The organism is Pseudoalteromonas sp. S3785 (assembly GCF_005887365.1).
In the GTDB taxonomy this organism is placed as follows: domain Bacteria; phylum Pseudomonadota; class Gammaproteobacteria; order Enterobacterales; family Alteromonadaceae; genus Pseudoalteromonas.
Window position 1 is genome coordinate 1 of the sequence record NZ_PNCT01000041.1, and the last position, 57,671, is coordinate 57,671.

At 39.7% G+C, this 57,671-nt stretch carries 44 protein-coding genes and 1 pseudogene (1 of these 45 running past the window's edge); 18 read left to right on the top strand and 27 right to left on the bottom strand.

Translation table 11 applies throughout. The features are described from left to right. Positions 1 to 268: 268 nt before the first annotated feature. Both CWC17_RS11215 and CWC17_RS11220 read right to left on the bottom strand, forming a co-directional pair. A complete protein-coding gene (locus CWC17_RS11215; protein ID WP_138612921.1) occupies positions 269 to 1,018 on the bottom strand; it encodes a substrate-binding periplasmic protein in 750 nt (249 codons plus the stop codon). Next, positions 1,015 to 1,752 (bottom strand): substrate-binding periplasmic protein, encoded by a 738-nt coding sequence (locus tag CWC17_RS11220; RefSeq protein ID WP_138612922.1) that lies wholly within the window; start codon positions 1,750 to 1,752, stop codon positions 1,015 to 1,017. Before CWC17_RS11220 ends, CWC17_RS11215 begins: the two co-directional genes overlap by 4 nt. 256 nt (positions 1,753 to 2,008) lie before the next feature. Between CWC17_RS11220 and CWC17_RS11225 the strand changes: the two genes are divergently transcribed. Continuing rightward, positions 2,009 to 3,130, top strand: a complete 1,122-nt coding sequence (locus tag CWC17_RS11225) for a cysteine desulfurase family protein (protein ID WP_138612923.1) — start codon at positions 2,009 to 2,011, stop codon at positions 3,128 to 3,130. An 11-nt stretch (positions 3,131 to 3,141) separates the two neighbouring features. On the opposite strand, the gene CWC17_RS11230 is transcribed toward CWC17_RS11225, so the two are convergent. From CWC17_RS11230 to CWC17_RS11240, 3 genes are read right to left on the bottom strand one after another with little or no spacing between them, the layout of a single operon-like run. Further along, entirely contained in the window at positions 3,142 to 4,038 is an 897-nt protein-coding gene (locus CWC17_RS11230) for a phosphoadenosine phosphosulfate reductase family protein (RefSeq protein WP_138612924.1), read from the bottom strand. Continuing rightward, positions 4,022 to 7,420, bottom strand: a complete 3,399-nt coding sequence (locus CWC17_RS11235; protein ID WP_138612925.1) for a hypothetical protein — start codon at positions 7,418 to 7,420, stop codon at positions 4,022 to 4,024. The genes CWC17_RS11230 and CWC17_RS11235 overlap by 17 nt, the downstream gene beginning before the upstream one ends. Position 7,421: 1 nt before the next feature. After that, positions 7,422 to 8,360: a DUF4007 family protein gene (locus CWC17_RS11240; protein WP_138612926.1), complete on the bottom strand. Its 939-nt coding sequence runs from the start codon at positions 8,358 to 8,360 to the stop codon at positions 7,422 to 7,424. Between the two features lie 230 nt (positions 8,361 to 8,590). Between CWC17_RS11240 and CWC17_RS11245 the strand changes: the two genes are divergently transcribed. From CWC17_RS11245 to CWC17_RS11260, 4 genes are read left to right on the top strand one after another with little or no spacing between them, the layout of a single operon-like run. Continuing rightward, positions 8,591 to 10,237 carry a DEAD/DEAH box helicase gene (locus CWC17_RS11245; protein ID WP_138612927.1) on the top strand — a complete coding sequence of 549 codons (1,647 nt, stop codon included), beginning with the start codon at positions 8,591 to 8,593 and terminating at the stop codon, positions 10,235 to 10,237. Further along, positions 10,237 to 12,045: an ATP-binding protein gene (locus CWC17_RS11250; RefSeq protein WP_138612928.1), complete on the top strand. Its 1,809-nt coding sequence runs from the start codon at positions 10,237 to 10,239 to the stop codon at positions 12,043 to 12,045. The genes CWC17_RS11245 and CWC17_RS11250 overlap by 1 nt, the downstream gene beginning before the upstream one ends. Further along, positions 12,045 to 12,995, top strand: a complete 951-nt coding sequence (locus CWC17_RS11255) for a phospholipase D-like domain-containing protein (RefSeq protein ID WP_138612929.1) — start codon at positions 12,045 to 12,047, stop codon at positions 12,993 to 12,995. Before CWC17_RS11250 ends, CWC17_RS11255 begins: the two co-directional genes overlap by 1 nt. After that, the gene (locus CWC17_RS11260; protein WP_138612930.1) at positions 12,970 to 15,231 is read left to right on the top strand and encodes a DUF262 domain-containing protein; all 2,262 of its coding nucleotides are present in this window, start codon (positions 12,970 to 12,972) and stop codon (positions 15,229 to 15,231) included. The genes CWC17_RS11255 and CWC17_RS11260 overlap by 26 nt, the downstream gene beginning before the upstream one ends. On the opposite strand, the gene CWC17_RS11265 is transcribed toward CWC17_RS11260, so the two are convergent. Genes CWC17_RS11265 through CWC17_RS11275 form a run of 4 tightly spaced genes read right to left on the bottom strand, consistent with a single transcriptional unit; the run spans position 15,218 to position 18,560 of the window. Further along, positions 15,218 to 17,251, bottom strand: coding sequence for a DNA phosphorothioation-associated putative methyltransferase (locus tag CWC17_RS11265; protein ID WP_138612931.1), 2,034 nt, complete (start codon positions 17,249 to 17,251; stop codon positions 15,218 to 15,220). The genes CWC17_RS11260 and CWC17_RS11265 overlap by 14 nt on opposite strands. A 3-nt stretch (positions 17,252 to 17,254) precedes the next feature. After that, positions 17,255 to 18,091: a DUF6997 domain-containing protein gene (locus CWC17_RS11270; protein ID WP_138612932.1), complete on the bottom strand. Its 837-nt coding sequence runs from the start codon at positions 18,089 to 18,091 to the stop codon at positions 17,255 to 17,257. After that, on the bottom strand, positions 18,092 to 18,256 hold the full coding sequence (locus tag CWC17_RS19375; protein WP_171042086.1) for a hypothetical protein: 165 nt from the start codon (positions 18,254 to 18,256) through the stop codon (positions 18,092 to 18,094). It abuts the gene before it with no gap. A 37-nt stretch (positions 18,257 to 18,293) separates the two neighbouring features. Beyond that, complete coding sequence (locus tag CWC17_RS11275) at positions 18,294 to 18,560, bottom strand: helix-turn-helix transcriptional regulator (RefSeq protein WP_138612933.1); 267 nt, start codon at positions 18,558 to 18,560, stop codon at positions 18,294 to 18,296. A 577-nt stretch (positions 18,561 to 19,137) separates the two neighbouring features. On the opposite strand from CWC17_RS11275, the gene CWC17_RS11280 reads away from it, so the two are divergent. From CWC17_RS11280 to CWC17_RS11290, 3 genes are all read left to right on the top strand, one after another. After that, positions 19,138 to 19,611: a hypothetical protein gene (locus CWC17_RS11280; protein ID WP_138612934.1), complete on the top strand. Its 474-nt coding sequence runs from the start codon at positions 19,138 to 19,140 to the stop codon at positions 19,609 to 19,611. Between the two features lie 2 nt (positions 19,612 to 19,613). Further along, positions 19,614 to 20,747: a DUF1570 domain-containing protein gene (locus CWC17_RS11285; RefSeq protein ID WP_138612935.1), complete on the top strand. Its 1,134-nt coding sequence runs from the start codon at positions 19,614 to 19,616 to the stop codon at positions 20,745 to 20,747. 959 nt (positions 20,748 to 21,706) lie between these two features. Next, positions 21,707 to 22,267, top strand: a complete 561-nt coding sequence (locus tag CWC17_RS11290) for a hypothetical protein (RefSeq protein ID WP_138612936.1) — start codon at positions 21,707 to 21,709, stop codon at positions 22,265 to 22,267. A 220-nt stretch (positions 22,268 to 22,487) separates the two neighbouring features. On the opposite strand, the gene CWC17_RS11295 is transcribed toward CWC17_RS11290, so the two are convergent. Both CWC17_RS11295 and dgt read right to left on the bottom strand, forming a co-directional pair. Beyond that, positions 22,488 to 24,089 (bottom strand): cell surface protein, encoded by a 1,602-nt coding sequence (locus CWC17_RS11295; protein WP_138612937.1) that lies wholly within the window; start codon positions 24,087 to 24,089, stop codon positions 22,488 to 22,490. Positions 24,090 to 24,256: 167 nt separating this feature from the next. Continuing rightward, a complete protein-coding gene (dgt, locus tag CWC17_RS11300) occupies positions 24,257 to 25,723 on the bottom strand; it encodes a dGTPase (protein WP_138612938.1) in 1,467 nt (488 codons plus the stop codon). A 191-nt stretch (positions 25,724 to 25,914) separates the two neighbouring features. On the opposite strand from dgt, the gene CWC17_RS11305 reads away from it, so the two are divergent. Continuing rightward, a complete protein-coding gene (locus CWC17_RS11305) occupies positions 25,915 to 27,138 on the top strand; it encodes an alkaline phosphatase family protein (RefSeq protein WP_138612939.1) in 1,224 nt (407 codons plus the stop codon). Between the two features lie 31 nt (positions 27,139 to 27,169). On the opposite strand, the gene CWC17_RS11310 is transcribed toward CWC17_RS11305, so the two are convergent. The 6 genes from CWC17_RS11310 to CWC17_RS11335 all read right to left on the bottom strand — a co-directional run bounded on the left by CWC17_RS11310 (position 27,170) and on the right by CWC17_RS11335 (position 32,855). After that, the gene (locus CWC17_RS11310) at positions 27,170 to 28,510 is read right to left on the bottom strand and encodes a sensor histidine kinase (protein ID WP_138542617.1); all 1,341 of its coding nucleotides are present in this window, start codon (positions 28,508 to 28,510) and stop codon (positions 27,170 to 27,172) included. Next, positions 28,500 to 29,192 carry a response regulator transcription factor gene (locus tag CWC17_RS11315; protein WP_138612940.1) on the bottom strand — a complete coding sequence of 231 codons (693 nt, stop codon included), beginning with the start codon at positions 29,190 to 29,192 and terminating at the stop codon, positions 28,500 to 28,502. Before CWC17_RS11315 ends, CWC17_RS11310 begins: the two co-directional genes overlap by 11 nt. After that, positions 29,192 to 29,725 (bottom strand): PepSY domain-containing protein, encoded by a 534-nt coding sequence (locus tag CWC17_RS11320; protein WP_138612941.1) that lies wholly within the window; start codon positions 29,723 to 29,725, stop codon positions 29,192 to 29,194. Before CWC17_RS11320 ends, CWC17_RS11315 begins: the two co-directional genes overlap by 1 nt. Positions 29,726 to 29,861: 136 nt before the next feature. Beyond that, a complete protein-coding gene (locus tag CWC17_RS11325) occupies positions 29,862 to 31,178 on the bottom strand; it encodes a DUF5666 domain-containing protein (RefSeq protein ID WP_138612942.1) in 1,317 nt (438 codons plus the stop codon). 156 nt (positions 31,179 to 31,334) lie between these two features. Further along, the gene (locus CWC17_RS11330; RefSeq protein ID WP_055016617.1) at positions 31,335 to 32,078 is read right to left on the bottom strand and encodes a zinc-dependent metalloprotease family protein; all 744 of its coding nucleotides are present in this window, start codon (positions 32,076 to 32,078) and stop codon (positions 31,335 to 31,337) included. A gap of 60 nt (positions 32,079 to 32,138) precedes the next feature. Next, positions 32,139 to 32,855, bottom strand: coding sequence for a protease inhibitor BamI-like protein (locus CWC17_RS11335; protein WP_138542613.1), 717 nt, complete (start codon positions 32,853 to 32,855; stop codon positions 32,139 to 32,141). Between the two features lie 377 nt (positions 32,856 to 33,232). On the opposite strand from CWC17_RS11335, the pseudogene CWC17_RS11340 reads away from it, so the two are divergent. Then, positions 33,233 to 34,391: pseudogene (locus CWC17_RS11340) on the top strand (benzoate/H(+) symporter BenE family transporter). Between the two features lie 453 nt (positions 34,392 to 34,844). On the opposite strand, the gene hemH reads toward CWC17_RS11340, so the two are convergent. Next, entirely contained in the window at positions 34,845 to 35,864 is a 1,020-nt protein-coding gene (gene hemH / locus CWC17_RS11345; RefSeq protein ID WP_055016883.1) for a ferrochelatase, read from the bottom strand. Positions 35,865 to 36,139: 275 nt separating this feature from the next. After that, positions 36,140 to 37,471, bottom strand: a complete 1,332-nt coding sequence (gene nosR, locus CWC17_RS11350) for a response regulator c-di-GMP phosphodiesterase, NosR family (protein WP_138612943.1) — start codon at positions 37,469 to 37,471, stop codon at positions 36,140 to 36,142. Positions 37,472 to 37,582: 111 nt separating this feature from the next. Here nosR and CWC17_RS11355 point away from each other — a divergent pair, with 111 nt between their 5' ends. The 3 genes from CWC17_RS11355 (at position 37,583) to arfA (ending at position 41,738) form a co-directional block, all read left to right on the top strand. Next, entirely contained in the window at positions 37,583 to 38,560 is a 978-nt protein-coding gene (locus CWC17_RS11355; RefSeq protein ID WP_138612944.1) for a sensor histidine kinase, read from the top strand. Between the two features lie 226 nt (positions 38,561 to 38,786). Next, the gene (locus tag CWC17_RS11360; protein WP_138612945.1) at positions 38,787 to 41,327 is read left to right on the top strand and encodes a TonB-dependent receptor plug domain-containing protein; all 2,541 of its coding nucleotides are present in this window, start codon (positions 38,787 to 38,789) and stop codon (positions 41,325 to 41,327) included. A 210-nt stretch (positions 41,328 to 41,537) separates the two neighbouring features. Beyond that, complete coding sequence (arfA, locus tag CWC17_RS11365; RefSeq protein WP_055016886.1) at positions 41,538 to 41,738, top strand: alternative ribosome rescue factor ArfA; 201 nt, start codon at positions 41,538 to 41,540, stop codon at positions 41,736 to 41,738. A 31-nt stretch (positions 41,739 to 41,769) separates the two neighbouring features. Here the strand turns inward: arfA and CWC17_RS19760 are convergent, their stop codons facing one another. The 3 genes from CWC17_RS19760 to CWC17_RS11375 all read right to left on the bottom strand — a co-directional run bounded on the left by CWC17_RS19760 (position 41,770) and on the right by CWC17_RS11375 (position 43,713). Beyond that, positions 41,770 to 41,859, bottom strand: coding sequence for a hypothetical protein (locus CWC17_RS19760; RefSeq protein ID WP_283956920.1), 90 nt, complete (start codon positions 41,857 to 41,859; stop codon positions 41,770 to 41,772). After that, on the bottom strand, positions 41,859 to 42,323 hold the full coding sequence (locus CWC17_RS11370) for a cytochrome b (RefSeq protein ID WP_283956921.1): 465 nt from the start codon (positions 42,321 to 42,323) through the stop codon (positions 41,859 to 41,861). The genes CWC17_RS19760 and CWC17_RS11370 overlap by 1 nt, the downstream gene beginning before the upstream one ends. 421 nt (positions 42,324 to 42,744) lie before the next feature. Beyond that, positions 42,745 to 43,713 carry a helix-turn-helix domain-containing protein gene (locus CWC17_RS11375; protein ID WP_138612946.1) on the bottom strand — a complete coding sequence of 323 codons (969 nt, stop codon included), beginning with the start codon at positions 43,711 to 43,713 and terminating at the stop codon, positions 42,745 to 42,747. 219 nt (positions 43,714 to 43,932) lie between these two features. Between CWC17_RS11375 and CWC17_RS11380 the strand changes: the two genes are divergently transcribed. The 3 genes from CWC17_RS11380 to eat are packed head-to-tail and all read left to right on the top strand — an operon-like array spanning position 43,933 to position 47,630. Further along, entirely contained in the window at positions 43,933 to 45,336 is a 1,404-nt protein-coding gene (locus CWC17_RS11380) for an ethanolamine ammonia-lyase subunit EutB (RefSeq protein WP_138612947.1), read from the top strand. Then, the gene (gene eutC, locus CWC17_RS11385; protein ID WP_138542606.1) at positions 45,336 to 46,205 is read left to right on the top strand and encodes an ethanolamine ammonia-lyase subunit EutC; all 870 of its coding nucleotides are present in this window, start codon (positions 45,336 to 45,338) and stop codon (positions 46,203 to 46,205) included. Before CWC17_RS11380 ends, eutC begins: the two co-directional genes overlap by 1 nt. Before the next feature lie 21 nt (positions 46,206 to 46,226). Next, the gene (eat, locus tag CWC17_RS11390; RefSeq protein ID WP_138612948.1) at positions 46,227 to 47,630 is read left to right on the top strand and encodes an ethanolamine permease; all 1,404 of its coding nucleotides are present in this window, start codon (positions 46,227 to 46,229) and stop codon (positions 47,628 to 47,630) included. 492 nt (positions 47,631 to 48,122) lie between these two features. Here the strand turns inward: eat and CWC17_RS11395 are convergent, their stop codons facing one another. The 5 genes from CWC17_RS11395 to CWC17_RS11415 all read right to left on the bottom strand — a co-directional run bounded on the left by CWC17_RS11395 (position 48,123) and on the right by CWC17_RS11415 (position 55,235). Beyond that, on the bottom strand, positions 48,123 to 49,622 hold the full coding sequence (locus CWC17_RS11395) for a phospholipase effector Tle1 domain-containing protein (RefSeq protein ID WP_138612949.1): 1,500 nt from the start codon (positions 49,620 to 49,622) through the stop codon (positions 48,123 to 48,125). Between the two features lie 111 nt (positions 49,623 to 49,733). Continuing rightward, entirely contained in the window at positions 49,734 to 51,824 is a 2,091-nt protein-coding gene (locus tag CWC17_RS11400) for a cupric reductase (RefSeq protein ID WP_138612950.1), read from the bottom strand. A gap of 133 nt (positions 51,825 to 51,957) precedes the next feature. Then, positions 51,958 to 53,262: an NAD(P)/FAD-dependent oxidoreductase gene (locus CWC17_RS11405; protein ID WP_055020170.1), complete on the bottom strand. Its 1,305-nt coding sequence runs from the start codon at positions 53,260 to 53,262 to the stop codon at positions 51,958 to 51,960. 298 nt (positions 53,263 to 53,560) lie between these two features. After that, positions 53,561 to 54,448, bottom strand: coding sequence for a dihydrodipicolinate synthase family protein (locus CWC17_RS11410; RefSeq protein ID WP_138612951.1), 888 nt, complete (start codon positions 54,446 to 54,448; stop codon positions 53,561 to 53,563). A gap of 10 nt (positions 54,449 to 54,458) precedes the next feature. Further along, entirely contained in the window at positions 54,459 to 55,235 is a 777-nt protein-coding gene (locus CWC17_RS11415) for an aldolase (RefSeq protein WP_138612952.1), read from the bottom strand. 108 nt (positions 55,236 to 55,343) lie between these two features. On the opposite strand from CWC17_RS11415, the gene pdxR reads away from it, so the two are divergent. After that, entirely contained in the window at positions 55,344 to 56,810 is a 1,467-nt protein-coding gene (gene pdxR, locus CWC17_RS11420) for a MocR-like pyridoxine biosynthesis transcription factor PdxR (RefSeq protein ID WP_138612953.1), read from the top strand. 105 nt (positions 56,811 to 56,915) lie between these two features. Continuing rightward, positions 56,916 to 57,671, top strand: the 5' end (the start) of a protein-coding gene (locus tag CWC17_RS11425) for a RecQ family ATP-dependent DNA helicase (RefSeq protein ID WP_138612954.1). The gene runs 1,173 nt beyond the window's last position; 756 of the gene's 1,929 nt are visible here — the first part of the coding sequence; the start codon lies at positions 56,916 to 56,918; its stop codon lies beyond the right edge, outside the window.

Here is a 57,671-nt window from a genome sequence, read left to right on the forward strand (position 1 = left end):
GTCATTATTTACACCACAGAGGACACAGAGGCGCTTCGCGCTACACAGAGAAACACAGTTATAAACAAGTAACTTCTCGGTGGTGACATAATCACTTTTTAAACGTGTCAACGGGGAATGAGTATGGCGCGTAGCTGGAGCGTACTTCGCGTTTGGTATTAAATTTTTCGCGGCATAAAGCCGCTGCTACTTATTAATCCCCTGTGTCAGGGTATTTGTAGGCTTAGAGCTTGCTCGCGCGAAAACACAAAATGAATAAAACCCCAGGTTAATAGGGTTTGTAAATGCGCTTAATAGCCGCCTTGTTATTTTTAATAAGGCGATTAATTACAGCAACCTCGTTAAGCGTTATTGTTTTTTTGCTCATTATAAAATGCACATTATTTACGTGAACAGGCGCTACTTGCTCAACCGGCAATATACCAGCGTAATTTTTAGTAAAGTAAGCGGCCACTAACGAATCATCCACTACAAAATCTACCCGCTTTTTATTAAGTAAAGCAAAGCGTTTATCGGCCTCGGAGGTAAGCACTATTTGCTCGCTATACTTTTCACTTAATACTTTAAATGCCTGCCCTAAATAGCTACCGCCATTAATACCCGTTGTTAAGCCTTTTTTAAAAAGCTGCTCTAAGGAGCTTATATTTGCCGAGTCAGTGTGTTGATACAACATCATAGCTTCTTCGCGGTAAGGCAAACTAAAGTGTGCGTACACCTCACGTTCGCGGGTTTTACTCGCCGCAAACATTAAATCTATACGGCCATGTTTTAACTCTTCCAGGGCACGTTGCGAGTTAGGTAATAAAGTAAAATTTATACAAAAGGGAGAGTCTTTAAAAATGGTTTTAATTACATCTATTTCAGAACCCGTTAAAGCATTATTTTTTAGTACAACATATGGCGGCCAATAGCGCTCGTTAGTGCCTACGTTAATTGTTTTATCACACGCCACCGCACTGACACAAAACAGCCCCAAACAGGCTACCCATATTACTAAATATATACGCAATTTACTCATTCAAATAACGCCTTAAGCGCCGCGTTCTTTTTTAAAATATGCGCGTTAATAATGTTAACCTCATCAAGCGTTACCGTTTTTTTGCTCAGCATTAAGTGTATTTGATCTTTATTTATAGCGGGTATAGTAGGGGCCGCAATTAAATTTTTACCCCGTTTACTTAAATAATTGCCTACTAGCTCGTCTTCTATTGCGTAATCTATACGTTGTTTATTAAGCATTTCAAAGCGCTTACTGGTTGCACTAGTGTACTCAATTTGTTTTTTATGGCTGTGTTTATACTGCTCAAACTCTTTGCCGTAATAGCTACCAAAATTAGCGCCGATGGTTAAACCTTGGTCAAAAATTTCGGCTAAGTTTTTAGCCTTATGTAAATTGTTTATATTTTCGTATAAACGCATAACCTCAGTGCGGTACGGCTTTGTAAAATGAACGTGTTTAGCGCGCTCATTGGTATAGCTGGCCGCCCAGCCTATGTCTATTCGGCCATAGCGCAGCTCGGTAAAGGCCCGTTTAGAATTAGGCAACAGTTTTACTTCAAAGCAAAAAGGCGAGTCTTTAAAAATAATATTTAATGCTTCTACCTCTTTACCCTGAAACTGCCCATTAATACCCATAACATAAGGCGGCCAAAAAGCATCATGCGAGGCAACCGTTAATGTTTTTTCGCAGGCAACCACACTCCAAGAAGCACTAAACAATACACACATTAATAAGGTTATTAATTTATTCATTAAAACTCTAAGGTACGTTTTTAATCATTATTTAAACAGTATAACCCAGCAAAACAATATAATAATGAATGAGACGTTAAAGTTGTAAAAAAATGTATCTAAAACCAAAGGGTTTACGGTTGAGAGTAATGATTAGTGCAAAATTCAATACAAACAGCGTATTAAGCATTTCATAGTTTATATTTTAGGGTTGCTAATCAAACACTGATAACACTATTTGTGTTATCTTTAATTCTCTAATTTAAGGACTGGTTAAATGATATATCTTGATTCAGCTGCTTCGCATCCGCTTCTTCCAGAAGTAAAAGTTGCTTTAATAGACGCCTTCGACAATTGTTATGCTAATTCCGCTTCCGGGCACCTTTTAGGTGAAGTTGCTTTGAAAAAGGTTGATGAAGTAAGAGAGGAATTTGCAGACATAATTGGAGCCTACCCAAGTGAAATAATCTTTACTAGCGGCGCTACAGAATCTAACAATATTGCCTTTAAGAGCCTTTTACTCAACAGTTCTCATCCTAAAGAAAAAAACCATATAGTAATAAGTGCGATTGAACATAAATGTATTTTTGCAATATGCGAGTATATGAAACTACAAGGTTTTGAAATATCTATAGTCATGCCTAACGGTGAAGGGATAATTGACCCAAAAAGTATAAAAGAAGCAATACGTCCTTCTACTGCTCTTGTTTCTGTAATGCACGTAAATAATGAGCTAGGGACTATAAACCCAATTACAGAAATTGGACAAATTTGTTTTGAAAACAAAGTTCTTTTTCATAGTGATGCAGCACAAAGTTTTGGAAAAACAGAGATAGATGTAGACGACATGAATTTAGATATTATGTCGTTTTCAGGCCACAAAATAGGGGGGCCAAAAGGTATAGGTGCGGTTTATATTCGGGACTTAAGAAAGAGAAATGTACAGCCAGTAATACACGGAGCAGGGCAGGAGCAAGGAGTAAGAGGCGGAACCGTTGCAGCACCTTTAGTCTTAGGATTTGGTGAGGCTATAAATTCTTTTCTACAATCCTATAAAAATTTGGCTAAGAGGCAAATACGAAATTACTTATTAGAACAGCTCGTTCAAGCGGGTATTTCTTTTACTGTAAATGGAAATGAAGAAGCGTTACCTCATATAGTTTCTCTTACATTACCTAAAACAAATATTGGTGTTTTAGTAAGAGATAATGAAGACACCTTTTGTTTAGCCCAAGGTTCAGCGTGTTCTTCTAGAGAAATAGAAGCCTCGCATGTTTTAACCGCATTAGGGTTAAGTCGTGAAGAGGCTGAGCATACTTTTCGTATAAGTTTTACAAATCAAATTACAACTAAAGAAATAGACCAATTAGTTAACGCTATAAAAAAAGCGGCTATTTAGCCGCTTTCATATTATTTATAACATGTTACACAGGCTCCACCGCCTTCTGCTTCATCATAAATATCATCTAGCTCATTAAACTCGCAGTAGCCTTCAAAGTCGCCTAGTAAAGCATTACGGCGCTTCTTTTTATTGAAGCGAGCTACTTTCTTCTCGTGATTTTCAATAATACGTTTTTGAACTTCAGGATCTTCTAATGTTTCTAGAGGCTGGCCTTGTCCCATCCAGTAAAAACGTTCCCCTACTGTGGTATTATTATCATCACCTTTTTCAAATGCTTTTGCTTCTTCAAACAAGTCAGGGTGCTTTTCCATAAGCTTTACCCATTCTATTTTTCTTTGGTAAAAACAAAATGTACAGCCAGAACGCGAGCGCCATTTATAATATTCAGGCAACTCCAAACCATTACGTTGCAATATATTTTCAATGTCACTCCTAACTATGCCGTGCTCTCTAAATGGAAAGACCGATTCTATAGGTTTTTCAATTGTCATATAACCAGAGCGATCAGGTTCATCAGCTCTAATGCCAACATAGTTTTTTATTTTATAGCCATCTTGTATAAAGCTATCTAGCCACTGCTCAAACGGCTTTAACTTCATTTGAACAGTACACCAACGGTCGCGCTGTGAGGGTAAATAATTACCATGCTCTTTTAGTAGGTGAGCAAAATCTTTTTCACCACGCCCTTCAATATTATTCAAAGAACGCGCATTCAATCTATTAATATAACCAAGCTTTTCCTCCAGCTGGTCAATAAACTCATTCGTTTCTGGCAGTTCATAGCCTGTATCAGTAAAAAAGTACTCTACATCTAGATCTGGGTAAGTTTCTTTAACAAATAGGGCCAAAGCACTACTGTCTTTACCGCCAGAGAGGCCTAAAACATGTTTAACTTTCTCTGTCATCTGCTACCTCAACTTCATTCTGATCCATCAAATTTGTTAGTAAATTGGTAAGTGCTGCAAGTTGCTTTTCTTTTGGCATTTTTGCAATAGCGTGTTCAATATTATTCACAGCTGTTTGAACGTCACCGTCAGCAGCTAAACCATGCTTAGTAAAGCTACTATATTCCTGATGGTTACCATCGTTATCTGTAGTTATAAAAGCAATGGGTTTAGACGAGCCTTGAGTATTAAAATTACTGAAAGATTCTATGCGCCTAAATTGTACACATAAATTTTGCAGTTCGTCTAATCCATTTCTTAAGTGCTTATCGGTCCAATTACGTTCAGGAACACCAGTTAAAATATTAATTACGAACTCGAATTTAGCTTTACCATCAATATACTGCGATAAGCGTTTAGCAAGATCTTTTACCTTAGGGCGCTTAGCTTCTTTTTCAACTAAATCACAGCGCTCTTTTAAGGTATTATTAAAATCTTCACCAAGCATGTTCACTATAATTTGTTTGAAGCCATTAAGTAGCATGTCATGCTGAGCACTTAGGTCTTCAATTGCAGTCTTTAGATATGAGCCTAGTTTTTCTTCAACTTCTGGGTCATCTTTTTTAAATCCAAAAACTGCAGGCAAGTCATCTAAAATAAGCTTATAAGGGTCGTTGGCAGCGATAACTTTATTTCTAAAATCCCTTGCTTGTTTAGTAAGTCCGTTTTCGGTTGAGCCAGTAAAGCTTTCACCACTTGTTTTCTTAACCCAAGTCGGCAGTTTATGAATTATTCCTACGATATGTTTAGCAATATTTAAAATAGCAGCCTCATTTTTAGCTTCACCTAAAGTGGCTTGTGCAAGGTTATCTAAAAGGTGACTTTGAATTTCTGATATTTCAAAATATCTAACTCCCGCTTCGCTCGGGTACTTATAGATTTTATTGACAAGCTCTTCATCAAGTTCAGGAATAAAAACGAACTGCTTCGTTGAGTCCCAATCGTAAAATGCTACCTGACCCTCTAAAGACTTTAAAAGTGCCAACCCATATATGCGGCATAATCCAGCTGTTAAACCATAGGGAGGTAACATCCACATTTCATAAAGCTCAGCCATGGTTACATGCTGTTTAGCTGAATTGTTCTTTATAAACTCAAATCCACTTTCAAATAAGGTATGCATTTGAGGGTTTGCAGCTATTGCCTGTTTAGACCAATTGCTTGGAAACAAATAACCTTCAGGTGTTTCACAATGCCACCCTTTACTTTTTAAACAAGAAAGGTAAAGGCCCTTTTCTGGTGGGAATGCTTTGTCATCAAAGCCTAAATCTTTTTCATCGCCATTTTCAAACATAGCATTCATTAATTTACGAATTGCGCTGTTTGCACTACCAGAGGGCTTAGAACGATTAACTAGCTCGTTTATAACAGGTGGTGACTTATGGAATATTTTATCAGCGATATTAGAGGCTATTGTGGCTAGAGGTTGTGCTGCTAATTTTTTACCGCAGTACGACCAGCTAGCATTTGTATAAGCATTCTGTATTTCGCTGTCTACATTCGCTTGGGCGAACTTTATTCGGCTTTCTAGTTCGTTTTTAGCAATTAAATCGTGTGTGATCTTTTTCTCTTCTTTTAAGATCTTACGAAGTGCTATTAACTCAATGGCTGCCGTTTTTAAATTAGTAAAGTCTTTGAGTGTACCTATTATTACAAACGGCATTTCTTTCGCGTTTTCTTTTAGAGTTTTAGCGACCTCAGGGTTTGTTGGTAAAACAAAGTATGTGAATGCATCGCCCGTTTTTGGTTTAGTTACAAACGTTTCAAATGCAGCGGTATCAAACTTATTTAATAATTTAGTAGTAGCCCAGCGCATAGTGCCGGTTTTATGGTAATGAGCTGTTGCTAAAATATTCTGTGGTGTAGCGCATGCTTCAGTCCAATCAACACCTTCACTAATAACCTCAATTTGCTCACTAATAAGGTTATTAATATCAATATCACTACCTTGAAACACAAACAAAGCATCGTGTTTCTGGCGATAAATAATTACAGTGCTTGCTTCTAGTTCTTTAATTGCATCATCAACGTCATTTGATTTATATCCACGACAAACAAAGTAGTCTTTAATAAAACTTCGTTTAGCATGTAACTGATGATGAAAGCCAAAAATAGTTAATAAAGCAATAACCTTAGTAATAGCAATATGGAGTTCGTCACCTTTTTGCTCAGCTCTATATATAGCATCAGAGCCTTCAAGCCATGCTTTACTGTCCTGCGAGGTAACAATTAAATGATGTAAATTATGGTAAAGGTAGTCCCAATACATTTCTGGTCGATAAAGATTTAGCTCTTCATTTAGCTCACAGTAATTTGAATCTAAAAACTCTCTAAAGCCAAACTTTTCGTGGGATGCTAAAAAGCCAAATAAGCTGCGTTCGTTTTGAGAAAAGCGACGACGAGATACAGGGCCAAGCAATAAACTCACTATAGGATCTAGTGGCAGTGTTGTGCTAAGTGCATGCTTGTTTTTATTTTGGTTTGTAAAAGCGCCGCTTACAGTACTAACTAAATCGGCGTATTTAGACTGTATTGCATCGGCTACCTTAGGTGCACGGTATATCGAATCACCTACTAGCGTTAAAGACTCATCAATCGATGGGTTAAAGCTTAAATCGCGGTAACGGCCTTGTACTTTGCTCCATTCTTTTTGAGTTTTAACATCTTTATTCTTAGCGTAGTCAGAAAACGCTTGATGTAAAAAGCCCATGAGCAAAACAGGTCTTTTTGCTTGTTGTACAATATCAGCCAAAGATTGAAATAAGTGTAAATCTTTGTTCTCACGAGATTGATAATCTAAGGCTTTACCCATTTCATCAAGTAAAATTAAAGTACCATCTTCATTTTCACTTGGTTTTTGTAAAAGCTTTTTTATTTCTGCTAAGCATTTATCATCGTCAAAGCTCGAGATTTCTTCTGAGTCAAAATCTTGATTAAATGCATTTAGCAAGCTAACCAAAATACTGTTTGCTGGTGCTTCTAAACCACAAACATGCTTAACAGTTTGCCAGCCATTTTCTAACGCAAAGCGCTCTTCAAAATTGGTAACAACGCTTTGAGAGCTGTTTAATTTTTTTAGTGCATAATTACGCTGCTTTAAATCTGTAGAAAGCAAGCATGATAAAAACAAAGCAACGGTAGATTTACCCGAACCATAAGGGCCTGTAATTGTAAATGCACGTTGTGTACTATTTTCAAATTCACGGCTAACGGTATCAAGTACATTTATAGCTGTACCGTGTAGTACAAACTCATCAATAAATGGAGAAAAATCAGTACTCTCGGTATCAATTCGTGTCGAACTTTTGTAGCGTTGATTTATTGTAATTAAAGATTCAGACATGTTATTTACCGTAGTACATTTTTAAGTAATCGATTGCATTATTTTTTATATCAGCAGATATATTTACTTGACGTAAGCCTAAAGAATCAACCCAAGTTACATTCTTATTTGTAAAGCCTTGTGCTTCATCTAACTTCTGTCCTAACCCAGACTCAGAGAGCCTAAATATTCTGCCAGGTGAGCAAGGTTTAGTAAGTAAAGAATCAAAATCAATAGTGCTTACATTAGAGTCTTTTGTTTCCTCATTAAAAAACTCAAGCAATGCATAAATAAATATTTCAACAGGTAGTTCAGGGCGTTCAACAAGGTTGCTTACATAAAAGCCGCCACCATTATCTTGTACTAAATTTAATTCAGCTAAAGGTGACGTAAAATGGTCTTCATCAACTTTTACAGCTTTTTTTGTTGTGCTATTTTTTTGTTTTTTGCTGTAAGTGTTTAAAAAGCAATCTACGTCTTTTTTTAATGTGCTTAGGTTACCTAATTCTGTTTTAACGAGGCGTTTTGCATCATCATAACAGTCACCTACTAGCTTACTTTTTTCAAAATATTGAACGTTAGAGTAGTTAAAAAAGTAACGATAGGCGGTTAGACTCATGTTGTTAAAGTTCAGCCAAAAATGAATAAGCCATACAGAACCAGGAAGCTCTAAAAAAGGGTCGTGTCCATCTACAGTTTTATCGCCAAATAAAAACGTTCCGTTATATGCTACAGAATGAGCTATTTCACCTTTGTTTATTTTTTCTATCACATTAGCCGACTCAGCCCAATACTGAATCGCCTTAACCATATTCTTGCCTACACCTAGTTCAACAATAGAGTGACGTATATTTTCTTCGTTAGAAGAAAAATTGCCTTTATTATTCAAGTGATTAATAGCTTTAAATAGCCATCCATAGCGTAAAGGGAAGGTGTCGTGCCCTGTAAATTTAGCTTTCATGCTTAAAACTGCTCCTGGAGAAATTGTCCAACGCCGCACATATTATACGGATTATTAGCTGAGAGAAAGCTCTAATTTTATAATTTACTGTTTATTTATACAGCTAGTATTGGTAAAAAACTTATCTTATGGGTTACAAATTTGTACCTTTCTTTGTATTATACATTTTTACTTATCTAATACTTTGATTTAGTGATAAAAGGTTGGGTTTTATATTGAAAGGGATATCAATGCTGACAAAAATTCTATCAAACTTTTCTGAGGACGAACTATTAAGTTTTCTTCCCAAAAATTCAATAAATTTCGCACTGCAACTTGATGCAAAAGATAATCAGATAACAGAAAACAACTCTTACAATAAAAACAAACTTGCAGGCATAGTTGCGAGTATAAAACAGGTCGACTTTATTTTTGACTCTCAATTACGAAATAAACTCATCGACCGTTTATCTGCAACGCAACTAGCCGAGCTATTTCCAAGCTTTGAACTTGAAGCAAAAAATGTTACTCCAAAATACTATGATGCGATAATAAGTTGGGCAAATGATAACCCTGAAAAGTTTGCTGAGTTACTAGGGCTTTCTGCATTGTATGAAAGTCAGCTAGAACAAGACAGTGGCTTAGAAAGCATATCTTGTATTGAGCCAAACTACGGTCTCTACCCATACCAGCGAGGTATTAGTAAACAGGTTTTTTCTCAGCTCGATCAAAATAAAAAACGAGTATTGATTCATTTGCCTACAGGGGCTGGTAAAACACGTACCGCAATGAATATAGCTGCTGAACATCTCAGGCAATCTGAGAATAACTTAGTTTTGTGGTTAGCAGACAGGGAGGAGCTTTGTTCACAAGCTTACTCTGAATTTTCAAAAGCATGGCAGTCTTTGGGTAACCGTACCACTTCTCTTTATGGGTTTTATTCAAGTTCTACAGAAAGCCTAAGTGGTATTGACTCTGGCTTTGTAGTTGCTGGCTTACATAAATTTTTAAGTTTAAGAAAAAGTGACTCAAGGCAACTACAACTTTTATATAGCAAACTAGCTGAAAAAGTCACACTAGTTATTTTTGATGAAGCTCACAAAGCTGTTGCCCCTAAATTTCAAGAAGTGGTTCAAGACTTTATTGTTGATGAGGCGTTTCATGCTGACTTAATAGGTTTAACAGCAACCCCAGGAAGAAGCTATTCTGAGGATGGATTATCTGAAGAAGACGCTCGCCTAGCTAATTTTTTCTATAATAATAAAGTATCAATGCAAATCTCGGGCTATTTATCGCCGATAGATTACCTAGTAGAAAAAGGTTACTTAGCCAAAGCGAACTTTAAGTCGTTAAATTATGATCATTCAGGTATTGCTGCATACGAATTAAGGGATGCGGGCGGTGTTGAAACAATGACGACTTTAGCAAGTAACATAGAGCGTAATCGACAGATCTTAAATACAATTATTGATGAATGTAACCTTGGCTCACAAGTTATTGTTTTTGCGTGTACCGTAGAACACGGCATTAATTTGGCTACCGCGCTTGCCTATCAAGGTATAAAAGCAGCATCTATTGATAGTAAAAATGACACAGCCGAGAGCCGCAGAGCAAAAATAGCGCAATATAAAAATGGTGAGCTACAAGTTCTCGTTAATTTTAATGTACTAACGGCAGGGTTTGATGCCCCTAAAACTAACGTTACCATAATAGCTAAACCAATGAACTCCTTAGTACAGTATTTACAAATGGCGGGCCGTGCCATGAGGGGTTATAAAAGCGGCGGTAACAAAGAATGTAATATTTATACAGTGATGGATAACATACCTGAGTTTCAAAGTATTAGCCTCGCATTTGGTTATTGGAATGATATGTGGGCAGAAAAGGAAATAAGATAATGAGTAATAGATTTTTAAGTGCTGAGACCGTTATTGAGTCATTAAGGGATAATGGATATAACAATACTGCTTACGCTTTAGCAGAACTTATTGATAATAGTTTGCAAGCAACGGCCAACCGTGTAGAAGTTGGCTTTATAGAAGAGCAACTAAACGCCCGAAAAAATTATACCGTATCAGAAATTTCTCTATGGGATAATGGTGTCGGTATGGATATCGAGACACTTAGAGTTGCGATGCAATTTGGTGGTGGTACACACCGAAAAGATACTGGCGGTATGGGTAAATTTGGAATGGGATTACCAAATTCATCTATTTCACAGTGTAAGCGTGTTGATGTCTGGAGTTGGCAGGCCGGTGGAGCGCCTCATCACACTTATTTAGATGTAGATGAAATGAAAAGTGGTGCACTTGAAGAAGTGCCAATGCCTACAGCAAAAGCGATACCTTCTAAGTACGAAAAAGCATTTTTTACTAAAAAACCAGAATCTGGCACATTAATTATTTGGTCTAAGCTTGACCGCTTAAGCTGGAAAACGGGTAAATCTATTTATCGGCATTGCGAACATTTAGTAGGCCGTATGTATCGTAATTTCATTAGTGATGACAATATAAAAATAGAAAGCATTACTTATCGTAAATCAGCGGATGACAGGCTTGATGTTTACGATAAGGAAACTTTTAAAGCTAATGACCCAATGTACCTAAAAAAGAACACTTCACTACCAGAATTACCTGGTAGTTATAAGAATGAGGCTTTTTTTGAGAAAATGGATGAAGAAGTCATTTCTGTTGAATACATAGATGAAAACGGTGAACCTAAACGAGATGATGTAACCATTACTACCTCAATGGTTAAAAAGAATATATCAAATCGTATTTTAAAAGACACAGTTGGTAAGTTAGGTGGTACAACTTGGGGTAAACACTGTAGCAAAAATGTAGGTGTTTCAATAGTTCGAGCTAATAGAGAGCTAGTTTTAAGAGATTCATTCTTAACTTCAGCTTTAAGAGAGAGTAAAGGGCGCTTTATTGGTATTGAAGTGTCATTTCCGCCAACTCTAGATGCTGTCTTTGGAGTAACGAATAATAAACAAGATGCAATTCGTTTAATACCTTACGAGATGAAAACAATTTTTACACAAGCAGGCTTTGATTCTGAGCAAGAATATTTACGAGATTTAGAAGAGAATTCTGATTCATTACTTCAAGTACTTAAAGTGGTGGCAGTAATCAAAAAGCATGTATCAGCTTTAACTAAAGAGTTAGATACAATAAATGTTGAAGGCAAAGCTGTAAAAGGGGAAGAGCCTAAAACAGTGTCTGAAGGCGCAGCATCTAAAGCAACGCAGGGCTCTGCACATCGTGAAACTCATGGCCATAAAACTAAAGAAGAAGCCCCAAAAGAACTAAAGAAAGAGGATGTTGTTGATCACCTTAAAAAAGCAGGTGGAATGAGTGATGAAGAAGCTGAAGAAAAAGCTGAGCGACTTATCCTTACAGGAAACCGTTTTTTAATTGAAGACGTAGCACGAGATTCAGAAGCCTTTTTTGACGTATCAACGAGTAAAGGTTTAACGCTTGTATTATTCAATACCAACCACGTTTTTTATCAAAAGCTGGTCAGTAAGCTAGATGGTGATGAACTTGAAATTATGCAAACTACAATTGCAGGTTTTGCACGTGTGATGAATGAAACCACCGATGAACGAAGACTCGCTTATTTAAACACCATTCGCCGGGAGTGGGGCTTAGTCATTAGTGAGTTCCTGCAAGGCCCTGAAGATGACGAGTTGGACGACTTTTAATGTCGAGCTTAATCTCAAATACTGAGCTGACACTTCAGCTTGAAGAGTTATTACCTAGTTGCAATGATTTAACTATCATATCAGCTTTTATGACCCAACCAGCGACTCGCTGGTTGGGTCAATTAACTTCTAACCGCAAACCTAAAGTACAGTTGATAGGGCGTTTCACGCCAATTGATTTTGTAAAGGGTGCAAGTGACTTAAATGCACTCCGAGATTGTATTAACAACGGCTACCAAGTCAAAGCACTCGTAAACCTGCACGCAAAAATTTATCAAATTGATCACGATACTATTTTTAATGGTAGCGCTAATTTAACGGGTAAAGGGCTAGCCCTAGTTAACAACGGTAACTTAGAATCATGTAGTAGAGTAAATGCCTGTGAACAGTCTAAAGCATTCATTAATAAAATTGTTGAATCAGCAACTGAGTTAAGTATAAATACGCTTGATAAAATGCAGGCGTTTTTAGAGCAATGTGACGATACTAATGAGACTGAGTTACCCGCTGTATGGCCTGAAGAGATATTGCCACAAACAACAGAGCTGTTTGTATCAGATTTTCCGTTAAGTAAACCTGGCGTTAGTTTGAATGAATATCAACTCAATCCGTCATTATCCTTTGCTCAAATTGAGAATGCTAAAAGCGATTTCGTATTATCGTCAATTTTATTTAAGCAAACAAAGGCATACCGCTGGCTAAAAAAACAAATTATTGAAAACCAGTCAGCGCGTGACTTAGGTTTCGGACAAATCTCAAGGTTGCTTCATGATGCTTTAGCTGATGATCCAGCACCTTATAGACAAGAAATTAAAGATCTCCAAGCAAATTTGTATTTCTATTTGAAGCTCTATGCAAGCGACGAAATAGAAGTTTATATACCGGGTAGACGAAGTGAAGTTTTAAGAATAAATAAGGATAAAGATGGATACTTTACAAGAACTGTTTAAAAAAATAGAAGGTAATGAACTTATATTACCTGACTTTCAGAGAGATTATAAATGGACAACCGATAAACAGAGAAACTTATTAGCATCACTGTTACTTGAGTTTCCAATTGGTAGCTCACTTATTGTTGAAGGTAAGTCTAATCAATTTGCTTCACGTAAAATTGGAGACTTAACTCAGTCTGATATTAAAAGTGAATACAGTTGTGAGTATTTACTGGATGGCCAACAAAGAACTACAACTTTATTCAATGCGTTTAATAATGTGTATGCCTTAGCCAATGCTAATATTTCACCAGAAGATGAAGTGTCTTTAGCTCGAGAGAAAATGGCAGACTTCATAGCAAATAAAGCAAACTCAATGAAGCTAAGGTGGTTTTTAAGGATACCGTTAATTGATTCTAATAATGTATGCCCTGATATATTTAATGCATCTACATTACTTTTTAGTAATGATTATTTAGATGAATTTGAGCCCGATGAGATTGTAGATGCTATAGAGTGTTTTAAGTTTGATGAAAAAAACAATTTAGGTATTACTAAATGGTATTCGCCATTTTACGAAACTGTAGAAAAAGCTAAAGGGCTCACTAATAGGCAATTCGACACAAAATTAGTACAAAGTTGTTCAGAGGAAGGTTTGGTTCCACTTTATTTACTAGGGGAATCGAAAACTAATGGTCGTACATTAAAGAGAATACTAACCGAGATAGCTGAAAAAAATAGTCGCGCTTTATGGGATAGTCTAGGGGATAATATTGAAGACTACAGGAAGTACGATATTGGAGAGGTGTTACATGAGTTTAATTCATTTTCTGATATTTCAGCAGAAGGTGATGATAAAGATGAAATACTCAAGGAGGTCTTTACTGTACTTGCTGGACAATGGGTAGATAATGTTTATGAGCACCTTATACATAAAATATATTCTGACTATAAAATAACTTCAATTGTAACGACAGATATAATGAGAGCTATACCAATATTCTGCCATATAAACGAAGGTGGAATGAAGCTGGATGATTTTGATTTACTCTCTGCTCGAGCCGCTAAGAAATTAGAAGATGACATTAAGTCTTATTCATTGAGTCAAGTGGTTAGAGAAATAGTTAAAACACCATTGACTTTACCAGCAACATTAGCTTTTGGGGCAACTGATATTCTTGATGCTAAATTTAGCTTTGACAATTTAGACTCTATTGAAGATGGGATCCCTACTGGCTACTTGAAAACCTCTATTTTAGCTGTGTGTTCACTATTAAGTTACGGTAAGCAATGTGATTTTTTTGCAAATCAAGATGTTGAGCTTACAAAAGATAAAGCAAAATCTAAAGCGTTATTAAAACTAAGCACACAAGAAATTAGAGATAATATAGTAACGGCTACTACCGCTGTTCTAAGAGCTTTGGCATTTTTGAATATCACTTGCGGGGTAACGAATGCCAAAAAGTTACATTATACGTTGATGATACAGCCTATCGCATTCGCATTTACTAATGATAATTTTTGGAATGATAAAATAGCATTAGACAAAATCAAACTTTGGTATTTAACTAGTTTTTTTTCCGGAGCATATTTATATGATCAAAGTGCCGTTGTTATTAAAGATATAAATAATGTTTACCGTTGGTTGGAAGGAGCTACAGGAGCTGAGGTAAATAATAGATACTCCAAAGTTTTAAAAAATACAGAGTTTGCAGATAAAGATATTTTAACAATGCAAGGTGATGAGCCTCCAAGAGAAAGTTTAAAGGCTGGGGTTTTGCAATATGTTTTGTCGAAGAAACCATATGATTTCATTGAGGGTAATGTTAAAAGAGTTACGTCTTTTAATATTGTTGATACAACTGTGCATTTATCTGCGCAAAATAAAATACACGATCACCATTTAATTCCTGTTGATATAAGAAAAGAGCTAGGGGGAACTTCTGAGGTAATAAGAAATAACCCTAAACATATTTTAAATAGCCCTCTCAATAGAATTTTCATCTCAGATCAAGCAAATTTAAAAATTGGCTCTTTAGATCCCTCACGCTACTTTGAAAAACTTGGTGAGGCGGGGTCCTACAGTAAGCAAATTTTAGAAAGCAATTTGATACCAGAAAAATTTCAAGATATAAATACTGGCAAGTGTGAAGATCAAGATATTCTAGAAGTTATGCATGAAAGATTTGATCTTTTTAGTGATGCTCTTTATTCAGAAATGTTATCACTAAAAACAAGTGTTAGTTTAACTTAAAAAATCGGTAACCCTTAATCTTTAGTTGACTATGATTTATTAAGGTTAAAAATTGAGTGTAGGTAATATTACTATACTCAATATCATGTTTACTTAGCTCTTTATCAAGGCGTTTATTAAACGCCTTTTGTTTTTTGTAATCGTCAAACGTATCATCAATATAATCAATTTTATTAAGAAGTAACGGGCGTTTTTCTTCAATTATGTAATCAAAAAAATCAACGTCTTGCTCTGCCATTTTAATTTTAACTCGTTCTTTAAGCTGCGGAAGAGGGGAATCATAAAACCCTTCATAGCCAAGCAGGGTAACCTTACCTGAATGTATGTGAATTTTAATAAGCTGAATATCATCCAGCTCGCCATACATTTGTAGGGCTGCACCAATATACACGCGCAGTACAAGTGGCAATAAGGTGATAAAGTCTTTATGCAGTGTTAGTGCATGGGGCTGCTCATTTTCAAAGTCGATTTTACCTGCGGGTAATATCTTCTCAGCTTCTAGGCACAGTGATTCAATTAGCGCACTATCTGCAATTTGAAAAAGCAGCTCAGTGGCTTGGTGCTGCGCTATTTTGTATGTGTCGAAGAACGCTTTTATGTCACGTTTTAAGTCTTCAGGTTGTTGTGCGTAAGGCTTTCGCTTTTCAAACATGGCAAGTGCAAAGTAAAGTAGTAAATCTTCTTTTCGCATTGTTTCAGCTGCTTTTAGCTCGTCTTCTTCAAACCACTTTAAAACAAGTTGTAGGGCTTTTTTATTGGAGCCAATAACCTCTTTTATTTTGTCACTTTGCGCAAACTCATTGTTTGATGGGCAGCGGCCAAGGGTTAAACATGTAAGCCAGAACGATTCAAAAAGTTGCTGGTGTTGCGTAAATAAAATTCTCGCTTGTTCTTCATTAACAGGCTCAGGCGCTGTTAGGTGCTGCCATTTATAAGTACGTTTATGGCGGTTTTGCAAAAAGTGCTGTTCAAGCTGTTTATCTTTAAATATGTAATAAATGCCAGGGGCAACAGCAATCGCGTTATCGTCAACGCTCATTTCTATAAATGCCTTAAGCTCAGCCTGCGTATAGTATTTTTGAAAAGTATTACGGCTAGTTATTACACCATCTTTGTAAGGTTGAAACTGGCTAACGAGTGATTCGTTACCTAACATTGCAGATACAACCAATAACTTTTGTGAAAGATCCCATGCGCCAAGCAGAGCTTCTATTCGCTCATCACGGTCTTCTATTACATTAATTACAAAACCAATATTAACAATGTCAGAAATAACTTTATCTGCATCAGGGCGGTAATTTAAATCCCAACCTAAGGCATCTATTCCATGAGCCTCTAACTCTCGTAAATCGTCTCCTCTGCCGCAACCATAATCAAATATCGAATAATCGCCATTTAAAAAGCCGTTTTTAGCGAGTGTTTTTAAAGGGGCAGAAAGTTCATGCCGGACAATTGCCGTTAAATGTCGATCAATTGTCTTGTCATCCGTAGGACTTTGCACTGCAGAGCTACGAAATAAACGTCCATCAACTAGCTCGTACCCTTTTTTAGCGATTAAACGCTCCCACGAGCCTTTAAAGCCTATCATACGTGTGTTTTCGTATAAGCCTGCTTGTTCACCCTCAGCAGTTAAGTCACAAAATAATTGATAGTGTTTATTAGTTGGCGAAACCATGGTTTCTTTTCGGTGCAAAATAGGTGGGTTTTCGCTGTTGTCGTACTTAGTGATTTTATGACTAAGCTTTGCTAGATCTACAGTTACGCTTTGTTTTAATGCGGGGTAAGAATCTTCATAAAATGTAGGGTAACTTAAAAGTGAAAGCCTGAAGTCGTTTTTAAATAACTTTATTAGATCGTAATCGGCTTCATCAACTTTGAGTGCTTGGGCAACAACTTTTATAAACTTAACTAAATCGGCAGGTGCATCAGAAAACGCGTCTTTATGAAAATAAATAGCGTCAGGTAGCTTTTTGGCTATTTTTACTTTTTTTACAAGTTGCTTAAATTGCTCTGCGTTCATAGTTTAATAATTTGCTAAATGTAGTGCCTGCACTTTACAGGGGCTCAATGTATCCAAACTATATAGTTCATCTTGTTGATTTACAATGCAAGGGCACTCAGCAATATAGAAGTCGATTCCTTTTTCTGTTTTTATACTTCTCAAGTAAATAGGGACTATAGGCATCGACGAGGGCAGCTTTTGTAATAGGCTTAAACAGGGGTAAAGCAATTTGTGTTTTGCTAGTGAATCAAACTTATCGCCATGTTTTGCTTCTATTACAAATAAATGTTCTTTACCGTCTCGCTTAGCAACAAATACAGCATCGATTTCAACTTGGCCATTTATATGCTCAAGGGCAATATCTTCGTTAGCGAGTGGCTTAAAGTTAAACGTGAATGTACTTTGCCCCGTTGCTGGAACAACTATTGTTTTATCATCTTTTAAGTTAAGTGATTCAGCCATAAGCCCTGACGCTATAGCTAAATTAACTACGGAGGTTTCAGTAACTTTAGGCAGGAGCTGAAATGCAAATAAGCTTCTTATTGATACGTTTGGCAAAAATAGCTCTGGTTGTAATTGGCCAAACAGCGCTTGATCGTTAAAAAAGAAATCGTTTATATCATTTGATTTTACAAGTGAAAAATAAGTTTGATTATCACCTGAGCGAGAGCCAAGCCTCAGCACCATCGTATTTTGCTCTTTTAAAAGCTTTGGCAGCTTTTTTATAGAATCTATAGATATTGTCGCTGCTGTATTAGCTTTTAAATTATTGGTACTTAAATATTTTTGAAAGCCTTGAGGAGGAGATACTTTTTGCTCATTGGCTTGCATTTCTTGCAGTAAATTATGAAATATCACTTATTCATCCTTGACTTCAAAATAATAAAAGTACGCGCGTCCGCGCTTTTCAAACTTAAGCTCGCCACGTTCACGACGATGCATTAACTCGCAGTCTGTTATTTTAAGATGTTTTAGGGCTTCTTTACTTGAAAGCCATTTTCCCTTTTGCTCTTGATTGGTCATTAAACTTACTCAAATTATGTAAAAATTTAATCGATGTTTAATTTTTTGCAGCGTATGCTTTTTTTTGAGCTTCTAAGTTGAAGAGCATATCTATATCAAAACCAAAATGATGGCTCAATTTAGCCGCTAAGCTAATGCTTAAATCTGAGCCATTAAAAAAACGACTTAGTGTTGATGGATTAACCCCCATTTTATCGGCGGCGGTGCTTGAGTTTATGCCTTTACTGTTAAGTTTGCGTTTAACAATTGAAGATGCCCCTGTTGGTGCAGAAAGTACGCCTATTAAATCTTTGTTTATATTCATGTAATTATGCCTTTCTATAGATATTGGTAACTTAATCAGCAAGGGCTTTTAACCCATATAGTTATTTTCTTTGTTGTTAGATATAAATCATACAAAATAGTTAAGTACAAACGAAAGCTCTTTTGCGTCTGTAACCTTAATGCCTCGGTAAACTTAAACGCGACAGTTAAGACATCCCCCGTGATCACATCCGAAATTGAATTAATGATGAGTAATAGCAGCGCATGGATGCGCGTTAAGTGATGCTTACACACGGACGTGTTTCATCGCGTTTACGTTCATATCATTAATTTAAATTGAGGAGATGGTGTGATCCTCGGGGCGCCGAGAGATTCCAAAGAGAAGTCGGCGTCTACTTCTCCTTGGTTGCCATCGCCAACGCGATATAAGTAAATTATTTCAAAAGCTTCGTTTTTCGCGCGAGCAAGCTGTGCGCCTACGTCGAGTTTTAACAGAACACTTTGATATAACCTGTAGACGCGCAACTTGTTGGCGTTATAAAAGCAGGGCAATATTTAATGCACTGCTAACCTTAAATAGGTACACTTATTTGAGGTGTTATTTAAAGGAGTGAATAATGAATAAATGGATTTTAGTTTTGCTTAGTTTTATTTCAACGTACGCTTATGCAAGCGAGGCTTACACGCAAAGTAAGTGCGCAAGCATAAAAAAGGAGCGTGAATCTATTCGCTCTCAATTTAGGCAAGGTTATAGCGTTAAAAAAGGTGAGCGATTAACGGCTCGCGACAAAGTGTTGTTTAGCCAATTGGCAAAGCACTGCAATAAATCTAAAAAGAGTAATCACTCATACCGTCCACATGCAACACGTTCAGTAAATACCAACTGGTTACTTAATCAAAAGGTATCAAACATGACTTTGCACAGTGCCAGCTATAAAAACAAAGCTAAGCTTGAGGCGTGGTCTAAATTTTATAAACTACCTAAGCGGTGTCGTAAAAAAGAAATGGAAACAAGCGATTTTGTTTGGTGTAGCGAGTACAGAGTGGCGCAAAAGCAAGTATTTGAAACCCAATGGCAGGGCCGCCCGTAGTTATGTTTAATACTAAGCTTCGCATAGTATTTATGTTTGTTGTGATGCTTATTGCATCAGCGCTTATAGCTAATCATTTTACAGGGCGAGTGTTTAACTATCACGACCCTATAGGTGAAGTTATGCGTATTTACAACGATTTAAACGTAACTCAGCCAAGTAAGCCATTAGCTAAATCACAAACCGTAACCCCTATAAAAACGCCAGCGAGCAGCTCTTTTGTACCTGCACGGAACCACTCGCCTCAAGCAGATAAAACACAATGTACAGATGTATCATTAGGCGAGGTAAAATATAAACGTAACGGCGATATATACACTTGGACCGATAAGGCGGGTATTGCACATTTCAGCGATACTAAGCCTAACTTTGCTGTAGCAACGTACGAGAGTAATTTTTCTGAGCCGCTGGATTATTTTGACCTTACTTTAAACACACCTAATTTGCCGCCTTCATTTAGTCAAAAGCTACAAGTAAAACTCAATACCGTATTTAAGGTGTATGGACAAATTATTGGCACGCATGCCTTAAAAAAAGTAAAGCTAAATTTAACGGTATTACCTAACCGTAGGGCTTATAACGCCGCTATTATGAACAATGGCGGCAACCCAGAAAATACAGCAGGAATGTATTTTCATGCAACTAACTCTGCGTTTATTAATTTTAGTGGCGAACAAAACACCATGAGAACGGCAGTGCACGAAGCAGTGCATGCCATTAATAAAGCAGTTTTAGGGTACACGCCTAGGTGGTTAAATGAAGGGTTTGCTGAGTATTTTGAGTTTACCCATAACAATATGCAAACTGCTATTGTAGAGCCAAATCAAACCTGGGTACGTAATAATAAGCTTACTAAAAACGTGTTTAGACTTAATCGGTTAACTGGATTAAATAGTACGTGGCAAAAAGGCGACAGCAGTATGCTTTACGCTAGTAGCTGGGCTGCAATTTATTTTTTAATGGATACCCAATCAGGCAGAGTATTACTTAAAAATATTATGCTGGCAGAGCAGAAAAACCCCTGTAACAAGCTTTCGAAAGATCAATTAAACGCGATGTTATTTAAACAGTTTCCTGCGTTTAATCATGATTATTCAAAATGGTTAAAAGCGCCATTTAAGCCACATAAATTTTAGTTTGTTTTGTTGAAATCGTAACTTGTTGGCGTTTAAAAGCAGGCTTTTACGGTGTTAATTTATTAAAAGATGAGAAGCTGCGCTTCTAACGTGAGCAAGCTCGACGTCTACAAGCGCGATATAAAATCGCGCCTACGCACCACATCTTCGCCAGCGTAAAATTTCACCTTGTAGACGCGCATTGCTTTTGTTTAAAAGCAGGGCTTTTACGGTGTTAATTTATTAAGTAATGAGACGCTGCGCGTCTAACGTGAGCAAGCTTAACGTCTACAAGCGCGATATAAATTCGCGCCTACGCATTACATCCACGCCAGCATAAAACTTCACTTTGTAGACGCGCATTGCTTTTGTTTAAAAGCAGGGTTTTATGGTGTTAATTTATTAAGTAATGAGAAGCTGCGCTTCTAACGTTAGCAAGCTCGACGTCTGCAAGCGCGATATAAAATCGCGCCTACGTATCACATCTTCGCCAGCGTAAAATTTCACCTTGTAGACGCGCATTGCTTTTGTTTAAAAGCAGGGCTTTTACGGTGTTAATTTATTTAATAATGAGACGTTGCGCGTCTAACGTGAGCAAGCTTCGCGCCTGTATGTGAGTGCCTTTTTTTGTGTTTTTTACTTTGAGTAATTTATTTAAGTTTTTGTAACAATCGCTGTAAACTTTTTTGTGGTGAGGTTGTCATAAAAGGTGTTGCCTTTTACAGATTGTTACAAATAAATAACCTATAAGCCAGTTGCTAATAAGCGCGTAGCTGTTGCTAACATTGTAGTGTGGCGATATGGGTTTAACGGGTTGATGTTAAATTTTAACATTTATTAAATTGTGCTTTTAATAGGGGCGACCTAGTATTAAAGATTGACAGTACACACCCAAACAAAACATAATATTAACATTAGCTACACTTAAAAAGCATTTCACTTAATTGTATTGCGTAAATTGGTTGAAGGAGGGAAGTATTATGAACAAATTACTCATTGCATGCGCTATCACTGCTGCAACTTTGTACGTGTTTAAAAACGATTTAACCGCCTTGGCTCAAAATACCTCTTCAATAACTAACACTACAGCCACGCAGCCTGCTCAACCAATTGTGGTAGATATACAAGCAATGCAAAGTAGCCAGGGTATAACTAACAACAAAGGCACGGCCCTTACCGAGCAAATAGTCATTACCCCGCAAGAGGTGGGTGAATACTCTGAGCTTGAAGGCGCTGTTGATACTCAAAGCCCGGTTGATATAACTCAGTCAGAACAAGTATTTTTAAACAAAGTGCAAAACAGCTTTGCTGAAAAGTCGTTATTTTTATACAGCTTTGAATGTAAGCAAAACGATTGTAATGCGGGCATTGTTGCAACCGATGGGCAACCTAAGCACGAAGATATCGCGGGCGTGTTAGCTGATTTATCAGCCTCGGAAGAATTTGCTAATCATTCTGTGCAATTAGCGGGTGTGGCGGTTAATAACGATGGTATTTTGCAATACGATTTAAACATTAAAAATATGCTCCCTAATAACTAAACAACGTATGCTTAGTTGCAATAGGCGCATTTTCCACTCTTAAGTTCATATTTACAATAGCGCGTTTAATTAAGCTTAAACTCTATATTTTTAAACAAAAAAAGCGGCTTTTTAGCCGCTTTTTTGTGTTTGTAGCTTTTTATTAAAGCATGTTTACTCTTTTGATTTTAAGCGCACTCACTGCGTTAAAAGTTATCAATATAAAGCAGTAACATGCTCGCTAATCTTTTGTTTTCATGTTTTTTGCCCGCTCTTCTGCCTCTATTAAGGCTTGAGATTTAGGCGCTTTCTTTTTTGGCTCTATTACGGGCTTTTTATTTGAATTAGGATCCCAGCTTTCATCTAGCGATAAATTGGCAAACGGGTTGCTAGAGTCTGTTTGCTTGGGCGCACTTTTCGACTCTGGTTTATCCGTAAGTGGTGATTTGTGAGCCTCTGGCGCCGGCGTATGTAAAGAGGGGGCGTCACTAGATTTTACGGATGCGTTTACCGGTTCAGGCTTTTTACTTGCCTTTAATGGCGCGTCGGGGTTGTAGGTACGTACTTCGGGCTCTTTAAAGTCGTGCTCGCTATTAAGCGTCGTTTGTTCAAGCTCGCTGTTTTTATCGCCAGTATGCAGGTGCGCGCTGGTATTTGGCTCGGTAATCGGGTTACTTGGCGCGGCCGGTTCGTTTATAAGAGTAGACTCTTGTGGTTTTACTTCTTCAACGGGCTCTGCTTTTGGCTGTTCTACTGCGGCGGCTTTGTGCTTACGCGTGCGCTTAACCGAAGGCGCATCTGGGTCAAATTCTCTAACTTCGGGCTCTGCAAAACCGTTTGCATTTTGTATACGTGCTAATGTGTTTTTAGCGGCGGCTTCAAACTCGGCGGTGTTTGGCTCTGGCGCTACTTTTTTAGGCTCAGGGGCAGGTGCATCTTCTTCTGGTTTAACTTGCTGTGGCTCAGCCTCTGCAGGTATTGGCTCGTTTGTTGCCTCGCTTATAGGCGTAATAGAGCTTACTGGTTCAGGCTCGATTTGGGCTGCAACCGTGTGTGAAACTGGCTTAGTAAGCTTATCACTTTGGTCTGCGGCTTTGGGCGCTGTTACGTGCTTTGTACTTATATTGCTATTTTTAGCAAGCGTGCCCTTTGGGGTTGGCGCAACAGACGGCTCGGGCTTATTTTGTTTAGCGCGGCGTAAACGTATAACCACCATGGCGCCAATTAATACCACAATAAGCAGTAGTAAACTTGGTAACAGTAATGAACTTGGCGGCTCTGCAACCGGCGCAGGTATAATTACTGGTGCCGGTTTTGACGTAGTATTAACCGTTGGTTGCTCTTTTTTAGGCGCTGCTTTAGGGGCGGCTTCAGTGGCCACCGGCTGCGCTTGGTTAGTTGTAGGTGTTAATTCGCTGCTATTAGGTGCAAGTTCGGGTGTAGGCGCACTTGCTGCATCCTCATTAATTTTTGGGCTTTGCTCGCTTATTTGGTTAGTAGGTTGAGTGGTTGTTGTAGCTTTGCTTGCACTTTGTTTTATGGCTTCTTCTGCTGCATTTATTTGCTCAAGCAACGCTTGCTCTTGCTCGGGAGTAAGTTCAAGCGGTTCTGGCTCTTGTTCAACCACTGGGGGCGCTACCGATTTTGTTTGTACTTGCTTAGGTTTATTACAGTTTCTGTTAAAATCGCGTGCGGCCTTACGATACTGCTGGCTGGCTTTATTATTACTGTACTGCTGCATTTCTTGCTTAATTAAAATACACATGGCTTCGTTATAGGCAGCGCTTTGGCTGCTGTAAAATAAAGCAAAGCAAAAAATAAGTTGAGAGAGTCTAATAATCATAAAACACGGCGCTTAAGTATCAATAGTCTGATTTTAAGCGCAAAATTAAAATATATCTAGGCACTAAGGGTGTGTTGACCTTTGCGGATTGAAATTTGTTCAAACTAGGGGCAATTAAATCGTGGCGTTAGGTTTGTAACCTAGTGAGATAAGTAAAAGCCCCCTCGTTAATCAATCACCATTAGGCTGCGGTACTCATCGTAGGCAAATTGGTCGGTCATGCCACTTATGTAATCTTGAATTAGCCTACAGCGGTAGTAAAACTCGTAAGCGGCAAAGTGGTCGGGCTCTTCTTGCATGGCATCTATAGCGTGCTGATAACTATTTAAGTGCTTTTTAGAGAGCTTTTTAACCAAACGCGATTCGATTAATAAGCGTGAGTCGCCATTGAGTGCGCGTTTAAAGTCGTCGCTGTTAAGTTGCAGCAGTGGCTTATAACAGTCGAGCAGGCCATTAATTATGCGGTAGCCTTGCAGTTCTAGTTTTTCTACCTCTTTGTTAGAAAACACATGTTTAAGCGCCACTTGTTTTAAGGTTTTAGTAACTGCATGCAAGTGGCTGCTATCTTCTAGCAGGGCTTGGTTAAAGTCGCCGTGGTAAATAGGTTCAATGTGCTCTATAAAACGCTTGGCGGCGTGATTAACAAGCGGGTGTAGCAAGGCTACTCGCAGGTATATAAAAAATTCGCTGTTAAAATTATAAGGCTGTGCATTAGCGCGCTCTAGTGCGTAATCTACCGCTTTATCTACAAAGTTTAGGTGTTCGGTGTCGTCAATGGTTAGGTTTATTAGGGCTTTTTTATATTCACTTTTTAACTGCTGGCAAAGCAGCTCGGTGGTTATTATATCTTTTTCTACGGCGTCTTCTATGTCGGCTAGGCAGTACGAAATATCGTCGGCTGCTTCCATAATATAACTGGCCGGGTGGCGGCAGTATGGCTCTATAACCAGCTCGTTTTGTAGTGCCTCTACAAAGGTTTTTTCACTGTAGTAGTAACCTACTTTTTTCATTAAGTAGTTTTTATTTTGCGGTATGTCTTTTGGGTTTAAGCCTGCAGGGCGGGTGTATTTTAAAATGCCTGCGCTTTGGCAATAGGTTAAGTTTAAGCCCAGCAGTGAATGAATGATACGTATGCCTTGGGCATTGCCTTCAAAGTTACAAATATCGTGCGCTAAGTGTTTAAAAATAACCCCTATGCCGGTATTTTGCTCTTGGCAGCGCGCAGGTGTAACGCTTGCTAGGTTGTTATTAAACCAGTGGTTTATGGCGGCTTCACCAAAGTGCCCAAAGGGTGGGTTGCCAATGTCGTGCATAAGGCAGGCCATTTCTACCAAGCTTTCGAGCGGGCGTTCTAGCCCTTTTAAACCAAACTCGGTTTGCTGATCAAAACTTAAATTAGCAAAAATGCGCTGCACTATAAAACGCCCTACTTGTTGTACTTCAAGCGAGTGGGTTAAGCGCGAGCGCACCGCGGCGTTACGCTCTAGCGGAAAAACCTGGGTTTTTTGCTGTAGGCGGCGAATAGCAGCACTGTTAATTATGCGCCCGCGGTCGCTTTCCATTGCCATTTGCAGATTTGCGGTGGTGCGATACATGCGCGCTGGGGTTATTTTTTTACTAAAGTCGATAGTCATCTGAATCCTTGCTAAGTGGTGACGACTGGCAAAGTAAATGCGCGTTGTCATTCGTTTTAAACACTTGCTTGTTAATATATACATCTAGGCGAGTTAGGTACAGGTGTGTGTATCATTTAAGGCTTAGCAATTGTATTATAAAGCTATATTTTTCAGTATTTAACGCATTTTAATGTAGGCGAGTATTTGTAATGAAGTATGTATTTTTAAAGGCGATGATGTTGGCTCTTTTAGTGTTAACCAGCCACGTGGCTTATGCGGCAAAAGAGCAAACCGTTGTACTTATATCAATAGATGGCATGCGTTGGGATTACATAGAAAAACACGGCGCACCTAATTTAAAAGCCATGGCTGCTAAAGGTGTACGCGCGCAAAAGCTAATGCCTGTTTATCCCACAAAAACATTCCCTAATCATATTTCTATTATTACTGGGTTGTTGCCGGTGAACCATGGCATTGTAGATAATAAATTTTGTGATAAAGCGCGTAAAAACCAGTGTTACAGCATGGGTAAAGCGCAAAACGACAGCACCTGGGTCAACGGTATTCCACTTTGGAATTTAGCTAAAATGCAGGGCTTAAAGTCGGCTACTTATTTTTGGCCAGAGTCGGATGCGCGCTTTAACGGTATGACGCCCGATTATTATTTTCATTACTCTAAATACAGTGAGTACCAAGGCCGTGTAGATCAAATAATTCAATGGCTAAGCTTACCTAAAGCGCAGCGCCCGCGTTTTGTGGCAAGTTATTTTTCGCTTGTTGATAGCATGGGCCACGAATTTGGGCCCGATGCGCCGCAAACACGCGATGCAGTTAAGCAACTGGATGAACTAATGGGCCAATTGCAGGCGCGTTTAAGTAAATTAGAGCAAGATATTAACCTTGTTATTGTGTCTGATCACGGTATGGCGCATGTGGACCCTGAGCAAAGTATTGATATTACAACCCTGCCTAAAAGCGATAACTTTATTATTAAAAATACGGGGCCGCGTTTACTTATTTATGCAAAACCTGGGGTAACGAGCGAGCAAATTGCAACTTACAAACAAGCATTACAGCACGCAGCAAACGGCCGATATACGGTGTTAAATGACCATCAATTAGCGGCTTATCATTACAATAAAGGCACGCGTGTAGGCGATATTGTTGCGCAAACGAATGCCCCTGCGGTGTTTACTAATGAGGGCAAAGCAATGTACTTAGGTACACATGGCTATGCTTATACCGACGATATGGCAGCCACGTTAATTGCGATAGGGCCTGCGTTTAAACAAGGGCTAAGCCTCGAAAAAGTAAATAACCTTGATATTTACCCAGTGATTGCAAAGGTAATGGGGCTTAAGCTATTAAATAAAATAGATGGCGACGGTAAAACTCTTATGCCAGCTATTAAGCAAAAAATAGTGGTGCATTAGCGCCACTTTTTCCATCCTCAAAATAGATCACTTAATTAAGCGTATTGGTATCGCTGATTGTGCTGCTAAATCCGTGTTCGTCACTGTTAAGCGTTAAAGTAAAGTTATGCCTATCGCAAATTGCTTTTACGGTAGCAAGGCCTAAGCCAAATCCGTCTTTCTGCCGTGCAATATCGCTTCTGTAAAAACGCTTAGTAAGTTGACTTAATTGCTGTTTATTAACCCCTTTACCATTGTCGCTAATAGTAATGCTATTTTGTAATAGAGTAATCGTTATAGTGGCGCCGTTTCCTGCGTATTTAATGGCGTTTTGCAGCAGGTTATAACACGCTTGAAACACTAGGTTTTTGTCGCCTTCAATTATAAGGTTGTGGTTTTTAAGTAGCGTTATTTGCTGCTGATTTTGCTCTGCTGTGGGCTCTAGTATTTCTATTATGTCGTTAATTAAAGGCACTGCGTGTACAGGCTCTAATTTTAGCGGAAACTGCCCATGCTCTAAACGAGTAAGCTTTAACATAGCGTCAAAGGTGTGCAGTACGTTCTCTAGTTGCTCTATTGCAAGCCCTAGGCTTGGTTGTTTTAACGCTTCTTGCTCAAGCATTAAACGTAAACGCGTTAGCGGGGTTTTTAAATCGTGCGCTATGTTGTCGGTTATACCTTGCACAAGGGCAAAGTTTTCTTCAATGCTTTGCAGCATGGTATTAATGTGTTTAGCGAGGGTTACAAATTCGTCGCCTTTTTGTTTGTGTACAACGCGCGCCGATAAATCGCCTTTTTGCACTTGCTCTGCCACATTGTTAAAGTAATTTACACGTTGTAAATGGCGCCTAGCAAAAATATACCCAAATACACACGTAACTATAAGGCTGAGTATGCAAGCCCATATTGCAATTGTTTTAAACTCGGTAATTAAGCGGCTTAAATGCTCGGTTGGCGTGGCAATAACCACGGTGCCATGCTGAGTTTTAACTAAACCTGTGGTAAGTAATCTAATTTGCTCGCGTTGCGTATCTAATACCGGAAACTCCACCGTTTGAGGTAGTTGAGGTATATCGTTTGGCAAAAAGCTTAAACCTTGGCTTTGTTCGTTATCGTTTTGCCAAAACATTAAAATGCCACCTTCGTTTTTAAATACGTTAAGTTGTTTAAAAAACGAGGCTTTATCAAATTTATTGGCAAGCCCTTGTATTCTTACTTGCTCTGCATTTAAACGCCTGTCTACTTGGCGCGTTTGCTCACCAAGTAATAATTGATAAATAAGCACAATACACAGCACCAGCACCACCGAGGTAATTGTGGCAAAGGCAAGCGTTAAGCGCCACACCGAGCTTACACGGGGGTTAAATTGCCACCATAGCGATTTATTGTTCATTGTGCTGCACTTTTTGTAACCGATACCCCACGCCCCGTATAGTTTGTATTTCTACGGTGGCATGGTGCTGCATAAGTTTTTTACGAAGCCTGGCTATGTGTACATCTATTACGTTGGTACCGGGGTCAAAATTATATTCCCACACCGATTCAAACAATAACGTGCGTGTAACTAGCTTGTCTTTATGATCTAGCAAAAAGTGTAATAGTTTAAATTCTTTAGGTTGAAGAGTGAGTGTATTGCCGTTTACCTGCGCCTTGTGGTGGCGATAATCTAAGCATACGTTTTCAAACTCTAAGGTGGTGTTTTGCTCGCTTGCAGGCGAAGGCCTGTTTATCAGTTTTTCTACACGTATGGCCAGCTCAGAAAACGCAAATGGCTTTGTTAGGTAGTCGTCGCCGCCCGCTTTTAAACCAGCTACTCGTTCATCTACTTTATCTAATGCAGAAAGAATAAGTACCGGGGTACGCTTGCCGGTGGCCCTAAGTGCGGCCAATACTTGTAGTCCATCAAGTTTAGGTAACATACGGTCGAGTATTATTATGTCGTGCTCTTCGCAGGTGGCCATAAGCAGTGCTTGCTGGCCGTCTTCGGCGGTGTCTACGGTGTAGCCTTGCTCGTTAAATGCTTTGTATAAAAACTCACGGTTTTGTTTGTCGTCTTCTACTAGCAGCAGCTTCATTAATTACCCCAACGCAGTAAAGGCAGGTTTTTACCTGTGGCTAAATCTATGGCTTTTTTATGCCGACCTTTCGCTGTAATAAAGGTGGCAACAAGGTAGGTTATGCCTATGTCTTGCTCTAATTGCGACTCAATTAAGTAATAAGGCGGCGCAGGGCTTAATTGCTTAACTAGCTGATACATTTGGTAATTTTTTTTCTTCATTAGTTTGGCTGCAGCTACTTCGTCTTCTTCGTCAAGTTCGGGTTGTTCATACTCTTGCTCAATAACCAGCCCTTGGGCATTAACAATTAACTCAATAAAACGGTTATTGTTTAAATCAAACAGCGTAACTTCGTAAACGGTAATGCCTTTTTCAAACTCAAGTTCAAACTCTACAATAATGCCTTGGCTTGCAAAGCTTTTTTCTATTTTTGCTAAAATTTGCTGTGCAGAAGGGGCGTTAGCTTGGCTGAGCTTATTAAAAATAGCCGAGCTATTAGCGTGGCAAAATGCGCTCGCAAACAGGGTTACAGTTAATAAAATATATTTCATAAATAGGCTCTTGTGGCTTGAACGTTATTTTATGCGTTAGTTTATCAAATAAACAAACAACTCTGTTTAACTTTAATAGGGCTTGTTACCGTAAAAGGTAACAAGCCCTTTGCAAAGTTAAGCGTAACTATTGTAGTTAATCGTCTAATACGCAGGCTCTTACCTGGTTAGCACTCACCCATTGGCACTCAAGATCTACATACTGGCCGTTAAATTGTGCTAACGAGCTATCTTCGCTCACATAACCCCATATTGATGCTTGGCCATTGTTATTTAACGCTACATCGCCTTTTAGGTCTATGGTGTTGTTGTCATCCTCAATGTCTACTTCGCTGACTAGGGCTTGCTCAGCGGTATAGGTGCCTTCGAGTTCTAACCATTGGCCGTCTAATGTGGCTGCGGTTAAACCATCTTCGTATTGTGTTTGATTGGTTAATGTAAAGTTTTGGCCGTTAATTGTGGCTGTGTTATTGGCATAGCTAACAAGCCCCGATACAGAAAATGTATAGTGCGAGGTACTTGGCGCTGTATTAGTGTCTTCAAATTCAATGCTTGTGGCCAATAATTTGCCATTACTTTGCTGCCATTGGCCGTCTATTTCTACCTGTTGGCCTGTGACTAAATTAGCGGCGGTGCCATCTTCGTATTGGGTTTGCTCGTTTAGTGTTACTTGCCACTGAGTATTAATTGTTATAAGTGTTTGGGTATTATTTACAAAGGTAATAACGCCTTCAAGCTCTGTGTATGTGTTATCGCTAAACGCAGGGGCTTGCTCAGCATCTACCTCACTGGCAATAACGTGTTGTTCATTAAATATGCCTTCTACTTCTACAAATTGGCCATTATTGAGCGCGCCTTCAACGTCGGCTTGTTGATAATTAATAAGCAAGTCACCTAAATTAAATGTGCCAGCTTGTGCATTTAAGTGAGTAATGCTGCCTTTTAGTTCAAGCTCTTCTTGTGGATTATTTACAGGCGCTTGGTAGGTCACTGTAATGCTATTGGTTGAGTCGCTGTAGCCGCTAATTTCAAGAAGGTCGCCTTGCGACAGGCCTGCGCTTTGCACGTTGTTTAGTTTCGTACCTGCTATGGTTAATGTATCGCCATCAATATTTACAGGGCCTATTAATAAGGGCTCGTACTCAATTTCGGTGGCTTGCGAGCCATTTGTTTCAACTTCTAGGTACATGCCTGTTTGAATATCGGATAGGCTGGCGTTAGTGCCATCTATTTCTATCTCTGCGCTACTTGCTGGAATAATATGGTTATTAATAGTAATTGCATTGTCGCTTACCTCTGACACTTGGCCAATGATAACACTTGGAAAATTACTCACCTCAGAAATGGCATCTGTGTTTTCATCACTTGAGCTGCTTCCGCAGGCGCTTAAAGCAAGTGAAATAGCAGATAACGAAATGAATTTAACGGTTGTGTCTAATGGTGATTTAATCATAGCTTACTCCTTGTTTTTGATATGGAATAAGTGTACCTAAGCAAGGTTATTTTTAAGGTGGACGCAAGATTAAATTTTGTTAATGTTTGGGGTAAACAAAAAAGAGCGCCAGGGCGCTCTAAAGGGAAAAAATACAAACGGTTAAACTAATTTAGGTTATTTAAAATTAGCAATGCTTGTTTTAGTGTCGGTCACGGTGCGAATAGCATATGCTTGGCCAGTTACACCAAAGGCTAGGCCATTTACACTCCAATTAGGATTTGAGAAGTAATCGTATTGGGTTGCGCTGCCGTAAACGTGCGGGTAAGCCATAATGCTGGCAAATTCGTTTTGCACACCGTGGCCCATACCATCAACATATACTCCACCTGAGGTATCACCTTGTTTGCGTGAGTGCGCTAAACCTTGGTTATGACCCAGCTCGTGCACAAACGTAGTAGCACCACAATCAATAGCCGTAATCGAGTACATACGGTCGCTCATTGAGCTGTATAAATTACCGTTAGTGCCTTGGCCAACCCATGCTAAACCACACGAAATTAAACCATTGCCCGCACTTTGACCGGTACCCAGCACGGCTACCATATCGGCTTTCCAGCTAGTGCGTAAACCATCTACATAGCTGCTGTTTGTTACTGCATCTAACCAGTCTTCAGACGGTGTAATGGCATAATCGCCAAGGTTTTCTGTGCCCGCTAAACGCAGTGTAATATCGACCCCATTTTGGCTATAAACTTGGTTACTAAAGGCGATCAGCTGGTTTATTTTAGTGTTTATATTACTTGTTGCTGCGGCCGATTGGTCGGTATATAAAATACCAATATCAATCGTTACTGCCTGTGCTGCACTTGTTGCAAATAGTGCGCTGGCAATGGCTGCTGTAGTGATTAGTTTTTTCATTTTTATATTTCCTTACTTATGTAGTGGTTGGAAGTTTTACTGCTGATTGATTTAGTTGGGTTACTGCATGTTGGGTTGTTCGGTTTTTTTGGGGGCAAACATATCTATGGTTTTATCTGTTTTTGGCGTGGGTGCATCTACGTGATGCTCTATGTGGCTTTTGTATAAGTCGCGTTTTGCTGCAATCCAGCCATATTTACCTTTGCTTTCAAAAACGTAATTGCCGCTAGGTGCGGTAAATTGTCCATAAATTGCGTCGTTTCCTACGGTCATAACTGTGGTGTGGAGTTGCCCATTGGCACCTATTACTTGGCCAAATATGCTTTTATCGCCATTACTAGCCTCAGATAACGAGGTGATTTCGGCGCTGTAGGTTTCGGCGGTTTGTGGGATTGAAATATCAAATGAGTCGCCAGTTTCGAGCGCTTGCAATGTGTTTAGGTCAAACTCTATGTAAGCTTCGTTGTTTAAATCGCTTGGCAGCACCTTGGCGTTGGTAAGTACCTCTTTGGCTTTTTCAGATACCTTATTAATGGCTTCAAACTGGCTGCTTTGTGCTGGCTCATTAATTGTTTGAGGCTGTACGTTAACAGGATCTTTGCTCATATCTATAGGCTGAGGTGCTTTTTTATTGGCTGCAAATTTAGAGTCAACGGGCACTATATCTACTGCAACAGGGGCTGATACCTGCTGTACTTTTTCGGTATTAAATAGCAGCTTATAAATAGCAAAAGCAGATAGTCCAAAGGCAACAATTATTAAAAGAGCGCGTTTCATTTGTTTCTCTTATGGGGTTTTTGGTTAACTAATTGTTATGTTTTATATCATATGAAGAATTAGATCAAGTTGGGGTGTGTAGTATTAAAGTGCTGGTTTTACTTTTTGTAAATGATTGTAAATAAACAATTTACCTGTTTTAGGTTTTAAATTTTTTACTTTACAGGATGAGTTTTGCTAGGGTTTTAGCGAGGTATAGACGGACGCTAAAAAATATATTTATTTTTAATCTGGCAATTAAGTGTGTTCACTTTATAGGTAAAAAAATTTTTAAAATAATGAATATTTTTCACGCTTAATAGCGCAAACGCTAATTGCAAAGCGTAAATAGGCAACGTATGTTGTGAGCATAAAAATCTGAATTTAAGAGGGATTTTATGGCGTTTTCTGATCAGCTACTTAATCGTGCAACTGCAGGATTAGTGGCTGTTATTATAGGTTTTTTCAAGCTCTATTGCGCTTATTTATCAAGTTGTTATTACCCTTGGCGGCACACCCGACTTAGTGGCAAGCTGGCTTTTAATGTTAGGGCTGGTAATGGGCATAACCACCATTGGGCTATCGTATTATTATAAAGTGCCGGTTTTAATTGCGTGGTCTACCACTGGGGCGGCTTTACTTATCTCAAGCGCAAAAGGCTACCATTTAAATGAAGCCGTTGGTGCATTTATGTTTGCCGCTACATTGGTTTTTGTATCGGGGATTACGGGTTGGTTTGAAAAAATAATGAACAGAATACCAAGCGAGCTTGCCTGTGCCATGCTAGCAGGCGTGTTGGTCACTTTTGGTATAGATGTATTTAATTTTATGAATGAGCTACCACTGGTTATTGGCTTAATGGTGCTTATGTATTTTTTAGGAAAACGCTTTTTTGCGCGTTTTGCCATGCTAAGTGTTTTAGTTGCAGGTGTAATACTGGCGTGGCAAATGGGGCATATTGATACGGGTGCTATCCACTGGAAACTAAGTGAGTTTACATACATAACGCCGCATTTTAATTTGCAAGCGTGCATAAGTATTGGCCTGCCACTTTATATAGTGACTATGACCTCTCAAAACTTACCGGGTATTGCTGTATTAAAGGCTCATAATTATAAAGCGCCTATCTCAGCCACGCTCAATGTAACCGGTTTTATTAATATTTTAACAGCTCCATTTGGTACGTACTCTATTAATTTAGCGGCCATTACCGCTGCTATTTGTATGAGCGATGAGGCCGATAAAAGCGCTGATAAACGCTATTGGGCAAGTATAGCTGCAGGGGTTTTTTATATTGTTATGGCACTATGCGCGGCAACGCTCGTTGGCTTAGTGGCAAGTTTACCGCAGGCATTAATTTTGGCTTTAGCGGGGATTGCGTTGTTTGGCACCATTGCTAATAGTTTGCAACAAGCGTTAAGTTCAGCCCAATATACCGAGGCCGCAATAGTGACGTTTTTGGTAACCGCATCTGATTTAACCATGCTCTCGGTGGGTTCTGCGTTTTGGGGAATTATTGCTGGGGTGTGTACGTTGATGATCACTCGTAAAGGTTAAAGCAAAGCGTCTGAAAATGGGTTTTATTAGGTTAATGCAAGATATTAGTCACTTCTCTAAAAGCGGAGCGCCTCTAAACCTCTTTGTGATTAATTGATTTTTTTAATACAAAAATGCACAAAGAGAAGGGATGAAGGAGTAAATGAGCAGGCAAAATATACCACCACAGAGAACACCGAGGCGCTTCGCGCTACACAGAGTTGAAAAATATTGATTAGTCACTGCTCCTGCTCTTCTCCTTCACTTCTCGGTGGTGAGTTAATTACTTTATAACCCTTAAAAGCGTATTGCACAAAGAGAAGGGATGGAGGAGTAAATGAGAAATGAAAATTGTAGGTGCGAAGCTTGCTCGCGTGAAATTGGCTATGGCAGTTAATAAATGCTTACCTGCGCATTAAAAAAGCGGTGTTAAAATTAACACCGCTTTTTTAGGTTTAGACAATAAAAATGTGTTTAAAGCATTGGTTTTAGCACATCATATAAAGCGTTGATGTGATCGTCTCTGTCATTTAATGCGGCTATGTAACGGTATTTTTCGCCACCTGCGTTTTCAAAAATTTCGCGGTTCTCTTCTTCAAGTTCTTCGAGTGTTTCTAGGCAATCGGCGCTAAAAGCAGGGCTTAAAATTGCTATATCGGTAATGTTTTCATCAGGGAGCGATGCAAGCGTGGCGTCGGTGTATGGCTTTAACCATTCGGCTTTACCAAAGCGGCTTTGAAATGTGCTAATGGCTTTGTCTTTATCAAGGCCAAGTTTTTCCATCACCAAGCGCGTGGTTTGTAAACATAGGCAGTGGTATGGATCGCCTCTATCTAAAAACAGTTTAGGCATACCGTGGTATGAAAAAACGAGTTTTTGTGGCATGCCGTTTTTTTCTAAATCTTCGCTTATGCTGCTTGCTAATGAGTCTATGTAAGTGGTGTTTTTGTGATAACCATTTACAAAATGGAGCTCTGGTACCCAGCGCCACTTTTGTAACACTCTTGATACGGCATCAAATGTTGAGCCGGTTGTCGGGCTTGAATATTGTGGGTAAAGCGGTAATACAATAATGCGCGTAAGGCCTTTGTCGCGCAGCTGCTCAAGACCTGCTTCTATTGATGGGTTACCATAACGCATGGCCATTACAACCTCGGTATTGGTATAACCTTGCTCTTTTAATAGCGCGTTTAGTTTGTCGCGTTGCAGGCGGGTAATATGCGTAAGCGGCGAGCCGTTTTCGGTCCAAATACTTTTGTACAGTTTTGCTGAGCGCTTAGGGCGAATACGCAAGATTATACCGTGAAGTATTATCATCCACACTAAACGTGGTATTTCTACAATACGGGGGTCTGATAAAAACTCACGTAAGTAGGTACGCAGTGCTGCCGGGGTAGGCGCGTCTGGACTACCTAAATTGGTGAGTAAAATGCCTGTTTTTTGATTAAAACGCCCGTCGTGGGGATTGTCAGTAACAGCAGAAAATCGCGACACGGTATGCTCCTTAAAGCAATGTGATACTAATACTTAATCATTTTGCGGGGCTAAACGGGTCGCTATCAGCGTTAAAAAATTCTCATTTAGTACAACTAAATAGCGAGTTTTTTGTCTAGCTATCAACACGTTTTCCCACCCTCAAAATAAATCACTTAATTAAGCGGGTTGGTATTAAACAGTTTAAAAAATATACCCAAATCAATAGGTATCTGTTTGAGTTAGTTTAGCTTATATACGGCCATTGTAACGAAAAAAAGCACAGTTTAGATCAATCATTTAGCGCTTTTTACCATTATTCTAAATGGGGTTGGTTTTTTGGTTTCTAGTTGTTGTAGTTTTCCGATGGATTTTTTACCAAACACGTGGCCTTTAGGTAATAGCATTATACCGCTGTGGCTGTGCAACGTGTGGCCTAAAATCATATTGGCTTTTAGCTCTTTAGCGCTGCATATCATAATTGAACCGGCATTATTAAGCTGCTCGTTTAATTTGCTATGGCTTGCTTCAAGCGCGCGCACAATTTTAGGGTGGTAAAAGGTGCCGCTGTACATTTTTACGGTTTCGAGGGCATCGCTGTGACGCTCTTTATCGGTAGAACCTTGGCTTTGCTCAAATGCGTTCCAATAATCGCGAGCCACGCTAAGTACCATGGCGCCAATGGGTATATCGTTCCCAGCTAGCCCCTTTGGTAAGCCGTTACCATTGAATCGTTCATATTGATGGTAAATTGCATCGGATACATCGTGTAAGTGAATAGCAGGCATAAGCATTAATTGTGCGGTGCTAGGGTGAGTATAAAAAGCTTTGCGCTGTTGCTCGCTCAGCCGGCTTACTGGCTTTTTATAAAGCTCTGGGTCCATGGCAAGCAAGCCGATTTGTGCTAAGTAACCCGCCATAGGGGCTAAATCTATACTTTTTTGCGATAGGTTTAAATACAGCGCTATTTGCGTGCACGTGTCGGCAATTTTTTGTGCTCTGTTGCCATCTAAATAAGGGTTAGCATTTATAAAGTTATAAAGCAGCTCTACGGTGGCTTTATGTTCGTTTTTTTCGCGCTCGTTGGCTTCTTCTAGTTGCTTAAGCACCTGTTTAATTTGCTTTGTGCGTTTGTCTACTCGCTGCTCTAATGAATTATTTAGTTCCAGAAGTTCTTTGTTTTGTTGCTTTACTTGCAGCTCAAGCTGTTTGTTTTGCTTTTTTAACTGAAATTTCTCGATGCTATCGTTAATGCTGCGCAGCAGCATATTGTTTTGCCATGGCTTTTGTATGTAGCCGTTAATTTGCGCAAGGTTAACAGCGGCTAAAGTGGTTTCTATTTCGGCGTAACCTGTTAATAAAATACGTTGTGTTTCGGGGGCTTTGTTACGAGCCTGCTCTAAAAATTGCGCGCCGTTCATGGTGGGCATTTTCATGTCGCTAATGATTAAGCTAAATTCGTGGCTGCTTAAAAGCTCAAGCGCTTGCACTGGGCTTTTGCAGGTTATAAAACTAAAGTTATTATTTTTTAATAAAGAGGTTAGAGAGCGCAGAACAATTTCGTCGTCATCAACACAAAGTACGTCTACGGCAGTGATTGAATGTGCAGGATCTGCTGGTTGGGTCATAGTGCTACCTTCTAAAATAATAAGCATAGTCTAAAAATTGCTTCTAGTTTGCATAAATACGTATGGCAAACTAAACGTTATACATGGATGCATATTTATGGAGCGAATAGGATGAGCACGGTAACCAAGGACTATAAACAGGCTTTTTTAGATGAGCAACGAAAGCGCCTAGCTGCAGAACAACTGCTTGAAGATAAAAGCCAACTGTTAGTTGTGTTAAATAGCGAACTTAATAAAAATGCTGCTGAGCTCTCTTTGTATCAGCAAATGTTTGTTCAGGCCGACAAAATGGCAAGCGTGGGGGATTTGTCGTGCAGTATAGCGCACGAAATAAATAATCCGCTCTCGTATGTAATTAGTAATATAGAAAGCCTGCAATATATTAGCCCTCTTTTATCTAAATCCCTTCACTATAACGAGCAGTTTTTAACTGGCCAATTAAATGCTGGGCAATATAAAAACGTATTAGCTGATTTAAAAAAGCAATACGAACATGCATGGAACGTTCATGAAATTTACTCTCAATTAAGCGAAAGCCTAGATGGTTTAAAGCGCATAAAGCAAACCGTACACAATTTATTAAATCTTAGCCAATTTACATACTCACATAATAAGCAATATTTAGATGTGAGTGAGGTTGCATGCTCTGCTTTAGAGGTACTACAAGGACAGCTTAAATACTGTGAAATAAAAACCAATTTTGAGCAATTACCGCTCATTTGGGGAGAGTTATCGTCAATTCACCAAATTTTTGTAGAGTTGTTATTAAATGCGCAACAAGCGTGCGCGCATGACCTAGAAAAAGGGAGCATTATTGAGCTAAGCGTAACGCAGCAAAATGAAGGTGTATGTATAAAAGTGAAAGATAACGGTTGTGGAATGGACGAAAATACTCAAATGCATCTGTTTAAGCCTTTTTTTAGTACAAAAAATACAGCACATTCGTTAGGAATAGGAATGACAGTTGTTAACTTTATTTTGCAAGATCATGGCGGAAAAATAGAAGTTAGCAGTACTTTAGGAACAGGTACTACCATTTGTTGTTGGTTACCTGTAAAAAAAGAAGAAAGCGCAATAAACCCATTGTAAATAAAGTGTTAATAAAACCGGTAAGTGAAATTAAATTCCCAAATTGAATGTGTTTTGAACAAGTTTAAGTGTTATTTTGTGGTTTTTACAATTTTTTGCATAGTTAGACCTATTACTTAGTTTTTTTCATTTCTTTTTATTTGCATATGTTGCTAGGATGTTCTACAAGCGATGCGTTACATCGCAATAACAAATATTAAAGAACACACTAAACAGGGTCGTCACTATGTCAACATATCGTTTAAATTCATTAGCTGCAGCTGTTGCGTTTGCCGTAAGCGCACCAAGCATTGTAAGCGCCCAAGAAGCACCTTTAGAGGCTGCACAAAATATCGAACAAATATCTGTATTAGGGTCGCGTGTATCTAACCGCACCTCTACTGAGTCTTCGTCACCTATCGATTTAATAGACGCTGATGATTTAAACAAAGGTGGCTTTACAGAGCTAGGGCAGAGCCTGCAGGCAACGGCTCCATCGTTTAACTTTTCTCGTACACAAGTGTCTGATGGCTCAGATTTATTTAGACCTGCCACGCTGCGCGGCTTACAGCCTGATCAAACGTTAGTGTTGGTAAACGGTAAGCGCCGCCATAATCAATCTATTTTTGGCCTTAATGGCACGGTAGGTGCGGGTGCTGCGGGTACCGATATGAACGCGATTCCGCTTACTGCACTTAAAGGCGTAGAAGTATTGCGCGATGGCGCAGCAGCGCAGTACGGCTCAGATGCAATTGCCGGCGTAATTAACTTATCACTTAATAATTCAACGGGTGTAACAACCGGTTACGTACAATACGGTGGCACCAGTGAGGGCGATGGCGACACGCTTTCTGCAGGTTTAAACCGTGGTTTTGATTTAGGTAACGAAGGCGGTTTTATTAACTTATCGCTTGAGTATCGTGATGCCGATGGTACAAACAGAGCTGAGCGCGATACGGGTGGTTCGTTAAACGTTGAACCAGGCACCCTAAGTGAAGATGTGCGTTGGGGCCAAGGTAATTCAGAAAGCGAATTTACCTCGTTGTTTTATAATATGGCGCTGCCAGTGGGTGAAAGCGAATTGTATTCATTTGGTGGCTATTCTGAGCGCACTGCGCTGGGTAACGGCTTTTACCGTAACTATAACGAAGCGTCTAAAAATGTAACGCAAGTATATAGCGATGGCTTTTTACCTCGCATTTATAACGAAGCTGAAGATATTTCAGTAGCGGTTGGTTTTAGAGGCGACATAACCCCAGATTGGGGATACGATGTATCGGCAGTGTATGGTGAAAACCAATACGACTTTACTTCACGCAATACGTTAAATGCCTCTTATGCGGCAGAGTATGTGTTTAATAACCCAGATGCAAGCGATGCCGACATAGCCGCAAATGCAGGGCCAACCGGTGGCTACTCGGGTGGTTTTAGGTTTGACCAAACAACGGTTAATGCAGATTTTAACGGCATAGTAGATATTGGCCGAAGTGAGCCTTTGTATATCACCTTGGGTGCAGAATACCGTAAAGAAAACTACGAAATAGTACCAGGCGATGAAGCGTCGTACGCATGTGGCCTTGCAAATATGGATACTTCGTACCCATCGGTTAACGATCCGGATCAATTTGCTCAATGTGGCTTTCAGGCTTATAACGGTCTGCGCCCAGAGGCGGCTAACAAGAGCGATCGCAACAGTTACGCGTTTTACGTAGATGTAGAAACGATGATCACTGATGCATGGAACGTAAGTGGTGCGCTACGCTATGAAGACTTTTCAGATGCAGGCGATGACTTAATTGGTAAATTAGCAACGCGTTATGAATTTAACGATAACTTTGCAGTGCGTGGTGCAGTATCTACCGGTTTTAGAGCGCCATCGCTGCAGCAAAGTGGCTATACTGCATTTACGACTAACCTAGGTTCAGATGGCACACTTACACAGTCGTTTACTGCAAATACGGGAACAGCTTTTCCAAGTGCATTGGGTGTAGATAGCCTAGAGCTTGAAACATCAACTAACTACAGCGCAGGTTTTGTTTACGATGTGACTAGCGAGCTGTCGTTAACGGTTGATTTTTACCGTGTAGAAATTAAAGACCGTATCACGCTTGGTAGTTTACTATCAGCTGATGATGTTGCCTTTAGCGATGAAGCTGTAGCCGCTTTACAAGCAACAGGCGCAGTGCAGGCTAACTACTTTTCAAACTCTGTAGATTCAACTACACAAGGTGTTGATATTATTGCCTCTTACCGTACTGATGTAGAGGGCGGGAACTTTGGTATCACCTTTGCGGGTAACCTAAACGACACTAAAATAGATAACGTAAACGCAGAAGAGGGTATTCCTGAGTCAGTGGCATTTGATGATTTACAACGTAGCTTTTTTACCGACGGTCAGCCAAGTGAGCGTGCTACCCTTACCTTTGACTACGAGCGTGATGCGTATGAAACAACGCTTCGTTTTAACTACTTTGGCGAAACAGACGTTAAGTACTTTGGTAACGACCACATCCCTTTACCAGGGGAGCTTTCGCCTACGGGGTCGTTTAAACCAACAAGTACAGTTGAATCGGCTGTGTTAGTTGATGTAAATGTAAGCTACCAAATTAACGAAATATTTAATTTATCAGTAGGTGCCGACAACGTATTTGATGAAACACCGGATGAGTTAGGTGACGACGAAGTACTTAACTTTATAACTAACGGTGCATTTAAATACCCTGTGCGTGCATTGCCTTATGGCTTTGACGGGCGTACTTACTATGCAAAAGTAAGCTTTGAATTTTAATTATTTGAGCTAAACCTATTTAACCTGAATTGCTGCTAGAGATAGATTTATTATCCAGAATTCAGTTTACTACTAAGCGCAGTTACTTACTGCGCTTTTTTAATGCTTATTTATTATGAAAAGAGCGTTAAAACACTTGCAAGGTTGAAAATTAGGCATACAATCGCCACTTCTTAAGGTTCTTATTGTTATAAATAATTTGGAAATAAAATGGCTAAAAAATCGAAAACCAAAGCCGCAAATAATAGTGCGGTAGAGACCGGGCGAGGTGTTATTAATCATAATGCGCTAGCGGCGTTAGTAACTTCTAAAGTGTTTAAACCACAAGTAGTAAAAGCTAAAAAAGGAAAAGGCTCGTATAAACGCACTAGCAAACACGTAAGACGAGAGTCTTATTTAATCGCGGCTTAAATAGCACCGATCAAATAAGACTTTTAACTGCCTACTTTTTGCCAAGCATACGCGTAAGCGTGTTGTCTTTATCAATAATATGGTGTTTTAAAGCGCCCACAATGTGTAAACCTAATGCCACTAATAGCGCATTTGCTGTAATACCGTGAAGGGCTCTGCCAAGCCTTGGTTAAAAGCGAGGCTTTTTTGTGGGTTTTCTGGGTTGGGGTTGTGCGGTATAAGCTCAAGCCCGAACACCTCCACGCCGTGACCACCAAAGCCCGACATAATCAGCCCCGAAATAGGCATAAGTAACATGCTTATTATAAGAACGTAATGCACAATTTTAGCTAACACTTGCTCATAATTTGGATGTTCAACATCGTGCTTTGGCCAACCATTTATAATGCGCCATGTTACTCTTAGTAACGCAAAAGCAAGTAGTATTACGCCAAATGATTTGTGCCAACTCATTAGAAAAAACGCTTTAAAGTTTTCGATATACAGGCCTGAGCCCAATAACCCAATAATTAAAATAGCGACAATCCAATGCAGGCTTATAGTGGTTTTACTTAATGTACGTGGTGTATCTTTTGTTAGTTTCATTGTGGTTAGTCCTAACTTAAAAAGTGGCCCTTAGTCGCGTTACAGTTGAATAATCAACATTAATGCGGCTAGCTTAAACAATAGAAGGTTAAAGTAGGGTTAACGACACTTATTTTTGAGTTTAAAAAGGGATAACCCGCAACGCGTGGTTCAGCGCAATGTTTGTTGCTTAAATAATGTATTTCATAATGAGAATAAATGAGCAATTGAGAAGTGAAAGTGGTAGGCGCGAAGCTTGATCGCGTAAGATGCAAGTTACTTGTCTAAAAGCGGAGTGGCTTTTTACCTCTTTGTGAATGCGTTGGTTTAATTAACGCGCTACCGCTCGTCACGCCCGCGAGCTGCGCGGCTACAAGGTAATTTACCTCGGAGTTAATTTTGTAGGCAGGCGTAGGGGGTTGTGATGTGAGCTTTGCCGCATTTAATACTCAAAGGCTGCCTCTTTTAAATTATTGGCGATGGTTTGAGAGGGATTTTCGCCGAATAATTGCGTGTAGTCTTTAGTGAATTGCCCTGCATGCCAAAATCCCCAATTGGCTGCTATAACGGATATAGGCTTGGTTTGGCCAACCGTTTTAAGTGCTCGCCTTACGTTATTTAAACGGGTTAAACGCAAAAACTTAAGTGGGTTAATACCTAATATGCTTTCGAAACTGTATTGCAATGTACGCCTACTAACAAAAGTAAGCTCACAAAGTTCGGTTATGGTAATTGTTTTTTGGGGATTGGCTGCCACGTACTCTTTTACTTTATCGACCACCGCTTTACGGTGTTTGTAACTTGGGGCAATGCTTTGCTGCGGGTTATCGGCTTGTAATAAGTGTAGTGCTAGCATATTAAGCATATCTTGTTGAGATTCTGGTTTTAGCCCAAAGCCAGTGCCAGTCGCCATAGTATTAATTATTTGTCTTGCTGTTTTAAGTGATGAGTCGCTTACCGACAAACGAGCAGATTGTGCAGATAAAAGGTTTTTAATTGTAACGCCCTGTAACTGCGCCATATATTCAATTGAATGCCAGTTAATAACCAAACCGTAAATATCAAATTGCTCAGGGGTAATTAGTTCAAAGTCGCTATTGCTTGTGCGGCACATAAACTGATTGCTTGCCACATTAAGACCATTAATTTTACTTTGCTGAGACTGACTCGGTATACCCAGCCAAATAGAGTTAGGTGCTATGTTGCATTGTTGTCGCAGCGCGCGTTCGGTGTACTCTTTAAACGCATGGATACCGCTGTAGTTAACGCCTTCTATGCAACCAAAAAATCCGCCCTCGCTTACTTGGTCATACTTTTGCTGCCATTGAGTAAGGTTATGTGCTTGCTCGTCAATATCGTGGGTGAATACCTTGCTCTTTTGTGGTGCATAGTTGCTGCCTTGCTGCGCCATATCGGTGATGCTCTTTTAAAGTAAATAAAATTTAGTTTACGTATGTGACAAAGTTACATTTGTAACTTGCTGAAATACAATAATAAAAGATGATTTGCCAAAATTCGATAGTCACTTGGTATAAATTAAGCTCTCTTGTAACTATTCAAAATTGATTTATAGCTAATATAACGCAAGCCCTATACCAAGGTTTTAAATATTAGTTATACGGAGTAAATCATGGCACATGGATATAGTTATACGTTAGGTACACAAGCATATCAATTCAAGAGCTTAGCGCAATTAATGGCTAAAGCTACGCCACAGCGCTCAGGTGATAGACTAGCGGGGGTTATTGCACAATCGGCACAAGAACGCGCAGTAGCACAAATGACCTTGGCCGAAGTGCCGCTTAAAACATTTTTAAATGATGTGCTTATTCCCTACGAACAAGACGAAATTACACGCTTAATAATTGATGAGCACGATGCAAACGCCTTTAAACTTATCTCGCACTTAACCGTGGGAGATTTTAGAAACTGGTTATTAAGTGACTATGCTACACCTACTGTACTTGCAAGTGTTAGGCAAGCTATTACCCCTGAAATGGCCGCTGCAGTAAGTAAAATAATGCGTAATCAAGATCTTATTCTCGTTGCCAAAAAGTGCCACGTAAAAAGTGCGTTTAGAAATACCATAGGTTTGCCAGGGCATTTATCAACACGTTTGCAACCTAACCACCCAACTGATGACATAAACGGTATTGCTGCCTGCATGCTCGATGGCCTTTTATACGGCAATGGCGATGCGGTTATAGGTATTAACCCTGCCACCGACAACGTAGCTCAAGCCATAAAGCTGATGAAGCTAATGGATGATGTAATTCAGAAATACGAAATTCCAACTCAAAGCTGTGTGCTTACCCATGTAACTAATACCATAGAATGCATAGAAGCGGGGGCACCGGTGGACTTGGTTTTTCAGTCAATTGGCGGTACAGAGGCTACAAATTCAAGCTTTGGTTTTAATTTGAATACATTAGCTGAAGCGCAAGATGCTGCGCTGAGCTTAAAGCGTGGCACGGTTGGCAATAATGTAATGTATTTTGAAACCGGGCAAGGCAGCTCGCTTTCGGCCAATGCGCACCATGGGCTTGACCAACAAACTTGTGAGGCACGCGCGTATGCTGTAGCGCGTAAGTTTGACCCTTTATTAGTTAATACCGTTGTCGGCTTTATTGGCCCTGAGTATTTATTTGATGGCAAAGAAATTACCCGCGCAGGGCTTGAAGATCATTTTTGTGCCAAGCTTTTAGGCATACCTATGGGGTGCGATGTGTGTTACACCAACCACGCCGAGGCCGACCAAAACGATATGGATAACTTACTCACCTTACTAGGCGTTGCGGGTTGCTCGTTTGTAATGGGCATACCAGGTTCTGACGACATTATGCTTAACTACCAAACCACCTCGTTTCATGATGCGCTCTATGTGCGACGTGTTTTAGGTTCGCGCCCCGCCCCTGAGTTTGAAGCCTGGCTAAGTAGGATGAAAATTATGGAAAATACTGCCGAGTCCATTTTATCAAATACCTTACCAAGTGCCTTTGTTACGCCTTTAAAGGCAGTGCAAGGAGGGATGTAATGAAATCTGTAGAGCCTATAAATATAAAAACACGTAATTATAAAAGTAACGGTAAAGTGGTAGAAAACCCATGGCGTGATTTACGTCGTTTTACGGATGCGCGAATAGGCCTTGGCCGCGCAGGTATTAGTTTACCGACATCTGAAATGTTAGCGTTTCAGCTATCGCATGCTCAAGCGCGCGATGCGGTTAACTTTCCGTTAGACATTGGCGAAATGACAAAATCACTAAGCACTATTAATGGGCTGTGTGATTTAGGTAAACCTTTAAATGTACAAAGCGAAGCTGCCGATCGTGTTACGTATTTGCAGCGCCCCGATTTAGGTCGAAAGCTAAACGAAGCAGGGCGAAACACTCTTTTAAACACGATGCAAAGCAGCGCACAAGCGCAGTATGATTTAGCTATTGTAGTCGTTGATGGGCTTTCGTCGCTGGCGGTACAAAAAAACGCCGCGCCATTTATCACCGAGCTTTTAAAGCAGCTTCCCACTGAGCCATCACCTTACAAAATTGCGCCAATTACCTTAGTAATGCAAGGCCGCGTGGCAATTGGTGACGATATTGGCGAGCTGCTGAATGCGCAGGTTGTAATGGTATTAATTGGGGAGCGCCCTGGGCTTAGCTCCCCCGACAGCCTGGGCCTTTATTTAACGTGGGCGCCAAAAACGGGGCTAAACGATGCGTGTCGTAATTGTATTTCGAATATTCGCCCTGCAGGGCTTAGCTACTTTGAGGCAGCCCGAAGAGCCGTATATTTATTGCAAGAGGCAAAAAAGTGCGGGCTTACAGGGGTTAATTTAAAAGACCGAACACAGGATGATGTAATAGAGCACCAGGTTCAAACCACTAATTTTTTAATCGCGGAATAAAACCATAAAAAAGAGGTCAAAATGTCTAATAACAATAAAGAGTATCTTGCACAAAGGCAGTTAAAAAGTGGCACAGCGGGTTGGTTATTGCTTGCAGGGCTTGGGGTATCGTATGTAATTTCGGGAGATTTTGCTGGCTGGAATTTTGGTATAGCAGAAGCCGGTTGGGGCGGCTTTGCAATTGCTGCCGTGTTAATGGCAATAATGTATTTAACACTAGTGCTATCGCTTGCTGAAATGTCGGCCGCTATTCCTGCGGCGGGTGGTGGTTACAGTTTTGCGCGCCAAGCAATGGGGCCTGCAGGGGGTTATTTAACCGGTCTTGCGGTATTAATTGAATACGCACTAGCACCTGCTGCTATTGTTATATTTATTGGCTCGGCGGTTGAGGCATTAACAGGGTTTAATGGCCCGTGGGTATATGCACTGTTTTATTTAACCTTTGTGGGAATTCACTTAGCGGGTGTGGGTGAAGCGTTAAAAGTGATGATGGTGATTAGTGGCCTGGCTGTACTGGCAATTATTGCCACCGCCGTGACGTTAATTGCTAATTTTGATGCGGCTAATTTGTTCGATGTGGCGGTAACCAATGCTACAGGCGCAAATAAATTTTTACCGCTTGGTTGGTATGGTGTGTGGGCTGCGCTTCCTTTTGCTATGTGGTTATTTTTAGCAGTAGAAGGCGTACCGCTTGCAGCCGAGGAAGCGAAAAACCCAGCTAAAGATGTACCTAAAGGCATTATTGGCGCTATGTTATTTTTATTATTTACAGCACTACTGGTTGTTGTATTAGTGCCTGGCGCGGGCGGTGCACAAGCCATGGGCTCAAGTGCTGTACCGCTAGTAGATGCGCTTAATGTAACGGGTAATAAAAGCTTAGCGACTGTAGTAAATGTTTTAGGGTTAGCGGGTCTAGTTGCCTCGTTCTTTTCGATTATTTATGGTTATAGCCGTTTAGTGTTTGCGCTTTCGCGTGCGGGCTATTTACCGCGTTCGTTATCAATTACTACAGCGCGTAAAGTCCCCGCACGTGCGTTAATTGTACCCGCTATATTTGGTTTTATTGCATCACTGAGTGGCGAGGGCGATTTAATGCTCGCTATGGCGGTGGTAGGTGCGACGGTATCGTATGCATTAATGGCGCTGAGCCATATTATGCTACGTATTAAGCAACCTAATTTAGATCGCCCTTATAAAACGCCAGGTGGCGTGGTTACATCGGGTATTGCGTTAGTGTTATCGCTTATTGCATTAACGGGTGTGTACGCGTTTGACCCTCGTGCATTTTTGTATACGGTCGTGCTCTTTGTGATTGGGGCAGCTTATTACTTTGGGTACAGCTCAAAACATTTGGTAGCTAAAAATGCAGATGAAGAATTTGCAATGCTAGCCGATGCTGAAGCAGATTTAGCCGCCTCAAACTAAATGGGTTAACAAGAGGGTAAAAGCGTTGCTTTTAAAACGCCAGCAAGCTGCGCGTCTACAGGAGTCATTAAGCTCTGCTGTTAAGGCTAGCTATGGGCGCGATATTATATCGCGCTTGTAGAGTTTAAACCCCTTTGTGATTTATTAATTTTTAATACAAAAATGCACAAAGAGAAAAGAATGAGGAGTAAATGAGAAGTGAAACTTGTAGGCGTGAAGCTTGCTCGCGCAAGATTTTAGTTATTTCTCTAAAAGCGAAGTGTCTCTTAACCTCTTTGTGATTTATTGATCTTTAATACAAAAATGCACAAAGAGAGGAGAATGAGGAGTAAATGAGAAGTGAAACTTGTAGGCGCGAAGCTTGCTCGCGCGCGATGCAAGTTACTTTTCTAGGTATTCACCTTCGCTTCTCAGTGGTGAAACAATCACTTTATACCTCGGTTAAAGCGTCGCTTTTAAAACGCCAGCAAGCTGCGCGTCTACACCCCTCATTTAACTTATGCGGGTTACTTTTACTTTTATTTTACCTGCATTAGCGCCGTAAAAGCGGCTTAAGTCGTTGGCAAAGGGGCAAAACTCACCGGATTTAGCTACTTTTATGTCACTGCCACCAGCAATTTCAAACAGGTGTTCATCGTTTTGATTTATAGCACCTACTAAAGAAAACCATTGTGCGCGAGGAAGTCGTCTAAATGGTTCAAGTAATGCTATGGGGATTTCTTTCACACCTAATTGCACGTTATCGCGATGCCACCCGCTGGCAGTGCACTTTACGCCATCGTCGTACCAAAACTGGTTTGGATAAGGCGTAAAGCGATACGTAGCGCCTTGCTCAAGCATTAAACCGGTGGTGTTATATTGCTCTGAGGCAAATACCATTACATCTTGGCTTTGATTAATCCCAAGCACGCTCATATTTTGGTTAGCGAGTGCAATGTGGGGGCTTAACCCGACAAAGCTTAATGTTGTGCCGTCGTTATAACTCATTTTGTAATGACGTTTTTTAAGCGATTCTGGGCGATAACTGGTTAGTTTATTAATCCGTGTAGCCACGCTTTGGTGAACTAATGGCTCAAGGTTGCTTGCTTCGTTATCAATCAGTACACAACACTCCCTGTCGACCAATTTAAAAATGGAATTAAACCAAAAGTAATTTTGCTGATGGCTTAAAGCCAGAGGATCGGGCGTTACGGTTACATCGTCTTGGTCAACTAATTTACTGCCAGGCAATAAGGTTTCGTAGTCAATATCGTGGCTAGTTAATAAACTAATTTTAAGAGGTTGCTCAATTAACCATTCAAGCGCATAGCGCAGGCAAATATCAGCTAGGCCATCGCGGTAATAACCACCGCCAATATCTGAATGCGCCCCTGCAAACCAAAGCTCGGTAATATTATTTTGATGGTTCATTAGGGTGGGTTCAAATGCGCGGCGTTTTTCATCAAGTGCTACGCAGTGCAGTGCCTGCGAAATATTTTTGGCAATGGTGTGGTTTTCAAAAATAACATGCTGGGCACCGCGTGTTGCTTTACTGACTTTTGATAAACCAATTGAGGCCACGGTATCAAATACACATACGTAAACATTATCGCTAATTAAAGGCTCTAGGATTTTTGCAAAACGCCGAGCAAGTGCGCCGCCCCGGCTAAAACCGGTAAGTAAAAGGGTATCGCCTAGTTGGTAATGCGTTTTAAAATCACGCATGGCTTGATTTAAAATACTGGCAACATCGTCACCACGTGGCGCTAAAGTTTGGTTTAAAATACGTTTTAGGCGGCTTCCTTTGGTGCCAATACCTTGATAATAAAAACTAAGCTGGTTTGTAAATGGGGTGGTGGGGGAGTCATCGAGCTTGCCGCCTAATAATAAATGCAGCTTAAGAATATTAGAAATACTACTGTCTTCTTTAAAATGATCTGAACTAAATTGCTCTGCATCGCGAGGCTCGCCCCCGGTACCATCAAAATTAAAAATTAGCGTTTTACCCGTCATAGCCCTAATCCTTTAATTGTTTTAAATACTCTACACAGGCAATGTTAAATATTAAAGACATTAATTTAGCTATATAGCACGCTAAGGGCATTAGCGTGCTTAGCGGGTTATTTAGTGATTATCAAACATATAATGATTTAGCTCTGTGCCTTGGGCAGGCTTAAGCGCTGGTTTTAGCTGAATTAACTGCTGATAAACCTCAGGGTAAAACATTTTTAATCGTGCTACACGGGCTAAGTGGTTTGGCTCAAACTCTTTTACAAGTTGTAGCGCTAGTGGAACGTTTTTGCTTAATTTCCCTTGGTGATAGCTTTGTTCTAGCGCTAGGTCGAGTATATCTACGCCCAGCTTTTTTGTATCAGAGGGTATTTTATTATCAATTAAAAATTGCACTATATCGTTTGAGGCAAACATTGCTTGAAGGTATACGTCGCGGCCATACACGTCGGTAATCGAAAAATCAAAACCAGCGTGTTTTAGTTTTTGCCATTGACCAAGTGGAAGTTTGCTCAATCGTAGTAAATCACTCGGTGGCTTAGGTTCTACTCGGCTTTGCCAAAGAGTGATTAAATCATCAGGTTTTAACAGTAATAAAGAAAAAAGCGTATCCGTTTCGGCTTGAGTTAATACTGTACTAAGGCTGTACTCATACGCTTTTTGGTATTGCTCTTCAGATAAAAATTCGCTAAATGTGCTTTGGCTTCTACCGTATGAATGCTGATTGTTTTGTGAAGCAAACCAGTAGTTAACTAAAACAGGGTCTATTGCGTGCAAAATGACTGGGGTGTTATCACCGTGCTCTTCATTTGCATTCCAAACTTGATTGTAAGCTTGCCTTATATCAACTAACTGTTCGGCGGTTTTTAACTCTTTATGTAGATCATTACAATTGTTACTACGCGCTTGTAGCTCATTTTTTTGTTGTTCTAGGTCTATTAAATAAGTAGCTATGGCAGAATTATCGTTAGTTGTTATTTTAGGTAACTCTACATTGCTTATTCTACCTATAGGGCTAAAGTAAGCGAATTGCGTAGGGTTGTCCTGCTTATTAATATAGGCACCTTGCTGGTAAATAAAGTCATTTACAAAAAATACCCCTTGGTTATTTAGGTCGTTATTCGCATTGCCGCTATGTGCCTTGTAACCACGCTTTTTAAGATAGTCCAAAAGCTGGGTGTGTTTAGTATCTAATGGGGCTAGGGTTAAGTTGCCGCTTTTTGGCAGGTTTACAATAGCTACGTCTAACCCTGTAAATAAACCAGGCTCGTTGGTTGGCGTAATCCCTTTTGTTTGCAGTGCTTTTACAATGGGTAAATTGAATTTACTGACCGCAATATCAGCTAAGTTATATAAAACAGTGTTTTGTTCGTATAACGGCAAGGCATCTAGCGCGGGAACTTGCTGTAAAAGGGCAATAATATATTCATTAGGTATATCATTTTTTATAGCGGTAGCCACTTCATTCACTGTAAATTGGTTAGATGAAATAGCTTGCTCAAACTCTTTAAGCGAGAGTTTGTCTGCGTTAAGTACGAATAATGTTGCTGGGGATATTACCTCACTGCCCTCAACTTTAATAAACGATTGCACATAAGTTGTAAATGTATCGGTGTTGCTTAATAAAGCGTAAAGCGTTTCTTTTTGTACATTTTCATCAACAGGCAAGCTAATAGTAAGCCCCGGTGGAGCCGTGCTACTGTTGCCTAAATCTTTGAGTAGTTTTTTTACTTTGTCGTTGGTGAGGTTTTTAATTGCTTCAATACCTTGCCAATTAGCTAACCCGTTTAAAGAGTGAGTAATGTTAAGTTGCTGCTTTTGCTCAGCAACAATGGCGTCTTTTAAAAGGGCAATGTATGTACGTTGATTAAGCTTTGATAAAGTTGAATACTTTAAAAGCGTGGATACCGATGCCCCTTTTTTGAGTTCACTTACAAAAAATGAAACAAGCGACTGATTCAAGGTTTGTATTTTAGTACTTTGTTGTTGTGATTGTTCTCTGCACAGACTAATTTGCTTTTTTAGTTTATTAACTACCTGTAGGGGTGAGTCCTCACTTGGCTTCTTTTTATTAACTGTACTGGGCTCAGTGGTGGTTGGCTCCACTTTTTCAGTGTGCCCAACATCTTCAAAATGAGGTTGAGTTTGGAAAAAATAAACGGCCAAGGCAGTGATTGTTACAATCCCGAAAAGTACTTTTTTCATTAGCGTCAATCCCTTGAATTCACAAATATATTTATCTGCATGGTACTCTTTTAGATACGCATAAAGCAAAAAAGCTTTAAGAAATAATACTATCTCTTAAAGCTTTTGATTACTTAGCCGTTGTGTTTATGGATTAATGCAATTTCATTTTAGGGCGCACAACACGTAGTACTTTTTCGCTTATCCACAACGCAAAGGTTTTTGCGCTGCCGTGAATGGCGCGCTGGTGCATACGATACAGCGATATATACATAAAGCGAGCAATTTTACCTTCTATAAAAAAGGTATTGCTGGTTAGGTTACCCATTAAATTACCTACCGTACTGTAGCGCGATAAATTAACGAGCGAGCCATGGTCGCTATATTTAAAGCCACACAAAGGCTGTTGTTTTAAAGTCGCAATGAGGTTTTTTTCTACACACAGCGCCATTTGATGCGCCGATTGTGCGCGCGGTGGAACGAGCTTTCCGTCTTCTTGGGTAAAGGCGCAGCAATCACCAAGTACAAAAATGCTTTCATCTACAGTGCTTTGTAAAAACTCGTTAACCTTAATTTGGTTGCTACGGGTAAGCTCAAAAATACCTAAATCTTTAATAAAGTCAGGCGCTTTTACCCCAGCAGCCCACACCATTATATCGGCGTCTATGTGTTCTTCGTCTTTTGTTATAAAGCCTTGCTCGGTGGCTTCTTTAACCTGTGTTTGTTCTCGTACGTTTACACCTAGCTTTAATAATTCGCGTTTTGCGCTATCGGCAATGCGCTCGGGCAGGGCGGGTAAAATACGTGGCCCCGCTTCAATTAAATGGATATGTAAACGCTTAGACGACATATTTGTAAGGCCGTAAAGCTTTAATAATTCAGATACATGGTAAAGCTCTGCTGATAGCTCAACGCCGGTTGCGCCACCGCCCACAATGGCAATATTTAATGATTGCTGTTGGTTATCGTCTTGATGCAGGCGAGTAAAACTGTCGAGCAGTGAATGCTGAAAACGCTCAGCTTGCTGGTTTGAGTCTAAAAAGTAGCAATGATCTTTTATTCCTGGGGTATTAAAGTCGTTACTTACACTGCCTATGGCAATAACAAGGTGATCGTAGCGTACGCTACGCTTTGGCAAAATAGTGTGGCCTAGTTCATCAAGATGCGGCGCGAGGGTAATGGTTTTGTTGCTTTGGTCTATGTCGCAAAATGTACCAAGCTGAAAATTATAATGATGTTTTGCAGCGTGGGCCGAATACACAACGCCATCTAAATCGGGGTCAATAGAACCTGTCGCTACTTCGTGTAGTAACGGCTTCCATATGTGGGTACGGTTTTTATCGATTAAAAGAATTTCGGCTTGTTTTTTCTTCCCTAATTTATGCCCTAATTGTGTTGCCAGCTCTAGTCCGCCTGCGCCACCGCCAATAACGACGATTTTAGGTTTAGTTATATTCATAGCAATGCCCCGTAAAAATAATATACCCAAATAATCTGATTATTCTTGTTGAAAATCACTTGGGTATAAAATTAAGTCTGCTTTGAAAGCTGTTGAGCATCTACAGTGTATTTTGCGCCTAAATAACGGCTATGTCAGCAAAAAATACTGAATAAAGGCATATAAGTTATACTCACTTTCTTATCGTTTAGCTGTGCAGTTAAATTGCTGTTAAAAAAAGAAGTATGTTTCAGCTTTAGCGGGGCAACACCCGCGTTGGTTAGTAAGTACTTAAATTAATTAAGTACTTACTTGGTAATTAATTAATGATTGTGAGATTGAGTAACATCCCTTTTAGCTCCGCTTGTGCTTCTTCGTTTAACGGCAATAGAGGTTTTCGTGGTTCGCCAACATCAAATCCTTGTAAGGCGTATCCAGATTTTATTGCGGCAGCAAGCCCTGATTTAACAATAAATTCTAAAAAGTTATATTGCTGATAAAATAGAGCTCTTGCTTTGTTATTGTCATTAGCTTTTACAGCTTCGTATAATTGCTTTGGTTTATTAGCGATTAAACATGGTGCTGCGGTACACCAGCCAGCAGCCCCTGCTACTAACGCATCAAGCGCTAGGTGATTACAGCCATTAAAAAATGGCACTGTGCCGTTAGATAATTCGTAAATCTTGTGCATGCGTTGTATGTCACCTGTACTCTCTTTGATCATAGTTGCATGAGGAATACTTTCAACCATATGCAGCATAAACTCTGGTGACATATCAACCTTGCAAGTAGCAGGGTTGTTGTAAATCATAATGGGGAGCGGTGTTTCATCAGACACACGTTTAAAATGTGTGAATATTTCATCTTCGTTAAGAGGGTAGTAAGAAAAGGGTGAAAGCATGATTGCATTTGCGCCGATATCATGTGCGTATTTAGCACGCTTTAATGCTTGTTCTGTTGTTAGTTCTGCAATACCTATAATTACAGGCACTCTGCCTGCAATATATTTAACTGTGTAGTTTGCAACGTTTTCCCACTCACTTTGACTTAAATAGGCCGCTTCGCCAGCGCTACCTAAAGCTGCAATGGCATCTACTTCAGCCTCTAGTAAAGTATCTAAAATAGTTTTTAACTTATTAAAGTTTATTCCTTGACCATTATCATGAAATGGTGTGATTGGATAACCTATGATCCCTGATAAATTCATTTTAATACTCCTAAATGCAGTCGTTATGGTGTTTTAAAGCTTGTCGTGTGTAATACGCAAAATTCACTTGGTTACGTTTTTCTGTTGAGACCCAATCATGGGCTTCTTGTGCTAAATTCTCGGGGAGTGGTTTAATTGTTCCGGCAGCCATAGCAAGTAATTGTAGTTTTGCGGCTCGCTCAATTAAAATGGCAAGGTTACACGCCTCTTCAATTGTTTTTCCTATGACTAGTTGGCCATGATGAGCTAAGAATAACGCTCTGTTTTTACCCAATGCTTTTGAGATGAGTTCACCTTCTTCGTTACCAACAGGGACACCTGGCCAGTGGTCAACAAATGAACAGTCGTTGTATAGCCCACAGGTATCCATTTGAGAAATTGCCAACGGCACTTCCAGCATTGAGAGTGCCGCTATATGCGTTGGATGTGTATGGATTATACAATTTACCTCAGGGTGCTCTTTGTATATCCAAGTATGAAAACGATTTGCCGGATTTGCCATTGCATTAGGCTCTAAAGGCTTCAGGTCGTGATCAACTTCTATTAAATTCTCAGCGGTAATTTCGTCAAACCCAAGCCCAAACCTCTGGGTTAAGAATGTTTGGCTTATAGGTAAACGGCTGGTAATTTGACCGGCTAACCCTGAGTTATGGCCTTTATCGAATAAAATTCTGCATGTTAAAGCCAGTTTTTGCCTATCTGTAAATTGGCTGTCTTCTATAAGGGTATTCATGTTTTTCTTGGCTATTTGCATGAGTGCGTGTTTAGTTGCATTTGCTGTTTTCACCTAATCTCTCCTGTGGTTATGTTTTGACATTAACGTAAAGGTAGCGTTAGGCTGGATTAATAATAAGAACCAGATATGTTATTTATATAGGGCCAGCTGTGAGGGTGTATGTTAAGACCTTGGGATATTAAATTTTCGTTTGAAGGCAATAATGCAAAAACACTTCACTCTAAGTTATTGAATTGCTTAATAAGTGATATAAAAAGAGGGCGATTACTACCTGGGAGTATGTTACCTGGCACCCGTACTTTAGCTAAACAGCTAAATATAAATCGAAAAACAGTACAGTATGTGTATGAAGAGTTAGAAGTGCAGGGGTGGTTAAAAAGCAAAGTTAGGCGTGGAACCTTTGTAGCTGAATCTTTACCTGAACAAACTTTGTCAGACGCAGATAGTAAATTAGTTAGTAGCACTGTAAAAACTAAAGCCCCCTCTGATTTAACAGAAGAGCTATATATTGAGGCTTTAGCGCAGGCAAGCTGTATAACAACAACTAATGATGGTACCCCTGATGCGCGATTAATTCCTTATGAGTTATTAGCCAGAACATATAGGCGCATATGTGTAAATTTAAGCCGACGATCAAAGCTTGGTTATGGAGATCCTAGAGGGGCATTAGAGCTAAGAATGTCATTACAAAAAATGGTTTCAAGTGATCGCTATATAAACTGCTCAGAGCAAGAGATATGCATTGTTAGAGGAAGCCAAATGGGTATTTATTTAGCTTCAAGGGTACTCGATCCAACAAATGGCGCCATTGTTATGGAAGAGCTGTGCTATGCACCTGCTCAAGCTACTTTTGAAGCAAATGGCTTTAAAGTATTGAAGTGTAAGTTAGACAAAGACGGACTTAATATCGAACACTTACAAAAGTTAATTCGTGATAATAAAGTGGCTGGCATATATGTTACACCTCACCATCAATACCCAACCACAGTATGTTTACCAATGGAACGAAGGTTGGCTCTACTTCGCCTTTCAAAGTGTCACCATTTAACCGTAATAGAAGATGACTATGACCACGAATTTCATTACGAGACAAACCCCATACCACCATTAGCAAGTTTACCAAATTCCGAAAATGTTGTTCACATAGGATCTATGTCTAAAGTATTTGCTCCTGGATTAAGGCTTGGTTACATCGTTTGTAGTACGGAGTTGATTCAGCGCGCAGCACAAGAGATAGTACTTATAGATAGGCAAGGAAATACAATCACAGAGCATGTTGTATCTGACTTAATGGAGACAGGCGAAGTTAAAAGGCACATAAGAAAAGTAAGGCGGGAATATAGGCAAAGAAGAGATCATACCGTCAATGAGTTTTCGCGTATTTTTGGTAGCAAGGTATCGTTTGATATTCCTACCGGTGGGTTGGCTATTTGGGTTGATATATCTAAAATGACAAAAGGAAAAGACTTATCCAATTTTAAGAGTAACGATTCGATTTTGAGTACTTTTTTTAATAACGCTCAGCAAACACCAACTCATATCCGCTTTGGCTTTGGATCGATAGATAAAACGGAAATTACTCATTCGATTCAATCACTTTACGCGACTTTAGTTGATGAAAAATAAGGCACTAATTCTTAATATTATTTTTACATAAAAAGTATGGCTGAATATAAGTTATAATCGCTTAAACCCATTTTATTAGCCGCTGTAATACTAAAAAGGATATTTATGACCACGCCATTAATTACATCACTTGAGCAGCATTTTGGTTTTAGCCAATTTAGAGCAGGGCAACAGCAAACCATTGAGCAGCTTTTAAATGGGCAGTCGTCACTGGCTATATTTCCTACGGGGTCGGGTAAGTCGTTGTGTTATCAGTTAACGGCTATGCATTTACCCAACTTAACTTTGGTGGTATCGCCTTTACTTGCCTTGATGAAAGATCAAATTAGCTTTTTAAATAGCAAAGGTATTTACTCGGCAAGCCTTGATTCGAGCCAAGATCAAATGCAAAGCAGCACCGTAATGAACGATGTGCGAAATGGTAAAATTAAAGTATTAATGGTGTCGGTGGAGCGTTTTAAAAACGAGCGCTTTAGAGAGTTTATAAGCCAAGTTGCGCTGTCTATGCTGGTGGTAGATGAGGCGCACTGTATATCGGAATGGGGCCATAACTTTAGACCCGACTACCTTAAACTACCGCGATACCGCGAAGAGCTAAATATTCCACTGGTATTATTGCTAACCGCTACCGCCACTAAAAAAGTAAAACGCGATATGAGTGAGCGTTTTAATATTGCCCCTGAGTGTATTGTACAAACGGGCTTTTACCGCGCTAACCTCGATTTAAGCGTACTAAGTGTAAAAACAGCTGATAAAAACACTGAGCTTACTAACATAGTGCGTGCGCAAAACGGCCCAGGAATTGTGTATGTAACGCTTCAGCAAAGTGCTGAGCAAGTAGCAAACACGTTAAGTGCGCAA

Coding starts and splice junctions, on each gene's coding strand:
- CWC17_RS11275 (WP_138612933.1), bottom strand. CDS start 18,560: ATGAATATAAACAAAGATTTAATAGGCGTACTTTCTGCACCAACAGGG.
- pdxR (WP_138612953.1), top strand. CDS start 55,344: ATGTTAAGACCTTGGGATATTAAATTTTCGTTTGAAGGCAATAATGCA.
- CWC17_RS11315 (WP_138612940.1), bottom strand. CDS start 29,192: ATGAAGCTGCTGCTAGTAGAAGACGACAAACAAAACCGTGAGTTTTTA.
- CWC17_RS19375 (WP_171042086.1), bottom strand. CDS start 18,256: ATGACCAATCAAGAGCAAAAGGGAAAATGGCTTTCAAGTAAAGAAGCC.
- CWC17_RS11290 (WP_138612936.1), top strand. CDS start 21,707: ATGAACAAATTACTCATTGCATGCGCTATCACTGCTGCAACTTTGTAC.
- CWC17_RS11215 (WP_138612921.1), bottom strand. CDS start 1,018: ATGAGTAAATTGCGTATATATTTAGTAATATGGGTAGCCTGTTTGGGG.
- CWC17_RS11285 (WP_138612935.1), top strand. CDS start 19,614: ATGTTTAATACTAAGCTTCGCATAGTATTTATGTTTGTTGTGATGCTT.
- CWC17_RS11360 (WP_138612945.1), top strand. CDS start 38,787: ATGTCAACATATCGTTTAAATTCATTAGCTGCAGCTGTTGCGTTTGCC.
- CWC17_RS11240 (WP_138612926.1), bottom strand. CDS start 8,360: ATGAAAGCTAAATTTACAGGGCACGACACCTTCCCTTTACGCTATGGA.
- CWC17_RS11405 (WP_055020170.1), bottom strand. CDS start 53,262: ATGAATATAACTAAACCTAAAATCGTCGTTATTGGCGGTGGCGCAGGC.
- CWC17_RS11375 (WP_138612946.1), bottom strand. CDS start 43,713: ATGGCGCAGCAAGGCAGCAACTATGCACCACAAAAGAGCAAGGTATTC.
- CWC17_RS11255 (WP_138612929.1), top strand. CDS start 12,045: ATGTCGAGCTTAATCTCAAATACTGAGCTGACACTTCAGCTTGAAGAG.
- CWC17_RS11245 (WP_138612927.1), top strand. CDS start 8,591: ATGCTGACAAAAATTCTATCAAACTTTTCTGAGGACGAACTATTAAGT.
- CWC17_RS11400 (WP_138612950.1), bottom strand. CDS start 51,824: ATGAAAAAAGTACTTTTCGGGATTGTAACAATCACTGCCTTGGCCGTT.
- CWC17_RS11295 (WP_138612937.1), bottom strand. CDS start 24,089: ATGATTATTAGACTCTCTCAACTTATTTTTTGCTTTGCTTTATTTTAC.
- nosR (WP_138612943.1), bottom strand. CDS start 37,471: ATGACCCAACCAGCAGATCCTGCACATTCAATCACTGCCGTAGACGTA.
- CWC17_RS11395 (WP_138612949.1), bottom strand. CDS start 49,622: ATGACGGGTAAAACGCTAATTTTTAATTTTGATGGTACCGGGGGCGAG.
- arfA (WP_055016886.1), top strand. CDS start 41,538: ATGGCTAAAAAATCGAAAACCAAAGCCGCAAATAATAGTGCGGTAGAG.
- eutC (WP_138542606.1), top strand. CDS start 45,336: ATGAAATCTGTAGAGCCTATAAATATAAAAACACGTAATTATAAAAGT.
- dgt (WP_138612938.1), bottom strand. CDS start 25,723: ATGACTATCGACTTTAGTAAAAAAATAACCCCAGCGCGCATGTATCGC.
- CWC17_RS11325 (WP_138612942.1), bottom strand. CDS start 31,178: ATGATTAAATCACCATTAGACACAACCGTTAAATTCATTTCGTTATCT.
- CWC17_RS11265 (WP_138612931.1), bottom strand. CDS start 17,251: ATGAACGCAGAGCAATTTAAGCAACTTGTAAAAAAAGTAAAAATAGCC.
- CWC17_RS11235 (WP_138612925.1), bottom strand. CDS start 7,420: ATGTCTGAATCTTTAATTACAATAAATCAACGCTACAAAAGTTCGACA.
- CWC17_RS11305 (WP_138612939.1), top strand. CDS start 25,915: ATGAAGTATGTATTTTTAAAGGCGATGATGTTGGCTCTTTTAGTGTTA.
- CWC17_RS11370 (WP_283956921.1), bottom strand. CDS start 42,323: ATGAAACTAACAAAAGATACACCACGTACATTAAGTAAAACCACTATA.
- CWC17_RS11410 (WP_138612951.1), bottom strand. CDS start 54,448: ATGAATTTATCAGGGATCATAGGTTATCCAATCACACCATTTCATGAT.
- eat (WP_138612948.1), top strand. CDS start 46,227: ATGTCTAATAACAATAAAGAGTATCTTGCACAAAGGCAGTTAAAAAGT.
- CWC17_RS11260 (WP_138612930.1), top strand. CDS start 12,970: ATGGATACTTTACAAGAACTGTTTAAAAAAATAGAAGGTAATGAACTT.
- CWC17_RS11220 (WP_138612922.1), bottom strand. CDS start 1,752: ATGAATAAATTAATAACCTTATTAATGTGTGTATTGTTTAGTGCTTCT.
- CWC17_RS11250 (WP_138612928.1), top strand. CDS start 10,237: ATGAGTAATAGATTTTTAAGTGCTGAGACCGTTATTGAGTCATTAAGG.
- CWC17_RS11320 (WP_138612941.1), bottom strand. CDS start 29,725: ATGAAATATATTTTATTAACTGTAACCCTGTTTGCGAGCGCATTTTGC.
- CWC17_RS11330 (WP_055016617.1), bottom strand. CDS start 32,078: ATGAAAAAACTAATCACTACAGCAGCCATTGCCAGCGCACTATTTGCA.
- CWC17_RS11310 (WP_138542617.1), bottom strand. CDS start 28,510: ATGAACAATAAATCGCTATGGTGGCAATTTAACCCCCGTGTAAGCTCG.
- CWC17_RS11335 (WP_138542613.1), bottom strand. CDS start 32,855: ATGAAACGCGCTCTTTTAATAATTGTTGCCTTTGGACTATCTGCTTTT.
- CWC17_RS11355 (WP_138612944.1), top strand. CDS start 37,583: ATGAGCACGGTAACCAAGGACTATAAACAGGCTTTTTTAGATGAGCAA.
- CWC17_RS11380 (WP_138612947.1), top strand. CDS start 43,933: ATGGCACATGGATATAGTTATACGTTAGGTACACAAGCATATCAATTC.
- CWC17_RS11230 (WP_138612924.1), bottom strand. CDS start 4,038: ATGACAGAGAAAGTTAAACATGTTTTAGGCCTCTCTGGCGGTAAAGAC.
- CWC17_RS11280 (WP_138612934.1), top strand. CDS start 19,138: ATGAATAAATGGATTTTAGTTTTGCTTAGTTTTATTTCAACGTACGCT.
- CWC17_RS11225 (WP_138612923.1), top strand. CDS start 2,009: ATGATATATCTTGATTCAGCTGCTTCGCATCCGCTTCTTCCAGAAGTA.